Genomic DNA, 57,671 nt, shown 5'->3' on the forward strand with positions numbered 1-57,671 from the left:
TCACACCTGTTCCCATGCCGAACACAGAAGTTAAGCTCTTTAGCGCCGATGGTAGTCGGACTTACGTTCCGCGAGAGTAGGACGGTGCCAGGTTAAGATTAATCCACAGTAGCTCAGTGGTAGAGCTATCGGCTGTTAACCGATCGGTCGTAGGTTCGAGTCCTACCTGTGGAGCCATGGCCCCTTGGTCAAGCGGTTAAGACACCGCCCTTTCACGGCGGTAACACGGGTTCGAGTCCCGTAGGGGTCATTAAGATATGGAGAATTAGCTCAGCTGGGAGAGCATCTGCCTTACAAGCAGAGGGTCGGCGGTTCGAACCCGTCATTCTCCACCATTTTTAGTTTTATACATATCGGAGGGGTAGCGAAGTGGCTAAACGCGGCGGACTGTAAATCCGCTCCTTCGGGTTCGGCAGTTCGAATCTGCCCCCCTCCACCATCGATGGGCTATAGCCAAGCGGTAAGGCAACGGACTTTGACTCCGTCACTCGCTGGTTCGAATCCAGCTAGCCCAGCCATAAGAGCCATTAGCTCAGCTGGTAGAGCATCTGACTTTTAATCAGAGGGTCAGAGGTTCGAATCCTCTATGGCTCACTTTCAAACCTTATCCCAAATGGGATAGGGTTTTTATTTTTGCTTTTAACGCTTGACAAAAGTTTCTATGCATCACTCTATTAATTCACACGCACTACGCCTTCACATTAAAGCCTATTTTCTTACAAAAATTAAAATGAATAAAATCTGTTGTTTCATTCACCTAAAATCCATACGGCCACATTGAACAATTATAAAAATTCATTAAATCACATATAGTTCAATATGATGATTCCCGTGTTTGAAATCATGACTTGAATTCAATGAGCTAAACAATTATTCTGAAATTGTATACCTATTCAATTGATTTAAAGGGGCAATTGAATGTTACATATTGTTAAATGAAGCTTAAAAAAAGGGGAGACAACAAATGAATAAAATTATAGAACTCATCGGTGCACCTACTACATTTGGACAGAAGAAACTCGGTGTTGATTTAGGTCCAGATGCGATTCGCTATGCCGGCGTGTTACCTCGCTTAAAGCGTATTGGTCATGCGGTGATTGATTCAGGAAACGTTGAAGTCCCTCCGTTAGATATTGAGAAGTTTATGTCTCAACAAGAGGGCTTACAAAATTATGAAGAAATCCTTACTTTCTCCAAATCTTTAAAGGACAAAGTGTCAAAGAGTATTCAACAAGACCATTTTCCAGTGATTTTAGGTGGGGACCATTCATTAGCCATTGGTTCGATTTCAGGTGTTGCTGAGCATTACGATGACCTCGGTGTCATTTGGTATGATGCGCACGGTGACCTGAATGTACCTGAAGAATCTCCATCAGGTAATATGCATGGGATGCCTTTACGTATTCTAGCTGGTGAAGGTGATGAAAAGCTCGTGCAACTTGGTGGTTTTGCGCCGAAAGTTAAACCAGAAAATATTGTTCTTATCGGAATGCGTGATTTAGATTTTGGTGAACGTGAATATATTAAAAAACATCAAATCCGTACATATACGATTGCTGATATTGATGAGCGGGGGATTCGTTCGGTCATTGAAGAAAGCATTGCCTATTTAAAGGAAAAAACGGATGGGGTGCATTTATCTTTAGATGTTGATGCTTTAGATCCTAATGAAACACCAGGGACAGGTACTAAAGTTTTAGGTGGTTTAACGTATCGCGAAAGTCATTATGCATTAGAATTACTCAATCAATCCGGTATCATTACATCGATGGATATTGTTGAAGTGAATCCGTTAGTAGATGTAGAAAACCATACTGCTCAACAAGCCGTCGCACTTTTAGGTTCGTTCTTTGGCGAAACATTGTTATAGACGTCATTCAAAATAAAAACTATTAATTATGAAACGAGGTCAAGCGTACATCGCGCATCGTCACCTCGTTTTTAATTTATCTTTCAATTCAATTTTTTCTATATGACATGAAATAATTGAATATATCAACGAAATATTTAAATCTATATTATTGATACTCTGATATGACAAACGCTGATGAACATTGGTATAATAAGGGACATGGGAATAGATTACCGGAGGAGATACTATGCAAATTTCACACCTCTTTGAAAATTTAAGTACGCTTGAGGTCATCACAGGTATTCTAGATTTATTAATTGTATGGTATGTCATTTATTTACTGATTACAGTCTTTAAAGGGACGAAAGCAATTCAATTATTAAAAGGGATATTATTTATACTTGTAGGGAAAGCAATCAGTGAATACTTACAGCTGACAACGACTTCGAGACTTTTTGATTTGGTATTACAATGGGGATTTTTAGCCATAATTGTAATCTTTCAACCAGAAATTAGACGTGCGTTAGAACAACTTGGGAGAGGGAGTTTGTTCAAACGCTATACTACGACATCTACAGTAGAAGTACCTAAGCTTGTAGACTCAGTCTCTAAAGCCGTGCAGTATATGGCCAAACGACGGATAGGTGCGTTAATTGTGTTTGAAAAGGAAACCGGTTTACAAGACTATATAGAAACTGGGATTCCGATGCATTCAGACATCTCACAAGAGTTATTAACGAACGTCTTTATTCCTAATACGCCATTACATGATGGGGCTATGATTATTCAAGGTGACAAAATTGCCACTGCGGCCAGTTACTTACCTTTGTCAGATAGTCCAAAAATCGCGAAAAGTTTAGGAACACGTCATCGTGCAGCAGTTGGGATTTCTGAAGTTTCAGATGCGTTTACAGTGGTTGTGTCTGAGGAGACAGGATCCGTTTCTGTCACATTTGATGGTAAGCTGAGAAAAGATATATCACCTGAAGTGTTTGAAGAACTGTTAACTGAGCATTGGTTTGGCTCACACTTTGGAAAGAAAGGTGTGAATTAGATGTTAGAATCAAAATGGGGCTTACGTTTTACTGCTTTTATTTTAGCATCGCTCTTATTTTTATCAGTCAATCATGTACTCGGTGATTCGTTCAGTACAGACAGTGTTTCCGATGATGGAAATAAAACGATAAAAAATGCCCCCGTTGAAGTCATCAACAATGATAAAAGTCTTTATATTTCTGGAGCACCTGATACCGTCGATGTAGAGTTGAAAGGACCGCAATCTAAAGTATTACGTGCACAAAAAACAGAGGATTTTAAGGTTGTATTAGATGCGACCAACATTCAACCTGGGGAGTATTCATTAGACTTTCAAGTACGTGGTTTAGATAAAGATATTAACTATCGTGTTTATCCGAAAGAAGTCACCGTATCAGTTGAGAAAAAGGAAACAAGAACCTATCATATTGAGCCGAATGTGAGCCCATATGCGATTGATCCGAATTTCAAAATCACAGATACATCGGTGTCACCAGATACGGTAAAAATCACAGGGGGTAAGGCACAATTAGATCGCATTGCATTTGTAAAAGCAAGTTTTCGCAATGAAAATAATATTTCAGAAAAGACGACGGGAGAAGCGAATATTTCAGTATTTGATAAGAATATGAACAAATTGGATGTTCAAGTCGATCATCCGACAGTGGATTTAACGACTGAAGTTGAGCCTTATTCCAAAAAAGTGAAACTAGACGTTGCGACAAAGGGCACCCCTTCAAATGGTGTCAATATTTCAAGCATTGATCTGGACTCAGATACAATAGAAATTTTTGGAAACCGTCAAGATTTAGAGAAGATTTCTGAAATAAGTGGTGAAATTGATGTGAAGGGTGTTTCATCTGATACAGAAAGGGAAGTTAAGTTAGACTTACCGAAAAATGTATCGAAAACAGCACCATCAAAATTAAAAGCAACAATCAATGTAGAATGATCAATGAAATAAAAGGAGATATGATTTATGGGTAAATATTTTGGGACAGACGGTGTAAGAGGTGTTGCCAACCAAGAACTCACACCAGAGCTCGCGTTTAAGTTAGGTCGTTATGGAGGCTATGTGTTAGCGCATAACGAAGATAAAAAACATCCACGTGTACTTGTAGGTAAAGATACACGTGTTTCTGGTGAAATGTTAGAACATGCGTTAATTGCTGGTTTAGTTTCAATTGGTGCTGAAGTCATGCGCTTAGGTGTGATTTCTACGCCAGGTGTCGCTTATTTAACAAGAGAAATGGGTGCAGAATTAGGTGTGATGATTTCTGCTTCACATAACCCTGTTGCGGATAATGGAATCAAATTCTTTGGCTCAGACGGTTTCAAATTGTCAGATGAACAAGAAAATGAAATCGAGGTATTACTTGATCAAGAAAATCCTGATTTACCACGTCCAACAGGTAAAGATATTGTGCACACATCTGACTATTTCGAAGGTGCGCAAAAATATTTAAGTTATTTAAAATCAACAATCGAAGTGAATTTAGAAGGTTTAAAAATTGCGTTGGACGGTGCACACGGTTCAACAGCAGCGTTAGCACCATTTTTATTCGGTGACTTAGAAGCAGATACTGTTACAATGGGTTGCAATCCTGATGGTTACAATATTAATGATCAAGTAGGGTCAACACATCCACAAACGTTAGCACAAAAAGTTGTCGACAATGAATGTGACTTTGGCTTAGCCTTTGATGGTGATGGTGACCGTTTAATCGCAGTTGATGAAAAAGGTCAAATTGTTGATGGTGACCAAATTATGTTTGTGATTGGACAAGAGATGGCGAAAAACCAAGAATTGAACGATAACATGATTGTATCCACAGTAATGAGTAACTTAGGTTTCTACAAAGCATTAGAAGCAGAAGGTATTCAATCGGATAAAACTAAAGTCGGTGATCGTTACGTTGTGGAAGAAATGCGCCGTGGTAACTACAATTTAGGTGGCGAACAATCTGGTCACATCGTTATGATGGATTACAACACAACAGGTGACGGTTTATTAACTGGTGTACACTTGGCTGCTGTTGTGAAACGTTCAGGTAAAAAATTGAGCGAACTTGCGGGTCAAATGAAGAAATACCCACAATCACTTGTGAACGTCCGTGTAACAGATAAATACGGCGTAGAAGACAACCAAGACGTCAAAGCAGTCATGGACGAAGTTGAAGCGGAAATGAATGGTGAAGGTCGTATTTTAGTGCGTCCATCAGGTACAGAACCGCTCGTACGTGTCATGGTAGAAGCGAAAACAGACGAAGATGCACAAAACTTTGCGGAACGTATTGCGAAAGTTGTAGAAGAAAAAATGGGCTTAGACGCCTAAACATGATGAACGCCCTTTGTACAAGTGTGATTGCACCTTGTTCAAAGGGCATTTTTTGTTTGATGAGGTCGTTGATTTGTTGGGAGCAATATTCAAAAGGAAACTCAATTGTATTGCAAGACAATCTCATTAATTTAAAATAACTATCTTCAGGAGGGGAACATCAAACAGCCAATTCGACTGCCATTTTTTACACGGATATGAAGCTAAATTGTGATGGCAATCCAAATCAAAAGTGTATAAGAAAAAGCTGGGATGCGTCATTCCCAGCTTTTTTAAATACTATGATAATTTTTGATATGTGTTCGCAATGGCATGTGCTAATTTTTCGTCTAATTGCGCATGCTCTTGTAAAAATGCTTCAACACCAACTGTTTGAATACGTTCATCTTTTTGAACGGCTTCTGGATCTTGTGCATCTTTGTACAGGAGTGCATAAGCTGCAAGTTGTGTTAACGCATCATGCGGTTCATTGGCTTCATACAATGCTTTCAATGGCTTCATGATACGGTCTTGTGGTCCTAATTTTCTTAAGACACCACGGCCGACGCGTTGAATGTCATCAGATAAATATTTGTTGTGATATCTGTCGATGATTTTTTGACGATATGCCGCTTGTTCTTCAGCAGAAAAGTCAAATGTGTTTGTAATATAACGGCTTGCTTCTGTTAATGTACGTGCTAATGCCTTCTCAATATTTTCATCTTTAACCGCTTCTAAAATCGTTTGATGACCGAAATATTGTCCAGCGTAAGCAAGGTAAGCATGACCTGTATTCACTGTTAACAGTTTGCGTTCTATATACGGTGTTAACGCCTCTACATATTTCACACCGTCTAATTGTTCACCGTACCAAGTCGATTGTTCAATGACCCATTCATAAAATGGTTCAACGGTTACATCTAAAATATTGTCATTGTGTTGAATAGGGACGATACGATCAACGGCAGCGTTAGAGAAATGAATGTTGTCGTCTAGTGTATCCACTTCATCTAAAATGGCTGCTTTTAATGCATCTGTCGCGTTAATCGCATTTTCACAAGCGACGATGTTTACAGGTGTTGTACGCGTTTTTAAAATAGGTGCTAATGATTTTGCGATAATCGGTAAAATATTCACACCAACCGCGGTTGTGATTAAATCTGCTTCTAAAATCGCATTTTTCAACGCTTCTGGTTCATCAGCAGAATGAATCGCGTTAACGTTTTGAATGGTCGTCTTAGTTTGTGCCTCATCAGCAAGTGTGACTTCATATGCTTGCTCAGCTTTAAGGGCGTTGACGATTTCTGTATTGACATCCGCAAATGTCACATCAAACTGGTTGTCTGCAAGAATAAAACCGATAAAGCCACGGCCGATATTACCTGCTCCAAAATGAAGTGCTTTCATTATGCATCCGCCTCCTCGAACACTTGACGAATGGCTTGTGGAGAAGCAGCATTGACGATTTTGTCTACATTTTCTTCCTCACTGAATGTAATCGCAATTTGTGATAACAAGTCTAAATGTTCACCGTCTTTACCTGCAATACCAATGACCACTTTCACTTCTTCACCGTTCCAGTTTAAGCCTTCAGGAATTTGTAATAATGATAAACCTGATGCCATGACTTCATTTTTCGCTTCATCTGTGCCGTGTGGAATTGCTAAAGCGTTACCCATGAATGTCGATACGATTTGTTCGCGGTCTTTCATTGCTTGAACGTAGCCTGCTTTAACGACACCGCTATCGACAAGTAATTGGCCCGCTTTTTCAATTGCTTCTTCTTGTGATGAAATAGATTGGTTTAATAAAATGTTTTCGTCTCTTAATAAGTTTTCCATAATCAATCGCTCCTTGTTATAGTTGATTCAGTTTGATAATACTGTGCTTAATCCATTGTTCAATGTTCTGGGCATCGGATAATGCATCATCATGCGCGTCTAAAGCGAGTGACAACTGACCGAAGATTCCACTGACAAGTCGTTGAAGTTGCGTCGTTTCCGGTAAAAAGACACAGAATAACGTATCGACAGTGCGCCCTTCACCAAAGTCGTAAGGGGTTGCTAAGTGCCATGCGCCAATGTAAGGCGTTTCGATGTGTGCACTCATCAAGTGTGGAATCGCAACACGAAATGGTGATAATACAAATGATTGCTTATCATGACGTTCTTTCAAAAGTTGTTGTACAGCAATTAAATCATGCGTAATCTCTTTTTGATAAAGATGTTGCGCGATATCATACGACCAATCCGTCAGATCAGTTTGTAACACTTCAAAAGCATCTAACAGTTGTAAGCTCTCGCGCATCGCATCAATTTTTTGGTTGACTTTTGTTACATCAGTCACATCATTTTCAGCCATTGCAGTGGCGTTGTTAATGAATGACGTATGCGTTTCTGCAATTTGTGGAAGTTGTTGATGTAAAAATGCAGAAGTTTTTGCAATTTCATGTTCAGGGAGTAGGGGATTCACCGTTAAATAGGGTAAATCTAAATCCAACTCCACTGTCGAAATAATAGCGTCATATTGCGTGAGATCATGCGATTTTAAATCACTCACGGACATTTGGGTTGTACGGTCAATCATTGGGAACGTTTCTTCTAAGCGATTAGCTAAAATGCGGCTTGTCCCCACACCGCTGCTACAAACAACAAGTACGGATGATGCGTGTTGACGTTTTTGTACAGCACCACCAAAATGTAAAACTAAAAAGGCAATTTCATGGTCTGGAAAATGAAGATTCGGCCATAATTGCGTTACAGCATGTTGCACTGCTTGAAACAATAGCGGATAGGCGCTTTGAATGCGTGTCGTCATCGGATTGTAGGTTTCGATTTTGGCGTGTATCCGGTTTAATGCAGGTGTGAGATGTAACAACAAGCCTTCTTTGAGTTCATGCATGTTGTTAAACTTCAGACCCGTTTCTGTTGCGACTCTGTCAATTAACGCAGCAACTTGTGGTATGTTTTGCGATAATTGTTGATCTTCTCTATCGTTTTTTCGTTTTGAACCACGTAAATGAATCGTAATAAAGGCGACTTCTGCTTGAGTGAATGTGATGCCATAATGTTGTCCAAGGCGATCTGAAATTTTACAAGCAATGTGATATTCGTCCGTCGCTTGAGCTTCTGTCATTGTCTCATCGTTAATAGAGACATATTGTTCATGACGCATACGTTCAATACTTAAGACAATGTGAACAATCAGTGCTAAATAACTCGATTCAGTCAGTGCATACGGCAATTGATCTAAATCATCCATCAACAAGCGTTCAACTTGGAAAATTTCTTTCATATCAACCATGGGCAAGCGATGATGATTTAATGATTGAAAGACAAAGTGGTTTTCAATGACTGAATACACACTCGTACTATCTAAACGTTCCATCATCAATTGACTGAGTAGTTCACGTTTATGCATTTCGCTGCCACGAATGGAAACACCTACACCACGCTTACGAATGAGCTCAATTTTGAACTGATTCAAATCATGTTCGAGTGCATCCAACACTTTACTGAGCTGTTGGAGTGATGCACCAATTTCAGAAGCTAAACCGACTTGTTTCACAGGTTCATTAGATTGTATTAATGCATATAAAATAATGACTTTTTGTTCTTCTGTGCTTAAATCAATGACGGTATCTTGACCGAGTTCTTGTTGTAATCGGGCAAGGTCATCCTGTGCACCGACCAAAAGGAGCCCTTGATTTTTAGGACGTTGAATGGTGATTTCAAAAGGTGCGAGGGTCGCATCGAGATTGTTCAGTTCTCGATGCACCGTTCGCGAGGATACCCCTAGTTGTTGAGCGATATCATATCTAGAAATAGGCAACCCTTGATTTTTTAAGAGTATTTCTAAAATGTCACGCTCTCGACGTCTGATATACATGAAGCAGATCACATCCCCATTACGTGATTTCTTATTCTTTATGCTCTTTTTCTTTAATGTTTTTAATTAACTCTTCATAGCGCGGTGAGTTTAAGAAATTATCTACGGATAGGTGAATCGCGTTAGGTACTTGTTTAATCGCACGATCAGTCAATGTTTTTTGAGTAATAACAAGTTGTGATTCATTTGGAAGTTGATTGATAGCTGTGTTTGTCACTTCTACGTTTTCAATACCAGCTTTTTGGAATTTTTTACGTAACATACTTGCACCCATCGCACTTGAACCCATACCTGCATCACAAGCGAAAATAATGTGATCGATATTGCTATAATCATGTGCTTCAACATTTTCAGTATCGTATTTGTCTAACAATGCTTCTGGATCTTCTTCCGCGAGTGCGTCATTTTGTTCAGTTGCAGTAGAAGATTCAGTTGTTGTAGTTGTATTTTCAGTAGTCGCTTTTTCATCTTCTTGAATGAATGTGTCGCGAACACGAGATTTTTTACCTTTTGTCGCTTCCATTTTCGCTGTAGCATCAGCAAGGCTTGTTTTTGAACCGCTTGAGAATTTCAAAATGACAGATGCGACGATAAATGTGACTAATGTTGATAAGAAAATACTTAAAAGCATAACGAGATAACTGCCTTTTGGTGTGACTGCAAAGTATGCCAGAATGGAGCCAGGTGATGCTGGTCCTGTTAAACCAAAGTTAAATAAGCTAAATGTTGCAACCCCTGTCATACCCCCAGCCATTGCAGCCAAAATCAACAATGGACGTGCAAGAACGTAAGGGAAGTAAATTTCGTGAATACCACCGATAAAGTGGATGAAAGCTGCACCGTATGATGTTGCTTTTTCAGTACCTTTACCAAAGACCATATAAGCAAGTAAAATACCTAAACCAGGTCCAGGGTTAGATTCAAGTGTGTAAAGAATTGAACGACCCGCATGACTGACTTGTTCAGAAGCTAACGGTGTCAGTACCCCATGGTTAATGGCATTGTTTAAAAAGACAACTTTTGCTGGTTCAATGATGATGCTTACAAGTGGTAACAAGTGATGTGAGACAAGGAAATCAACACCCGCACCAAGGATTTTCATTAAACCTTCAACAATAGGGCCTAAAATTTTAAAACCGAAAATTGTCATGAAGAATGCAAGGAAACCTGCAGAGAAGTTATTAAATAACATTTCCAAGCCGTTTGGTGTGCGTGGTTGTAAAAACTGATCCACTTTTTTCATAAGCCAACCGACTAATGGACCCATAATCATCGCACCGATTAACATTGGTGTATCTGGGAACGCAGCAATGATACCCATTGTTGCCGTTGCACCGACAATCCCACCACGTAAATCATGGACAAGGCGACCACCACTAAAAGCAATCAGTAATGGAATTAAAAATTTGATCATTGGGTCGACCATTTTAGCAAGTTCCTCATTCGGAAGCCAACCATCAGGAATGAATAATGCAGTAATCAAACCCCAAGCAATGAACGCGCCGATATTCGGCATGATCATACTACTTAAAAATGAACCGAATGCTTGAACGCGACGTTGAATCTGTTCTTTCATCGGCTTTTGTTCTGTTTTTTCTTGATTTGCCATCTATTTGACACCCCTTAAATAAAAAATAGTTTGTGTATACATCTTAAAGGCTGATTAAACCGTTTACAATCATTACAAAATCTCAAGTTGTCACGTTGAAAATGACAAAATACATTTAGTGATATATAGATAGAAGGAAAGGGATTGTGCAAGAGGGGGCTATTAATAGTTGTTAATAAAAATATTATGCTAGAATAATAAACGGGATGTAAGAAGCGGCGAGACAACATTCAAGATGCGCGGTAACGATGATTCAGAAAAGACAAATGTTGTCTCGACAGGAACAGATTAGATTGCAATTTGCGATGAAAAATTAACAAACAGCTTAAATGAGGACAATGATTTGCATATCTTAAAAATTGGGCAATTCTAAGGGGCTATGACATGATCACATCGACCATTGTGCGGAAATAATGATGAATCATTTTTGTTGGGCATCATAGAATATCAAAAATATTAAATTAATTCAAAAGCGCACAATTTTAAGTTGAGAGACATCACATTAATTTTCGGAAATATTGTACTTTTATTTGCAAAGAAAGTTTCAGTCATTGTACAATAGGTTATATTCTGATGAAGGAGGGTAGAGGAATCGGCAGTACAAAGCGCCAGCGCAATTACAAATATAGATTGATGACCTACAGGCTAAAGCAGAGTATGTAGCAGATGTATAGGATGTAGTTGTGGACGAGGAGGATAGTGATCGAATATGATCGGCGGATGCTATCCCGGATGTGGCTCATTCGTTAGCTTACTAATCAAATCAACGGGGTAACTTGTTGGACAAAGTTAGTAAGATCGCCAATTGCAAAATAATAATAAGAGAACGATGCTAATGCAATTTTCATTATTGAGACATGAAAACAGCATGTACCAATATGTGAAAAAATGTACAAAGGTACCGTTATTTCAATGTGGAGGAATTTATTTATGTGCGGAATTGTTGGTTATATTGGTTACCAAAACTCAAAAGAGATTTTATTAAAAGGTTTAGAAAAATTAGAGTATCGTGGTTACGACTCAGCAGGGATTGCAACACGCAATGACAATGAAGTGACTGTGACAAAAGCAAAAGGTCGTATCGCGGAACTACGTCGTGAAGCTGATAACGCAATCGACGGTCAAACAGGGATCGGTCATACACGTTGGGCAACACACGGTATTCCTAACTATGAAAACTCACACCCACATCAATCAACAAGCGAACGTTTTACATTAGTACACAATGGTGTGATTGAAAACTATGAAGAATTAAAAGAAACATATATTCCAAATGTAACACTCGTTTCAGATACAGATACTGAGGTTATCGTACAATTAGTTGAGCATTTTTCAGAAACAGGCTTATCAACTGAAGAAGCTTTCACAAAAGTTGTGTCTTTATTACATGGTTCATATGCATTAGGTTTATTAGACCGTGAAGACAGTGAAACAATCTATGTGGCTAAAAACAAATCACCATTATTAGTTGGTATTGGTGAAAAATTCAACGTTATCGCTTCAGATGCTTTAGCGATGATACAAGTGACAAGCGAGTACAAAGAACTAAAAGACCAAGAAATCGTCCTTGTTAGTCGTGACGATGTGGTCATTAAAAACTTAGATGGTGAAGTTGTTGAACGTGACAGCTACATTGCTGAAATCGACGCTTCAGATGCAGAAAAAGGTATTTACGAGCACTACATGTTAAAAGAAATTCACGAACAACCCGCTGTAATGCGTCGTATTATCCAAGAATATCAAGACGACCAAGGTGAGTTGAAAATCGACCCTGAAATTGTTAAAGATGTGAAAGAAGCTGACCGCATTTACATCATTGCAGCGGGTACAAGCTACCATGCAGGATTAGTGGGTAAAGAGTTCATTGAAAAATGGGCAGGCATTCCGACAGAAGTCCACGTGGCATCAGAATTTGTATACAACATGCCGTTATTATCTGAAAAGCCATTGTTCATCTACATTTCTCAATCAGGAGAAACAGCGGACAGCCGAGCCGTGTTAGTAGAAACAACGAAATTGGGTCATAAGTCACTTACAATTACAAACGTTGCAGGTTCAACATTATCACGTGAAGCGGATCATACGTTATTGTTACATGCAGGTCCGGAGATTGCGGTTGCATCAACGAAAGCCTATACTGCACAAATCGCGGTATTATCAATCCTTTCACAAGTCGTTGCAACAGAGCGTGGCCGTAAAGCGGATATCGACTTATTACGCGAATTAGCGAAAGTAACAACTGCGATTGAAACCATTGTGGACGATGCACCGAAAATGGAACAAATTGCGACAGACTTTTTAGAAACAACACGCAATGCCTTCTTTATCGGACGTACAATCGACTACAATGTGAGCTTAGAAGGTGCATTGAAGTTAAAAGAGATTTCATACATCCAAGCTGAAGGTTTCGCGGGTGGAGAATTAAAACACGGTACGATTGCATTAATTGAGGAAGGCACACCAATCGTAGCATTAGCGACACAAGAAGGCGTGAACCTTTCAATTCGTGGTAACGTCAAAGAAGTCGTTGCGCGTGGTGCACATCCATGTATCATCTCAATGGAAGGTCTTGAAAAACCAGGTGACACGTATGTGATTCCTCACGTACACGAGTTATTAACACCACTTGTATCTGTTGTGACATTACAATTGATTTCATACTATGCTGCATTACACCGTGGCTTAGATGTGGACAAACCACGTAACTTAGCAAAATCAGTTACAGTGGAATAGAACCAATGTGAGTACAAAACCATATACGAAATATATTCATCAATGGATAAACAAGGGGCTAGGACATCATTCCTGGCCTCTTTTTCAATATATGCGACTCAACAGAAAATTATAGTAACTTTGAGTGGTTTATTATTTGAAGTACATACATAAAAATTCCATATGAGGGTATGGGATGAGTAAGTAGTATAGTGTTATCTACGTAAACAAACTTCATGATAGAGGTGTATTTGATGACAAATTTCATTAACAACTATTATTTTTCGCTCGTTTTCGCAACGATGCTTGTGTTTTTTTCGTTGCCTCTCACCCACTGGTATACGGAAAATGTATTGCTTTACGGTATCATGACTTTTGTAATTTTACTGAGTACAGTGGTGACTGAAATGACATTAAACAAAACACATGATTTGAAGGCGAAAGCGAAAAAGATGTCATGGACATTCGTGCCGATGAATATCATTGTTTTTTCAGTGTTCATATTTTTTATCTTTTAATTAAGGCTGGGAAGTGTTTCCTGGTCTTTTTCAATTACTTTTCTCCACGCTATTGGTACAATCTCCAAACTTTGCTATGATAAAGCTAATATGCAACATGGGGGTGGGCACATGTTATTTTCAATACAACAAGGTGCGAAACGTAAAAGTGGACGAAAACTATTATCCGATATTAACTGGCAAGTCAACGAGGGAGAATGTTGGTTCATATACGGCTTAAACGGTGCAGGTAAAACGACATTACTGAATATCATTAACGCATATGACTTTTTAACATCAGGAGAAATTCAATTATTTGGCATGATTCCGGGTCAACGTGGTTATTCGGCACATCACGTGCGTGAACATATCGGTTATGTGTCAGGTTCATTAAGAGATCGCTTTTCAGAAGGTGAAATCGTACGAGATGTCGTGTTGAGTGGTATTTTTAAATCGATCGGTTTATATGAACAACCGACTGATGCACAGGTCGAATTAGCTAGAGAAATGTTGACATTGTTGAATATGCAGGCATTCGAAGACCAATATTTCGGGTTGTTATCTACTGGAGAGCAGCAGCGGGTGTTATTAGCGCGTGCACTGATGAATCAACCGCCGTTATTGATATTAGACGAGCCCGCGAATGGTTTAGATTTTGTCGGACGAGAACAATTAATGGCAACTTTATCAAGGATTCGTCAACATTTTCCACAAACGGCAGTGATATACGTATCACACTTTATTGAAGAAGTAACTGAAGATTTTACACATGCTTTATTGCTTAAAAAAGGCACGATTCAGTCACAAGGGGCTATTGAAACGGTAATGATGGCTGAAGCATTATCAAAACTCTTTGATATGCCTGTTGCGTTGTATCAACATCATGGGCGCTATCAAATTGTGAAAGTTTAGCAAGTTGTATGTTGCGTCATGAAGTTTTTGATGCCACAATGTACATATAATTTATGGATGAAAGGAAAGTAACTATGCAAAATGTGAAAGCAATCTTTTTAGATATGGATGGTACGATTCTCCATAGTAACAACAGAGCTTCTGAAGAGACGGCACAGATTTTGAATCAATTACGCAACCAAGGCTATAAAGTGTTTTTGGCGACAGGCCGTGCATACGAAGAAATCCACTTGCTTATCCCAGATGATTTAACGTTTGACGGCATCATTTCTTCAAATGGCACACTTGGACATATTGGAGAAACGGTGCTGTTCGAACATGATTTAAGTGTGGAAGCGGTGAACAGCATTGTCACAGCCGCACAGCAAGATGGGGTCTATTACGAAGTTTTCCCATTTATTGAATCACGATTTGCTTTAGAAGAAGACAAAGCATGGATGTTAAAGATGATTGAAGGTGACAAACCAGAAGCAGTACATCTCAGTGAATGGCTTTCGCGACATGAAGCCATTGAAGGTAAATTAACATGGCGCACTGAAATGCCATCTGATATGGGATATTCAAAAATTTATTTATTCCATCCTGATTTAGCACATATTCAACAATTTCGAGAAAAAATGATGACTCAATCTGAAGCGTGGCAGATTGAAGTGTCGAATTCTACACCGAATAATGTTGAAACAATGGCATACCAAATCAATAAAGGTACAGGTATTGAAGAAATGTGTGCACATTATAATATTGCGATATCGGATACATTAGTCATTGGGGATAGTGATAATGATCGTACGATGTTTGAAAAAGGCGCTGTGACTGTTGCGATGGCCAATGCGGCACCACATATTAAAGCAATGACTGATTATGAAACGGATCTTGATAACAATGCGGATGGGGCAGCACAATTTCTTAAAAAGCATTTGTTGAAATAACATCTCGAAATCATACAACTCAAAAATAAAACAGGCTGGGCATTTCATTATGAAACGCTCAGCCTTATTTATCGTGGAGCTATATCTACAGTTGATGATAATAACGACGAAAATGAGAAAGAATTGGACATAAAAAATGGATGATATGGATTACCTTCATATCAGTAGTTGCCCTCTGTTCCAGTATTTGGAGTATGATTGCCAGAAGGCTGAGACTCCCGAGGGATTAGACGCAGCCGAAAATCCAATTTGGCTTCCATCCAGTGTACACTTCGATCAAGCCAAATTTAGTTGAGGCAAGTCCCCTGGGAACGCGAAGCCATAAGGGCAATCAGAAGCCACTAATCATAAGGAGGTCAAGTTAAACAAAATACTGCATCCACAGCATCAAAATTTTCCATATCTCACCTCCTTTTTTACGTAAAAAAGAGCCTGAGGAAAAATATCTCAGACCCTTTCGATATTTAATGTGTGTAATGATGTGAAAGTACAAGATTCAAAAATTGTGATGCATTAAACTTTTCAATCGTAAAAGGAAGCCCTCATGGATTTCCAAACTTTGTTATCTCATTGCTAAAATAGGCGAGAGTCCTGAGATCCAGCCCCTAGGAAAGCAAGCCTATGATAGCAATGATGAAAGTCAAAATGGTTACCAATGAGGGCAGTTTTATTAATATTTCAAATGCTACATATTATACGTGTTCTTCTTTACGTCCGCGGCGCACAAAATATTGTACAGCTGTGCCAATGATTAATAAATAAACCACATAACGAAGTAGTAAGAAGACTACGTTTAAAGCCATCATTAAATAATAAGCCAAGTTTTGCGACATATGTGCTAAACTTTGTTGAATTAAGAAATTGATTGGTTCATTCAAAATGATAAAAATTAAGTTCAGTAATAAAATGCCGATAAAGAAGCGGAAAAATGTTTTATTGCCATTCTTAATGCCAGACCAAGCTTCTTTAAAGTGTGATTTAATCGTTCTTGCGCTATCTTCATTCACTGATACTGCGATGTTTGTAATGAATAGACCCGCAAGCCATAAGATGATACTTAATACGAATGAAACCAAAACAATTAGAATGCTGACAATGACTTGTAACACGCCTTGTCCAATACCTGTACCGCTGACCCAGTTGAAGATGTGTTGAATGAGGAAAGTCATCCCTGCGTTCACTAAAGCATAGATAATGGCCGTAACCACGATGAAGAGCAATGTTAAAATACCAAGTATAACAGTTTTGCCCCAAACACCTTTTCTAAATGCACGGAATAAATCTTTCCAACGTGCTTTTGTCGTATCTAAAATACTATGATGTATGGCGCTAATCACACCGACAAAAAATGGGAAAATAAGCATTGCGAATAAACAAATCGTTAAAATAATTGCGCCAACCATCATTAAAATCAAGGTAGTTAAATTTTGTTGCCCTGTCAACATAGACATTTGCCATACTTGTAATAAAAGATTGTATGGTGACATGGCTAATATTGTCAGTAATAATAATATTGCAAAACCAATGAAAGCAATTCCGAATAATTTAGGTTTTTGATTTTGCGTATTGTGCCAAAATAGTTTCGTAAATGTAAACAACTGTGAGCACTCCTTTCGCATATACACAACATTATCAAAAATCGGTATCGTTTGAAAATAAAAATGGTCATGAATGGATTCAATTTATGCTTAAAATGTAAAAATATTGTCTATCAAGGTGACAATATTGAAGTGAAAGCGCTATTTTTTTGATAAAATAATGTCGAAGGGTTGTGGAGGCATAAATGAAGATTTCAAATCAAAAAATATATGAGCAAATTGCAGATATTTTGATCCAACAAATTGAAGATGGTGTGTTGAAAGAGGGTGACCGCTTACCTTCGATACAAAAGTTGGCTGAAGAATATGGGGTGAGTAATGCGTCAATACGTGAAGCACTGAATGCATTACGAATTATAGGATTAATTGATATTAAACATGGCTATGGCACTTTCGTTAAACAAAAGCAACCACAACTTTTTGACTTTACTTCACAAGCACTGACACAAAAAAGAGTGCGTGAAATTTTAGAATTACGAGAAGTGGTGGAAGTTGCCACAGCGAGATTAGCAGCTTTAAGGCGTACAGAAGAAGAACTTCAAGTGATGGAAGAAGCTTTAGATGAAATGAATCGGGCTATTGCGCACCATCAGTCTGGAGAAGAAGGGGATTTGAAATTTCATCTCGCTATCGCCAAAGCGTCCGATAACCATTTGTTGTATGAGTTATTGAATAATATTGCTGACTTGATACAACAGACGATGAAAGGGACGCGACACATCTATATTTATAGTCGACAAAAGACGATGGAAAAATTAATGGAAGAACATCGTGTTATTTTAGAAGCGATTAAAAATAAAGACAGTGCATCATCTGCAAATTTGATGACGGCGCACTTAGCAGAAATTCGTCAAACACTGGTTGAAAACTATATCGTTAACGAACATTAATATGCGTTCATGGACGATGAAGCGCTTTTATTTTAGATATGATACAATGACAATAGATTAATGTGCTATTTTGTTGAGTCATTACATCAAGTGTCGTCGACTCAACACTACCCTTTTAGGTTTGACAGAAGGCAGTGATAGCTGAATTGAAAACGTGCTGACATTGGCGTTGATTTCAGTTTAAGTTATCCAAATTGGGAGGGCATTTTGAAACCTTTATCTATCCAAGATTTCGAAGGCATGTCCAAAAATCATATTTAACATACATAATGAATATTAGCAAACTATGAAAGAATGAGAGGTGATCCCCAATGCCATTATTACTTGAACCTGTATTTCAGGAAAGAATTTGGGGTGGAACAAATCTCGCACAATTTGGTTATGATTTACCGAGTGACCATACCGGTGAAGTATGGGGAATTTCTGCTCATCCACATGGTGCGAATCGCATTTTAAATGGCCCATTCAAAGGACAAACATTAGATGAGGTGTGGGAAAATCAACCGAAATTGTTCGGTGAATTTCCGACTAAGAAATTTCCTTTATTAACAAAAATATTAGATGCAACAGAGAAGTTATCTGTCCAAGTTCATCCAGATGATACGTATGCCTATGAACACGAAAATGGTGAATATGGCAAAACGGAATGTTGGTATATCCTTGATGCCAAACAAGGTGCTGAAATTATTTATGGGACGCATGCTGAATCACGTGAAGCTTTAAACGAGATGTTAGATCAACGTGAATTTGAGCGGCTATTTAAGCGTGTTCCTGTACAAAAAGGTGATTTTTTCTTTGTACTAGCTGGAACGGTGCACGGAATTGGTGACGGGATTATGATTTTAGAAACACAACAGTCATCAGACACCACTTACCGTATTTATGATTATGATCGTGTAGATAAAGAGGGAAAGAAGCGCGAACTTCATCTTGAAAAATGTAAGGACGTCATTCAAATTGGTGATGAAAGTCCGAATGTGATTCCTCAAACGGAAGTCATTGAAAATCATAAATGTACGATTTTTGTACAAAATCACTTTTTTACCGTAGCAAAATGGGAGATTAGTGGCACGTTGAATTATATGAAGCCACGAGAGTTTGTATTAGTCTCTGTGCTTGAAGGCCAAGGTCAACTCATTTCTGATGGCGAAATTTATGATATTCAAAAAGGAAATCATTTAATTTTAACAGCAGAAGATTTGGACAATGTATTTGAAGGCGATTTTACATTGATGGTGAGTTACGTATAAAGAATAGGAGATTGTTATGAAAATTGGACTGTATATCGCATTAATATGTGGCGTCATAGCAGGTGCAACGATTTTCTTTCAAGCGCCGCTATTTCCGTCTCTTGTCTTTCCGGTTATTATTGGGATGATAGGCATCATTGCGACATTATGGACTTTACCTCGAAGTGACATTAGCCCAATGTTAAAGCTCGGTGGCATCATGATTAATTTATTTCCAGTCGTCGCGGGCTTATTACAACTCATTCACGGATAAAAAAAGCATTGTTGTTTGATGACAATACTTTTATAATAAATGAGATAAAATAATTAAAAAGGAGATACAATGTTACCATGACAGCAGAAACGAATTATTTTTGGCTGAATTGTGGTTATAATCGATGGAATCACAATGAACCACTCGTTGGACAAAAAACAGTATTTGAATCAGGAGCACAGTTTAATCCAACACAAGGGTTTCGTGCTTTTAAACAAGCCAAAGTCGGTGATAGGGTCATCTTCTACCAAGTGCAAACAGATGCCGGTTTACTCGGTTGGGGTGAGATTACCAATGTTCAAACAGGCGCACAAAATAAAATACATGTTGAGTTCAAATTTGTTGAAACGTTTAAAGCATTAACGACAGATTATTTGAAAAGAAGTGAACCGCTAGAGTTTCGTATCAACAATATGAAAGAAACATTGTTCAATAAGATTTCTTATGACGAATTCGAATTGATCAAAGGGCTAGGTAGTGGTGACATTTCTATTCCACGATATTTCTTTATGGCGGAAACTGAAAACTTTGAGCCCGATGAAACGTATACGATTTATACACATACGATTAATGGGATTAAAAGAAATGGTTATCATCATTACACACAATTGGAAGTCGGTGACCAGATTGTCATCTATAACCGTTATTCTAATCAGTCTGTTATTGGTCGTGCAGAAGTCGCGCATCATATTCATACAAGACCACCAGAAGCGGGAAGAACGAACAGTACAGCTATCGAAATTCGTTACGTAGAAGATATCCCACCTGTTAGTTTGATGACATTGAACAAGCATCCGAAACTTAAAAATCTGTACTTCTTACAAGAAAACGCCAAACAAGCCATTGCCAGCCTGACACCGACGCAATTTGATGCGATTATGGAAATGAGCGAAAATGATGGCTTAAAAGGGCAATTCGAGGCCGTTACAACTGCAGAGGTAGGCCAACAAGGTGATGAGATTAAACCTTTCATTTTATTGTTAGCGCACGATAAAGAAGAAGGTCTGAAATCTGCGAAAACACTTGTTGAAAAAGCGAATGCCACATCAGTCATTACAGTGGGACATCCTGATTTTTCTGAAGAGATGCTGTACGGAAGATATTTACCTAATGAAGCAGGCGCATTGTATTATAGAGAAGGTTTCATTACTGAGTTGATGCCTAAGACGGATCGTCAATTTCTCGTGATTGATCAATTTGAACGTATCGATGCAGATATTTTTCAAACTTTCATTAACGTTTTAGAGGGGCATGAAATGACGTTACCACGCTATAACAAAAATGGCACGATGGTGAAATGGAGTATGGAGAAAGACTCTTTTTATCGATTTAATCCAAATTGGCATATTGTTGGTGTGACTTATTTGACGCCACAAGAAGTGAAGGCGAAGTATCCGGCTCAGTTTTTGAAATATGCACGTATTGTACAAGTGAAACATTAATGAAAAAAAGACATTCAGTTGAGAGGCTGAATGTCTTTTTTTTAATTTTATATCGTGAGTGACATATAAAGGTTACTTTAACCGCGCTGCACGTTTCAAGATGTTGGAAGCATATGCAATTTTTGCCAACACAAAAATTCCCCTCACTATTTGGTAGAATAGTAAGGGGAATCGTGTGTACAGTGCACACTCATCTTCGTAAAATATACTCATTGGAGGTTGAAAAATGCAAAGCAAGGGTTAAAATCACGCTATGCACGCGTTTTTTCATTTGTTAAACATATATCAAAGGCGTCGTTTGTGGGTGCTTAGATCATTGAATGATTTCATGGTTGATGTTTCTTTTGGGTGTTTTGGTTTCTCGTCTTTTTTAAACGCAACACATGATAACAAATCCAAAAAATGAACACCCAAACCATTGCTAAACTTTTATAGTCTCCTGGTAAGTAAATGACTGTCATCACTGTCAAAGGCGCAAACATAAGGAAGAGCTTGAAATATAACTTCCAATCTGCATTGCGGATGCGTGCCATAAAACACCTACTTCATCGTTTGATAAATTAATCGTATCAAAAGTAACTCAATGATCCAAATCATAAAAAAGCAATCATAGCGGAATAAAATTTTGGATAGTCCTTACTGTTTATTTAACATTTTCAATCTATTTAATGAAAACGCTTTCTAATAAAACGAAAAAATGTGTATAATGATTTTTAAGGAAAAGTGAAATTTAGTATTGAAGCATCCTAGTACTTGTCGTATTATATTTATACATATAAATGAATAAATATAAATTCGAGGGGAGAGGAATTCAAATGGAAAAGAAAGTTAAAGTTAAAAAAGAAATTAATGTGTGGTACGCTTTGTTGACACTTACAATTATGATTGGTGCCATGCTTTATACTGTTGTTAAGCTTCAACAGCCACCACACCTTCCACTGCTCATCGGTACAACGGTCGCGATTATTATTACATTGGCGCATGGTTATCGTTGGGAAGAAGTTGAAGAAATGATGTATAAAGGGATTCGTCATGCTTTACCGGCTGTCGTAATCATTATGCTTGTCGGATTGATTATCGGGGCATGGATTGGCAGCGGGGTTGTTGCGGCAATGATTTACTACGGTTTAAAATTGATTTCCCCTACATATTTTTTAGCTGTAGTTGTGATTATTTGCGGTATCGTATCGTTAGCAATAGGGAGTAGTTGGTCTACCATGGCGACAGTCGGTGTGGCATCAATGGGAATCGGGATGAGCATGGGCTTATCACCAGGTATGGTTGCAGGTGCTGTTATCTCAGGTTCATATTTTGGTGATAAAATGAGCCCATTATCAGATACGACGAACCTTGCCTCAGGGTTAACAAATGTGGATTTATTCGACCATATTCGTCACATGTTTTATACGACAATTCCAGGTTTGATTATTTCGCTCATCATTTTCTTTGTGATGGGACAAATGTATGGCAGTGATCATTTAGAACAACAAAAAATTGATACGATTATGAACGGCATTCAAGATGCATTTGTTATTTCACCGTGGTTACTGTTGATACCCCTGATTGTCATTATTGCAGTAGCTTTTAAAGTGCCAGCCATCCCAGCGATTGTGTTAGGGATAGTGCTTGGATTCTTTACACAAATTTTTGTGCAAGGGGATACTCTCGTTAACGCAGTCAAAGTATTGCAAACTGGTTTTACAATTGATTCCGGCAATAAAACGATTGATGAACTTTTTAATCGTGGTGGTCTCGAATCAATGTTCTATACGATTTCACTCACATTGGTTGCGATGACGTTTGGTGGCTTACTTGAATATTCAGGCATGTTAAAAGCACTGATTTCCGTTGTATTAAAGTTTGCGAAAAATACTGGTTCATTAATCGCATCTGTAATCATTTCATGTGTAGGTACGAATTTATCTTGTTCTGAACAATATATCTCGATTATCGTGCCATCACGTATGTACGTCTCAACATTTATCGATAAAGGGCTTCATCCTAAAAATTTATCGCGCGCATTAGAAGATGGTGGTACGTTGACGTCAGTATTCGTGCCTTGGAACACGTGTGGTGTGTTTATCTTTACAACATTAGGCGTTTCTGTCAGTCAATATGGCCCATTTGCGATATTAAACTTTATTGTACCGATTATTTCAATTATTTATGGCTTCACAGGATTTAAAATTGTGAAAATGTCGCCAGCTGAAAAATCATATTATCAACAACAAGAAGCGACAAATTAAACAAACATGACATATGATAAATGATATGAAAATTGGGTATAACTAGGAAGAGGTGATGATATGCCAATTGTTTATTACGATGATCGTTGTATTTATTGTTATAATTATGCCATTTGGTTGATACGTCATGGACTTTCTAGAAGTTATCAATTTGTGCCGTTAAAAAGTACAGCAGGGGAAGCATTGAAAAAGGCACACCCTGAAGTACTTGAATATAATAGCGTGGTACTCCAGGAAGGGGACCGGCTTACATTTCAATCTACAGCGATTGCAAAATTGATTTTTACGTTAGATGGTTATAAGTGGCTCGCCGCATTACTGTGGCTCGTTCCAAAACCATTGAGAAATTTTGGTTATCAATTGTTTGCGGATAACCGAGATAAAATGTGGAAAACAACTTGGGCTAAAGCCAATGCTTATGAACAATCGTTTTTCGAACAAATCCAAGTTCCTACAAAAGAATAAGCTATCTAATAAAAACCCGATAACTGTTTTCGTAGTTATCGGGTTTATTTTGGTTTGAGTTCTATTTCCATATTTGAATCATAAAAAACCACCTACATTTGTCATGTGAGGTGGCTTTTTCAATGATTATTCAGCGATTTCTAACGCAACTTCCATCATTTGTGTGAAAGAATTTTGACGTTCTTCTGCTGTTGTCGCTTCATCACGGAGTAAATGGTCACTCACTGTGAAAATACCTAATGCTTTTTTACCTGCTTTAGTTGCATTTAAATATAAACCTGCAGATTCCATTTCAACACCTAAAATGCCCATTTCAATCCATTTTTGGTTGAAGTCAGGGTTTGCATTGTAGAATGTGTCTGAAGATAAAATGTTACCTACGTGAGCACGTGCACCAATTTCATCTGCTTTTTCTTTTGCTTTCACAACTAAATCGAAGTCAGCAAGTGGTGAGAAGTGACCCGGAATTTGGAATTGGTCAACGTAATCAGAGTTTGTTGATGCACCTTGGCCAATAATAATGTCGTAAAGTTGAATATCTTCTTGCATTGCACCACAAGAACCGATACGGATAATCGTATCTACATCAAAGAAGTTGTAAAGTTCATATGAGTAAATACCGATACTTGGAATCCCCATACCAGATCCCATTACAGAAATTTCTTTACCTTTATATGTACCTGTATAGCCAAACATGTTACGAACGTCGTTAAATTGCTCAACGTTTTCTAAAAAGTTTTCAGCAATAAACTTAGCGCGTAATGGATCACCTGGCATTAAAACAGTTTTTGCGATTTTTTTACCATTAGGTTGAATGTGTGGTGTGGCTTGAGTCATCTTAAAACATCTCCTTAATTCGTTATTATCACTTTAAAGATAACAGATGTGTCGCTAAATGTCGACGAAGTTTTGTGGGCAGCATATGAATAAAAGTTGATGAATTGACAAATAATCGGCAATTCTTTCATTTCACCAATCCTAGTCATTCGTATATAATAAAAGCGTATACAATAATTAAGGTACTTTAAAATGAAATAGAAAAGAGGGAATAGCCATGAGAATGGTAGATATTATTGCAAAAAAAAGGGATGGACATGCATTAACGAAAGAAGAAATTGAATTTGTCGTGAATGGTTATACCAATGATGACATTCCTGATTATCAAATGTCTAGTTTAGCAATGGCCATTTTTTTCCAAGATATGACTGATGAAGAACGTGCTTATTTGACGATGGCGATGGTTGAATCAGGCGATCAAATTGACCTTTCTAATATTGAGGGTATTAAAGTCGACAAGCATTCAACAGGTGGTGTAGGTGATACGACGACACTTGTTCTTGCACCATTAGTTGCCGCGTTAGATGTACCTGTTGCGAAAATGAGTGGTCGTGGATTAGGCCATACAGGTGGTACAATCGATAAATTAGAATCAGTAGAAGGCTTCCATGTTGAAATTTCTGAAGAAGAATTCGTGAAGTTAGTGAATGAAGATAAAGTGGCTGTCATTGGTCAAACAGGTAATTTAACACCTGCAGATAAAAAGATTTATGCGCTTCGTGATGTGACAGCGACAGTGAACTCTATTCCATTAATCGCATCATCAATTATGAGTAAAAAAATCGCTGCCGGTGCAGACGCCATCGTATTGGACGTTAAAACTGGTAACGGCGCATTTATGAAAACAGTAGAAGATGCAGAACAATTGGCACATGCAATGGTTAAAATTGGTAACCAAGTGGGTCGTCAAACGATGGCGATTATTTCTGATATGAGCCAGCCACTCGGTCGTGCGATTGGTAATGCGCTTGAGTTGCAAGAAGCGATTGATACATTAAAAGGTGAAGGTCCTGAAGATTTAACAGAACTTGTCTTAACTTTAGGCTCTCAAATGGTTGTGTTGGCTCAAAAAGCGAAAGATTTAGATGAAGCACGTGGTATGTTACAAGAAGTGATTGATAACGGAAAAGCACTTGAAAAATTCAAAACGTTCTTAAGCAATCAAGGTGGGGATGCATCTGTTGTAGACGATCCTTCAAAATTACCAACTGCACAATATCAATTTGAATTACCGGCAAAACGTAGCGGTGTTGTATCAGAAATGATTGCCAATGAAATCGGTATTGCTTCAATGATGTTAGGTGCGGGTCGTCAAACGAAAGAAGATGTCATTGACTTAGCAGTAGGTCTTGTACTGAACAAAAAAGTTGGAGACCGTGTAGAAGAAGGCGAATCATTATTAACGATTTATGCGAATAGTGAAGATGTCGAACAAGTGAAACAAAAATTGTATGATAACATTACGATTTCAGACCACGCAGAACAACCTCAGCTTATCCATACAATCATTACTGAATAAGGGATGATAAGATGAAACAACTCGGTCGAATCGTATTAGGTTTTGCATTTATGGCGATTGGCGTACTCCACTTTACAAGAGAGCGCCAGTTTAGAAATATCGTACCAGCCTATTTACCGTTACGTAAAACAGCCGTACTCGTGACAGGTGTATGCGAAATCGTGATTGGCGTGTTATTAGTATTACGACGCCCATCAAACACATTGAAAAACTGGATCAATGCATTTTTACTTTCCGTTTTTCCAGCAAATATTTATATGGCGCGTAAAAAATTGCCATTAGGGGACAAACCGTTATCTGATACAGCGAGATACGGACGTCTTCCTTTACAATTTGTACTCATGTATATCATTAAGAAACTATAGTTGAACAATAAAACCGAGGAATGACACAGTTAATGTTGTGTTGTTCCTCGGTTTTTTAATGCTTATTTGCCTGTTCCGAAAACGTCATGCCATTGGTCACGTTTGTCTAAGAAAGCTTGTGCAATTTCTTTTGCGCCTTCTAATGAGTGTGAAGCAGCCCAACCACACTGTACTTCATTACAAGCTGGCACTTCATCTGCTGCTAAAACATCTTGTAGTGTTTTTTCGACAATGTTTAACACGTCATCATAATCGGTATGGTTAATGAACGAAACGTAAAAACCAGTTTGGCAACCCATTGGACTCAAATCGACTACTTTGTCTGAGTGATTACGAATATTTTCAGCCATTAAATGTTCTAAAGAGTGAAGCCCTGGCATCTCCATATGTTCTTTGTTCGGTTGTTTGAAGCGAATGTCGTATTTATAAATGTCATCTCCATTTAAACCTTGCATTTTGCCTGCAAGACGAATGTATGGTGCAACAACTTTCGTATGGTCTAAGTTAAAACTTTCAACGTTCATTTTTGGCATTGGTATGACCTCCTTCATGTTTAAATCTATTTTAACATATTCAAATGAAGATGAAAGGGACAAGCAATGAGTTTAAATCGCGGTATAATAGGGAAAAGAGCTTTAAACCTATTATTACGAGTCGTTTAGTAAGGATTGATGTAGCAAAAAATTTGATACGCGACAATGGTATAGGACATGAGTAACGTGAACCTTAAAGAATAAAATATCGTAAGAAAATTTCGAAGAGTTTTAAAAATAACATGACAAAGTGCGAAAAATTCGTTAAAATAATTACAAAATTGAATCAATATTTATCAAGAGTGGTGGAGGGAATTGGCCCTATGAAACCCAGCAACCTCATCGGATGACGATAAAGGTGCGAATTCCAACAGTGTAAATGCTGAAAGATAAATGAAGGCAGAGATGTTATCGCAAATATACATCAGTCACACTTATCAATGTTAGTGTTGGATGTAGTTTGGGATAACATTTTTTGTTTAAGGAGGAACCAACATGTCAATAACGATAGAACAACGTATTTTAGATTATATCGATCAACATAAATGGGACTATATAGATATGAGTCATCAAATACATGGACGTCCCGAACTGGGAAATGAAGAAATTTTTGCATCGCGCCTACTGATTGAACATTTAACAGCACATGATTTCGAAGTAGAACGCGATATTGCAGGGCATTCGACAGGATTCATTGCGACATATGATTCAGAAGTTGAGGGGCCAACGATCAGTTATCTGGCTGAATATGATGCATTACCAGGTTTAGGCCATGCATGTGGTCATAATATTATTGGGACATCGAGTATGTTCGCGGCGATTGCGTTAAAACAAGTGGTGGATGACATCGGAGGAAAAGTTATTTTGTTTGGCTGTCCAGCAGAAGAAGGCGGCGAAAATGGAAGTGCAAAGGCATCTTATGTCAAAGAAGGGCTATTTGATGAAGTTGATGTTGCATTAATGATCCATCCGGGTAATGAAACGTATCCGACGATTCCGACCCTTGCCGTCGATGTCTTAGACATCAAATTTTATGGACAAAGCGCGCATGCTTCGGAAAATGCGGAGGAAGCACGCAATGCCTTAGATGCAATGCTGAGCTATTTTAATGGTGTTGCACAATTGCGTCAACATATTAAAAAGACAGAGCGTGTACACGGTGTCATTTTAGATGGCGGTCAAGCAGCAAACATCATACCGGACTTTACACATGCGCGTTTTTATACACGTGCGACGACGAGAAAAGACTTGGATATACTTACTTCAAGAGTACATGATATTGCGCGAGGGGCAGCGATACAGACGGGTTGTGATTTTGAATTTGAACCGATTCAAAATGGCGTCAACGAATTCATTAAAGCTCCGTTGCTCGATCAATTGTTTGAACACTATGCAACGGAACTGGGCGAAGAAGTCAGTCATGATGATTTTGGTTACGGCTCGACGGATACGGGGAATGTCAGCCATGTCGTACCTACCATTCATCCGCATGTCAAAATTGGGCCGAGAAGTTTAGTCGGTCATACCCATCGTTTTCGTGAAGCAGCGGTGAGTCCGATGGGGGATGATGCCTTGATTAAAGGTGCAAAAATCATCGCATTAATGGGGGCAAAATTAATACAAGATACAACGTTATTAACAGAGATACAAAAGGAGCACCAACATAAAAGGGAGAAATAATCCATGACACATCATATTCAATATCGTAGTCAATTAACAATGGGAGAAATTTATGACACCAACATCGTATATACGTCTAGACCCTCATATGTTTCGAATCCTTGGTTAGCACCAGATGAACATCAATCTAATTTTTTAACAGGGCGTGAATTACTCATTGCTCAATTACCAGTCATCGTACATGAAGCGAGTATTACGGACAAATTACAACAATTATTTCAGTTGATTGGTGAAACAATTCCACAAGATGTCATTCCGTTTCATGATCAAGAGAGCTATGAACAAACATTAAAACGACTGACAAAAGACGAAGCGCGCGCGATTTATTTTCAATATGTCCATGGTGACGATATTGTTGATGCGAAACATTACGCAATGGATAAGCAACTGTTTAAAGACTTGAATAATAAATCGTTAATCCCTAAATGGACGGATGGCCAATATGTCCCTGAGCGTGAAATTGTCGCATTTAAAGACTTTAAAGCGGCAGTCAAACAATGGGAATTACCACTCGTCATTAAACCGGGTGACGACCTACCGACAGCAGGGGGTTACGGCGTCATGATTTGTTATAACGAGGAAGATTTAGAAAAAGCTATCGCACGTGTCGAACAAGCTGAAGCGGCGACAGACACGTTAATCATCGAACAATGTGTCGAAGCGGTCGATAACTATTGCGTCCAATTTGCACGACACCCTAAAGACGGCATCGTCTATTTAGGTGCTGCACAACAACTGACCAATGATTATGGTTTTTATAACGGCAATGTCAATGCCATCACTGTGCCTGAAAAGGTCATCCAAGCAGGATATGAAATTATGGACATCGCAGTAAAGAAAGGTTTTATCGGCATTGCGGGATTTGATTTACTCGTCGATAAAGAAGGAGATGTCTTTGCCATTGATTTGAATTTTAGACAAAATGGGTCGACAAGCATGTTGTTACTCAAGGACAAACTCACAGGACCACATCATAAGTTTTACAGTTATTTTGCGAATGGAGATAACGCGCGCTTTTTTGAAGCAGTGCATCATTTCGTCGAACGAGGTGTCCTGTATCCACTTTCATATTATGATGGGGATTGGTATGAAAACAAACATGTCAATTCAAGGTTTGGCTGCATTTGGCATGCCGACAGTCCAGAACAAATTGAAGCATATGAAAGTCAATTTAAAGTACGTGCAGGCATTTAAAACATGATGCATTCGAGTATGTTATAGTGGAAAGAGAAGACCAAACCATCGAAATTTGACGAATAGCGATGTCTCGTTTATATTTGTCATTGATTTTGATTGAAAAAGGAGCAGAGTCATGTCATACAAGAATGAGCGTTTTTATAAAGATATACTGACAAACGAACAATTTTTTACTGCTGTTAAAGATAAAAAAATGATTAAGCACCGTCATAATGACAAATTACTATTTTGCTTTTGGACACGTGAATCTTTAGCCAAAGCCTATTTAGATAATTTGAATATAGAATATGACAAAATTAAAACAATGGATATTGACCGTTTTGCGACTTACGAATTGGACGAGATGTTTGATGAAGAAGATGAGGCATTGGTTAATGTAACTGATAATGCAGAAGGTCATGAAATTAAAATTGTAGAAGCGACAAATGATTTGATGACAGATTTAGACAACATTCGTATTCGTGAATTTGTGCAAGATGTGGCAAAAACAGATACAGTTTATGGGTTAAGTCAAAAAGGTGATCGTCAATTTATGATTGTATATGATGAAAACGATAACTTTGACCAGTCGCATTTTATGCCCGTTTGGAGCTTGCGTAAACGTGCTGAAAAAGTTGCGGAAGAAGATTTCGAAACGTTTGAATTAATCGATGTAGAGGGCGAAGTATTTGCGGATTGGTTAGATGAATTGCGTGATGACAATCGTTATGTGGCCATTGATATTAAGCCAGGTGTTGTAGGTACGATTGTGTCAGCCCAAAAACTCGCCAATGAACTCACATTTTAGAAGTGATGAAATAGGATAGGTGTTGGAATAAAAATTTTTGATGCGATTGAAGCAGTATATTTGATTAACTTGCCCTCCCTATGTGATTGGTGGTTTTTGATTGCCCTCAAGGCTTCCCTTTCTTAGGGGCTGGCCCTTCAACTCACTAACGCTTAATTAAACTATTACATTTGTTGAATCGTTAGTGGATTTTGGGAGCAGTACAGAAATCTCATGTGTAACAAAGATTTCGTCGTACTGCCCCCGCAAGGCTGACTAGACTTCTCAAAACCTAAGTGATTGAGAAGTCAGACAGCTACTGCGTTAAACAGTAGCCACTATCAAAGTTAATTGACGTTATTTTGTTTTTAACTTCATCCCTCAAGAGTCTCAGCCTTCTGGCAATCATACTCCAAATACTGGAACAGAGGGCAAGTTTCTGATATGAAGACAATCAAAAGCATCCAGTTTTTACATCAAGTCACTCACGTTTTTCCACTGTTTTATCACCATTAATCGATATAAGTTCATAAAAATTAGAGGGGCCGGGACACAATTGAGTTTCCGAGCTCCTCTTCTATGATGGGTGAAAATCAGAGTATGAAATTGTACAACCCATTAAGGTACATTAGATAAAAAATTGATTTTCTACATTAATAAAATTTGCCCTCATTGATACACAACATTTAAATTCAAATTGCTAAAATGGACGAGTCCCTGGAAGAACGCGAGTCTATGGAGGCAATTGTGAAAATTAAAAAGGTTATCAATGGGGCAATGATATCAAATAAGTCATTTAAGACTATCCTATTTTTTGTGTTCTAGCTATGTTTTATAAATATAACGATCCTAATGCACCTGAGAAAGCACCATTTTGTAAGTAATGCGGCTTAAATCCTCTTAAAATCGTATAATCCGTCACGACTTTTTGTAGTAATGGATTATCTTGGAATGAAGAACCAATATACACGACGTCTTCAACTTGATGTTCTCGAGCGACATGAATAGCAACCGTGGTCACACTCTCACCGACAACCCCGATGACAGAAGCAATTTTGTCTGCATTTGTAAATGTTTTGTCCATATTAAGTAACACATGTCCGAAGTTTGCGGCTGTCAACTCACCAGAAATAGGGGGCGTATCATTTTTATAAATATGTTTAACTTTTAAATCAATGATGTCACGATCGCCTTGTTGTGCCATTTCTGTTAATTGTTGGTAATCCGTAATACCTGTTAATAAATAGCCGAGCCCTTGAATCATACCGCCACCTGTACCAATACCTCCGACACGTTTTTGTCCTTTGCTATCAGACAGATGAAGTGATGTGCCTGTGCCGACATTGGTGAAAATATATTGTTCAATTTGAATGTTTTGTTCCTCTAATAAGATTTGTACCCCTTTAGCAGCTGCATCGAATTCGATAGATTGTTGAGGTTGGCAATGAAGTAATTCACTTAAAGCTTTCGCATTGCCGCCTGTCATATGAATGTCTTCACAACCTTCTTGATTCAACCAATCCGCCACGGTTTGTAGTTCTGTAGTGGGGTATGTTTTAAAAGTACGTGCACCATCTTGTTCAATGACTACTTTAATTAACGTGCCGCCCGCATCGATACCTATACGCATATTTGTCACCTCAAAATAATTGTTTATCACCAATATATACTATATGATAATGACGAAATTACAAGACTAAATTTGATAAGAAGTGAGGGAATAATAGTGCAATTAAGTCCATATATCATTGTGAGTGATGTAAAAGAAGCAGCACAGTTTTACGAAAATACGTTTGGAGGTGTACGCAAAGTTTTAAATGAACACGAGGGGCAATGGCTTCATGTAGAGTTAGAAATTTCAGAGGGTATCACATTACATTTATCTTCAAATTACGGGAAACCGATTGAACGTACAGGATACAATTTGATTCTAACTTTTGACCAACAAGAGGCACAACAGCGTGTTTATGAGGCATTAAGTGAAGAAGGAAATCCGCATATGCCGCTGCAAAAGACTTTCTTTGGTGCGATTCACGGTCAAGTCACAGATCGATACGGCATCAATTGGCTCATGAACTATTTTGAATAAAAATAAGCAAGAACGGCTGAGAAATGGAAATCTTTAAGTCTTAGCCATTCTTGCGATTGAATTGATAACATGAAGAGGGACCGAGACATTAAGTTTTCCCAGTCCTATTTATCGTGGAGCTATATCTACAATTGATGATAATACCGACGAAAACGAGGATGAATTGGACGCAATAATTGGATGATATGGATTGTCTTCATATCAGAAACTTGCCCTCTGCTCCTGTATTTGGAGTATGATTGCCAGAAGGCTGAGACTCTTGAGGGATCAGCTGGTCCGGAAAATCCACTAACGCTTCAACAAATGTAATAGTTTAATTAAGCGTTAGTTAGTTGAAGGGCCAGCCCCTAAGAAAGGGAAGCCATGAAGGCAATCAAAAATACAATTTAAAGCGGAAGGGCAAGTTAAACAATATATTGCATCAATATCATCAAAATTTTTTATGTCCCACCCCCCAAATCAATTGACGAACTTACATCTCATTATCTCGTTCACGTTCTTCTATTGTACGAGAAAAGTCTTTTTCGTCATCAATATGTGTCATTTTAAAATGCTTCGTATGCTCACGTCTCAATGCATTCATCAATGAGAAAATCATCAGAAATAAAATAATTGAGAATGGTAAACCTGTCACAACAGATGCGGTTTGTAAACTTGTAAGTCCTCCCGCAACAGTTAATGAAACGGAAATCGCACCAATTAAAATCCCCCAAACCATTTTATGCTTACGTTTTGGATTTTCAACACCGCCAGTTGCCATACCTGATACGATATGTGTTGTCGAATCTGCACTGGTAACGATAAAAGTGAAAATTAAAATAATCGCTAATGCACTTGTGACTTCATATAACGGAAACTTACTTAATAATTCAAAAAGTGCAACCGTATAATCTTGGTCGACAATTTTTTCGATTCCATCTTGGTGATGCAATGCCCAATTGATTGCAGTACCACCAAAACCAGATATCCATAAAAACGAAATAAACGGTGGGATAATTAAGACACCGACGACAAATTCACGGATTGTTCGTCCTCTTGAGACACGCGCAACAAAACCTCCAATAAATGGCGACCAAGAAATCACCCAAGCCCAGTAGAACACTGTCCATTGTTGAATCCATGAATTATCACCTGTATAAGGATCCATTCGTAAACTATACTGTATAAAATGTGTCAAATAGTCGCCAATAGACACGGTGAATGTCTCAACGATAAAGCGCAAATCACCAAAAATATAAATAAATAGCAAGAGCAACGCACCAATCATGATGTTTAAATTACTCAACCATTTGACGCCGCGATTAATGCCTGATAAAGCAGAACCGAGGAAAATGAGCGTCATGAGCACCGTAATTAAAATTAAAGTGAGCGATGTGTTCGGAACTTTAAAGACATGGTTCAAGCCACCTGCAATTTGCAAAATACCGAGACCAATCGACGTGGCAATCCCCATCACTGTCGCGATAATCGCCAAAATATCAATGATATTACGATAAGGGCGTTTATACGTTTCCCCAAAAACAGGTTCCATCGCAGTTGAAATGAGACCATCACGATTTTTACGAAATTGGAAATAGGCGACAATTAAACCGCTCATTGCGAAAATAGACCACTGCGAAATCCCCCAATGGAAAAAAGTGTATCCCATCGCGAGGCGTGCAGATTCGACCGATTGACCGTCGACTGAATTTGGAAATGGCGAATGTAAGTAATGTGTTAATGGTTCTGCAACACCCCAAAAGACAATCCCGACACCTAAGCCAGCTGAAAACAGCATCCCAATCCACGATATAAACGAAAATTCGGGTTCTTCATCATCGCGACCTAATTTGAAACGGCCATATCTGGAAACTGCTAAGAAAATTAAGAAAATATCAAGTACAAAAACAATAATTAGAAAGAGCCAGCCAAAGTTTAAAGCAAGCGCATCGTATGTATGTTGTGCATATGCGCCAAATGTTTTAGGAAAAATGGCCGCTAATAGCGTAAGTATTAAAATAATTCCGAATGAAACGGCATAAACAAAATTGCGATTCTTTTTCTTTAAATTGTTGTGCTTCTTCATGTGAACTCCTTTCTTCATACTACGAAATTAAGGGATGATGTTTCGTGAAAATAGCAATGAAACAGCCAAAGATAAAAGTTCTAAACGTTCACTATAAATATTTGTTTAAATCCCTTTAATTATGTCAACAATATATATGATGAACAAAAAAATAAAGGGATGGTCAAAATAATGACAATTAAAAGTAAACGTTTTGATGATATTACTATACAATTATATGATAAGCAATACCGTGACGCTTTGTATCAATTTGAATTAAGTGAACGACAACGCATCTATTCTTCATTACCCAAAGAAGTATTAGATGATGCATTAAATGATAAAAACAGAGTTGCAAACATTGTGTTGAATGATCAAGATGAAGTGATTGGTTTTTTTGTATTGCATCAACATTATCAACACGAAGGCTACGATACACCTTATGAAGTCGTCTACATTCGCTCGTTGTCAATCAATGAAGCATATCAAGGGAATGGCTACGGTACGAAGATTATGATGATATTGCCGGAGTATGTACAAATGATTTTTCCGGATTTTAATCATTTGTACTTAGTCGTGGATGCAGAAAATGAAGCGGCTTGGAATGTATATGAACGTGCTGGCTTTATGCATACGGCAACGAAAGAAGAGGGGCCAATTGGTAAGGAGCGACTGTATTATCTTGATTTGGATCATAAGTATGTCTCGTCTTTAAAGTTAAAAAAGAGTGATGTGTCAAATGTAGGATCGATTGAAATTGTAAACTTAATGAAAGATGCTCAAAAAGTAGGGTTTTTAGCGATTGAAGCGTTTAATGAACGTCTGATTATTCGTGCACTTTATGTCGATGATGCACATAGAGATACAGGAATCGCGCAAAATGCACTCCGTCAATTGGCGACATATGTAAGAAAAGAAAATCACGATACGAAAGTGATTGAAGTCACATTATTTGGACCTAATCATCAGCTCACACCATTGTTTCTGAAAAGTAATTTTGTTGAGACAGTGACGACGGATGATTATGTCACTTTTGAAAAATACATTAATTATTAGTAGCTTACATCGCTATTCAAACATATGTCCGCATGCCATCTATTTCAGGTGACTTCGAAAAATCTCACTGAAAACATTGCGAAATCATCAGCAGTCATTTATAATTTAATTTTGTTAAAGTCGAAGTTTAAAACGCATCTATCAAGCTCTAGATGTGTCTGCATGTAGCGCAACATAATCACGAGGTGACGGTCATACGCGCCTATTTTTTACAAATTGAAGTATTCGAATGAAGAGAAATGTTAACCTTTGAAAGGAAGATGTGCTGATGAAATTACAAGATTACACTCAAGAAATGGTTGATGAAAAATCATTTATTGATATGGCTTATACGCTTTTAAGTGAACAAAACACAACAATGAACCTTTATGATATTATTGATGAGTTTAAACGTATTGGTCATTACGAAGATGCACAAATTGAAGACCGTGTCGTTCAATTCTACACAGATTTAAATACGGATGGCCGTTTTTTAAGTGTAGGTGATAACGTATGGGGGCTTCGCGATTGGTATTCAGTAGACGATATCGAAGAAAAAATCGCACCAACAATTCAAAAATTCGATATTCTTGATGAAGAAGACGAAGAAGATAAAAACTTAACGTTATTAGGTGAAGATGATTTGGAAGGCGATGACAACATTCCAAATCGTACGGATGATCAAGAGGATTTAGATGATCCTGAAGATGAACGTGTTGAAGATGAAATTGAAGAGTCAGACCTCGTCGTTGAAGAAGACGAAGAAGACATTGATGAAACATACGATGAAGACGATGAACTTGAAGAAGATGAAGAGGAAGAAACGTTTTAATTTCTAATTTCTAAATAAAGTTTGTTGACTTTTTACGACAACATGATAAAATTTTATTCGGGCTCCTTTAATTAGGACGGATAAATAAATGTAGACGATAGAAAGTAGTGATGGCTCTGAAATAGTGAGTCTCATCTATCGTTAAGGTTCCCCTTACAATCATGATATTGTGAGTGGGAACTTTTTTAATTTTATTAAAGCTTGTAGACATTAAAAAATTCTCAACTTTAAAAATGAGAATGCTGTCCAGCACATCACAATGATTGGTAGACAAATTCACCCCTACATTTTGAAAGGTACTTCTGACAACAAACGAGGAGGAAATGGAATTATGACTAAATTTATTTTCGTAACTGGTGGCGTGGTTTCATCATTAGGTAAAGGGATTACGGCCGCTTCACTAGGACGCTTATTAAAAGATAGAGGATTAAAGGTGACAATCCAAAAATTCGACCCTTATTTAAATGTGGATCCAGGTACAATGAGTCCATATCAACACGGGGAAGTTTTCGTAACAGATGACGGTGCAGAAACGGATTTAGACTTAGGTCATTATGAGCGTTTTATCGACATCAACTTAAATCAATACTCAAATGTAACGGCTGGGAAAGTCTATTCACACGTGTTACAAAAAGAGCGTCGTGGTGACTACTTAGGTGGGACAGTCCAAGTCATTCCACACATTACTAACGAAATTAAATCACGTTTGTTACTCGCTGGGGAAAGTACAAATGCAGATGTTGTCATTACTGAAATCGGTGGAACAACAGGGGACATTGAATCTTTACCATTTATCGAAGCGATTCGCCAAATTAAGAGTGATTTAGGTCGTGACAACGTGATGTATGTGCACTGTACATTACTGCCATACATTAAGGCTGCAGGCGAAATGAAAACCAAACCAACACAACATAGTGTGAAAGAATTACGTGGTTTAGGGATTCAACCTGACTTAATCGTTGTACGTACAGAATATGAAATGACACAAGACTTAAAAGATAAAATTGCCTTATTCTGTGACATTGATAAAGAAAGTGTCATCGAATGTCGCGATGCAGAATCACTTTACGAAATTCCGTTACAATTAAGTCATCAAAACATGGATGATATCGTCATTGAGCGTTTAGGACTCCATGTTGACCGCGATACACAACTTGATGAATGGAATCATTTATTACGTGTTGTGAATAACTTAGAAGGTAAAGTGACAATTGGTCTTGTAGGTAAATATGTATCATTACAAGATGCGTATCTTTCTGTTGCAGAATCACTCAAACATGCGGGTTACCAATTCATGAAAGATATCGACATTCGTTGGATTGATTCAAGTGAAGTGAATGATGAGAACGCTGCAGAATACTTATCAGATGTAGACGGTATCCTCGTGCCAGGTGGTTTTGGTTTCCGTGCAAGTGAAGGTAAAATTTCAGCGATTAAATACGCACGTGAGCAACAGATTCCGTTCTTTGGTATTTGTTTAGGCATGCAACTTGCGACAGTGGAATATGCACGTCACGTTGTAGGTCTAGAAGGCGCGCACTCAGCTGAGTTAGATCCGAACACACCATATCCAGTGATCGATTTATTACCAGAACAAAAAGATATCGAGGACTTAGGGGGTACGTTACGTTTAGGTTTATACCCATGTACGATTCAAGAAGGGTCATTAGCTGAAAAAATTTACGGAAAAACAGAAGTGGAAGAACGTCATCGTCACCGTTATGAGTTCAACAACGAATACAGAGAACAACTTGAAGCGGCAGGCATGATCTTCTCAGGTACAAGCCCAGACGGTCGTTTAGTAGAGATGGTTGAGTTAAAAGAACATCCATTCTTTATCGCATGTCAATTCCACCCAGAGTTTTTATCAAGACCAAACCGTCCGCAACCGATTTTCAAATCATTTATCGAAGCGGCTGTATTACAACAAAATAAAACGAAATAGAGTGATAGCGCACGTGAAGAGGACTGGGATATTATGTTTTCCCAGTCTTTTTCTTATGTTAATAAAGAAAATCGTTATATTGAGTTGAAACCCCTTACAAAGTTGTAAAAATGCGATTGACAAACTTTGTGACAATGCATAAACTTTACATGAAATTAATATTTTTTTAATAATAAAGGGGAGGATACATATGTTTAAGTTTTTAAAACCGCCTGCAGCTGCAGCACCTGTGCCAGAAAGTCAACAAGATGAAGCGTATAAAAAATTAAGGCTACAAGTGTTTATCGGTATCTTTTTAGGCTATGCAGGTTATTACTTGTTACGTAAAAACTTTTCTATCGCCATGCCGTACTTAGCTGACATGGGCTTCTCAAAAGCGGAACTTGGTTTTGCGTTATCCGCGATTTCGATTGCTTATGGTTTTAGTAAATTCGTGATGGGGACGGTCAGTGATAGAAGTAATGCGCGTATCTTTTTAACGCTAGGTCTTGTATTAACAGCTATCGTCAACTTGCTTATGGGTTTCATCCCGGCGTTAACATCAAGTGTCACGATCATGTTCATCATGCTATTCCTCAATGGTTGGTTCCAAGGTATGGGATGGCCGCCTTCAGGTCGTGTGCTCGTGCATTGGTTTAGTGTGAGTGAACGTGGAAGTAAGACAGCCATTTGGAACGTGGCGCATAATGTGGGTGGCGGATTAATGGCGCCAATCGCATTGTTCGGGATTTATTTAACAGGTTCACTGAGCTTTGGTTATTTACAAGGCTTTGAAGGGGCGTTTATTTATCCAGCGCTCGTTGCGATTGTGATTGCTATTGCGTCATACGTTTTAGTGCGTGATACGCCGCAATCAGAAGGTCTACCGTCAATTGAAGCATATCGTAATGATTATCCAACACAAAAGAAAGAGACATTTGAAACAGAATTGACGACGAAAGAAATTTTGTTCAAATACGTGCTTAACAATAAATGGGTATGGATTATCGCGATTGCCAATATTTTCGTCTACTTTGTACGTTACGGCGTGTTAGACTGGGCACCGCTCTATTTAAGCGAAGTGAAAAGCTTTGATATGAAAGAATCAGGGTGGGCTTACTTCTTATACGAGTGGGCGGGTATTCCAGGGACACTCATTTGTGGTTGGTTATCCGATAAAGTGTTCAAAGGCCGTCGTGGTCCAGCAGGCTTTATTTTCATGATTGGTGTAACGATTGCGGTTGTTGTTTATTGGCTTAACCCGCCAGGCAATCCACTTATTGATAATCTTGCATTAATTACGATCGGCTTTTTAATTTACGGTCCAGTAATGCTGATTGGTTTACAGGCATTGGACTATGTGCCGAAAAAAGCAGCGGGGACTGCAGCCGGTTTAACAGGTTTATTCGGTTACCTTGGTGGTGCTGTAATGGCTAACATTGTGATGGGTGCGATTGTGGATCATATGGGATGGAGTGCAGGCTTCATTTTATTAACAATTGTGAGTGTATTAGCGATGATTAGCTTTATCTTCACGTGGAATAAGCGTGGACAAGAAGTCGTACATTAAATCTAAAAAGGCAAGTATCTTTTCATTTTTAAGAGGTGCTTGTCTTTTTATATACCATTATTAAATGACATTTTTATACATTTGAGATGAATGATAAAATGTGCAACAAGTGGAGGTGTATCGTAATGCAATTCTGGCTTAAATTCATTTGGTTTATCATTGCATCTATTTTAGTCACTCACTTTATTTGGAACGAAATGATCATTGAGACTTGCATCATTAGCATCATGACTTTAGTCGTTTATTCTGTCATTGAGTATGTGTTCAAAAAGAAAGAGGAGGAGTAACATAGAGGCATCATTTGATTAAGAAGTGTTATACACTAAAAATGTCGTCAATAAACAAGGACATTTTTAGTGTATAAAAGTGAACTGTGTATCGTGTTGCATATTTTCAAATAGCACATAATTCAAAGTAAGCATTGCAAATAAATGCTATTCCAAATCTAAATCGCGCATCATTTCGACCATTTGCGTATAAATTTCATAATAAACATAATTCAACGCGATAAGATGAGGTTGGACGACTTTATCATAATCTTCTGTGTAAACAATCGGTCGTGGTGTCGATAAATTGATAAAGTGCATCAAATGATCTGGCAACGCAACGTCTTTAGGTTTATTCGTAATCACCACAACATCACGGTCATCCGCGATCAACTGCTCCAAATCTTTTGCCATTTCATCATTATATTCCGCACCAAACAATAGCACTCTATCTGTCGTATCTAACACATCAAACGAAGGACAATCGTCCAACGCCAAGCTTGAATGCAATTTCTCAAAACTCGTTAAGACATACGGCTCAAAACATTTTAAATCCCCATAACCTTTAACATAAACATGTCCTTCGCCACCCATTGCTTGAATCAAACTTTGTGCAGCCATTTGAATATCCAATTCTTGTTGATCGAGTCGATTAAATACACCTGTTAATTGTGTCGTAAGCATTTTTGACATTCATTTTCCCTCCATTTGTAATCACTTTTGTATATATATAAAATTGAATTTTTGGTTTTGTAACAGCGATGAACGCTTCGAATTTCAACATTCATTTTATAGAATAATAGTGTCAGAATCAATCTACAGCAATGGTTGCGCTTACATGTGAAATTACGATATTTTTCACAAATTTAGTGTGGTTTTGCGGTGCATATTAACTATGACTTTGCTATACTGTATTTATAAATATTCGTGCGACATGCACGCAAGGAGGAACTTTCATGCCTTTAGTTTCAATGAAAGAAATGTTAATCGACGCAAAAGAAAATGGTTATGCTGTAGGTCAATATAACCTAAACAACTTGGAGTTTACACAAGCGATTTTACAAGCGTCTCAAGAAGAGAATGCACCTGTAATTCTTGGTGTATCTGAAGGGGCAGCACGTTACATGGGTGGCTTCTATACTGTAGTTAAAATGGTAGAGGGACTATTACATGACTACGAAATTACAATTCCTGTTGCAATTCATTTAGACCATGGTTCAAGCTTTGAAAAATGTAAAGAAGCGATTGATGCAGGTTTCACATCTGTAATGATCGATGCTTCACATGAGCCATACGAAGACAACGTGAAAATCACGAAAAAAGTTGTAGAATACGCGCACGAACGTGGTGTATCTGTTGAGGCTGAATTAGGAACTGTTGGCGGTCAAGAAGATGACGTTGTTGCTGACGGTGTGATTTATGCAGACCCTATCGAGTGTCAAAACTTAGTTAAAGCTACAGGTATTGATACATTAGCACCTGCATTAGGTTCAGTTCATGGTCCATACAAAGGTGAACCAAACTTAGGCTTTAAAGAAATGGAAGAAATCGGTGCGTCAACTGGTTTACCATTAGTATTACACGGTGGTACGGGCATCCCTACACACGACATTAAAAAAGCGATTTCATTCGGTACAGCTAAAATTAATGTTAACACTGAAAACCAAATTGCTTCAGCAAAACGTGTTCGTGAAGTATTGGATCAAGACAAAGAAGTTTACGATCCACGTAAATACTTAGGACCTGCACGTGAAGCGATTAAAGAAACAGTTATCGGTAAAATTAGAGAGTTCGGTACTTCTGGTAAAGCGGATAACATTAAAGGTTAATTGTTTTTAAAAGATGTCACACACCTTTCACAATTTTGTGCAGTGTGTACATGATTTAATTTAAAAGAGAGTAACATGATCACAAGTTGTGAGTCGGTTACTCTCTTTTTCGTATTTTCATCATAACTTTGATCGTACAATGATGAGGGGAAAGTTCAAAATGTGTCGAATGCGATGCGTTTTAAAGATGCGTGAAGTTGTTGTTGTTCATTCACATTTTCAAAAATTGAACACATCGTATAGCGAAACATAGCCAATCGTCGTTTTTTCATTTTGCAATTTGAAAAAATTTACTTTATAATGCTTTTAATATAGTATTGCAAGGTTAATATGAGCAAGGGAAAAGGAGTTCAATGACATGGCACAAGAAGTGATTAAAATACGAGGTGGTCAAACTTTAAAAGGAAGTGTTGAAATTAATGGTGCAAAAAACAGTTCAGTTGCCATTATACCTGCGACATTAATGGCAGAAGCACCGGTCACTTTAGATGGCTTACCGCAAATTTCTGACGTTGAAACTTTAGTCAGTTTATTGGGAGATTTAAACATTAAGACCGAACTCAACGGTACAACTTTATCAGTAGACCCAACACAGATTGAAAATGCCCCTTTGCCGAACAATAAAGTTGAATCTTTGCGTGCTTCTTATTATATGATGGGGGCGATGCTCGGCCGTTTTAAAAAGTGCGTCATTGGTCTACCTGGCGGATGTCCACTTGGGCCGAGACCGATAGACCAACATATTAAAGGTTTTAAGGCTTTAGGTGCAACGGTGGATGAATCGAGCATGACATCAATGAAAATTGAAGCTGACCGTTTGATCGGCGCGAACATTTACTTAGACATTGTCAGTGTAGGTGCAACAATTAATATTATGCTGGCTGCGACACGTGCGGAAGGGCAAACCATTATCGAGAATGCAGCAAAAGAGCCAGAAGTCGTTGATGTTGCCAACTTTTTAAATAGTATGGGTGCAAAGATCACAGGTGCGGGCACAAGTTCGATTAAAATTGTAGGTGTGTCGCATTTACACGGGAGTCGTCACGCTATTATTCCGGATCGTATCGAAGCGGGAACGTACATGTGCATTGCGGCTGCTTGTGGTGAGTCGATACATATCGACAACATCATTCCGAAACATATGGAGCCGCTCACTGTGAAATTGAAAGAGTTAGGTGTTACAATAGAGACAGGCGATGACTACATGATTGTCCAAGCTGCTGCACCATACAAAAGCGTGGATATTAAAACGCTCGTATACCCCGGATTTGCAACAGATTTACAACAACCTATTACACCTTTACTCTTCCTAGCAAATGGACCTAGTTTTGTCACTGAAACGATTTATCCAGAGCGCTTTAGACATGTGCAAGAATTACAAAAGATGAATGGATTGATAACGGCAGACCGAGGTACTGCGACAGTGAAACCTTCACAATTAACCGGCGCTGAAGTGTATGCTAGTGACTTACGCGCAGGTGCATGCCTTATCGTAGCGGGATTGTTAGCAGAAGGTGTGACAACGATTTACAATGTTAAACATATTTACCGAGGTTATACAGATATTGTGAAAACACTTAAAGCGTTAGGTGCAGATATTTGGACGGAGCAAGTTGAGGCTTAATCTGTTATGTGTTGTTATCACAAATTTAAAAATGCGAGGTGATAACCATGGAAGTATGTCCATATTTAGAAGAAACATTTAAAATATTAGGGCGCAGTTGGAACGGTTTAATTTTACATTACCTTTCTACCCGCGATGAATATAAAGCGCATTTTTCAGAGATGAGAAGAGATTTACGTCCTATTACCAATAGAGCATTGTCAATGAAAGTAGCTGAATTGGCTGATGCAGGTTTATTAACGAAAGAAGTCATCTCTACAAACCCACCATCAGTTTGTTACCATTTAACAGAAAAAGGGGTGGCATTGGCACGTGCATTAGAACCCCTCGAAACTTGGGCACATGATTATATTGATTTAAAAGAAAAAGTGCAATAAGCTTTTAAAAAGATAATAGGAAAGAGTAAGCCGACGCGACGATATTGCGTATGTGCTTACTCTTTTTTGTACGTTGCGTTGTTCCGCTCAAATCCTTGTATAGAAAACGGTAGATTCACTTTTCAATGGGGAGATGCAATGATAGAATATTTTCGATTTGTTTTGTCAGGTTTGAAAATGACTCAACATGGCAATACAATGGATATGACATTAAACGAAGGAGTGTTTGTTCATGAGAGATCAAACAAAGCAATATATTAATGGTGAATGGGTTGAAAGCAATAGTGGTGAAACAATGGCAGTCATCAACCCAGCCACGGAAGAAGTATTAGGGCATATCGCAAAAGGGAATAAAGCGGATGTAGATCAAGCAGTTCAAGCTGCCCATGACGTGTATCTTTCGTTTCGTAACACTTCTGTTAAAGAACGACAAGCATTGTTAGATCGTATTGTTAAAGAATATGAAAATCGTAAAGATGATTTAATCGAAGCGATGACTTTAGAACTGGGTGCACCCATCACGCAATCAGAAAAAGTGCACTATCAAATGGGATTAAATCACTTTAAAGCTGCACGTGATGCGTTAGATACTTTCCAATTTGAAGAACGTCGTGGAGACAACTTAATCGTGAAAGAAGCCATTGGTGTTGCAGGACTGGTTACGCCATGGAACTTTCCAACAAACCAAACTTCACTTAAGTTAGCAGCAGCATTTGCGGCAGGAAGTCCAGTTGTACTCAAACCATCTGAAATGACGCCTTATGCAGCAATCATTTTAGCTGAAATTTTCGATAAAGTTGGCGTTCCAAAAGGTGTGTTTAACTTAGTGAATGGTGACGGTGAAGGTGTCGGTACACCGTTAAGTCATCATCCGGATGTTCGTATGGTTTCGTTCACTGGTTCTGGTGGTACAGGCTCAAAAATTATGGAAGCAGCGAGCAAAGATTTCAAAAAAGTATCACTTGAATTAGGGGGTAAATCGCCATTTATTGTTTTAGATGATGCAGACCTTGAAGAGGCAGCTCAAGCAGCAGTAAAGAAAGTTGTTAATAATACAGGTCAAGTGTGTACAGCAGGCACACGTACGCTTGTACCAGAAAGCATTAAAGACGATTTCCTCAAAGAAGTGAAAAAGCAAATGGCGAAAGTTAAAGTGGGCGATCCACAAAATGCTGAAACACAAATGGGGCCTATTGTCAGTGAAAAGCAATACAACCAAGTGCAGGACTATATTCAAAAAGGTATCGATGAAGGTGCGGAACTCTTTTATGGTGGTACAGGTAAACCGGATGGCCTCGAAAAAGGTTATTTCGCTAAGCCAACCATCTTTACAAATGTGAACAATCAAATGACAATCGCCCAAGAAGAAATTTTTGGACCTGTGATGTCAATTATTACGTATAAAGATTTAGACGAAGCGATTGAAATTGCCAACGATACCAAATATGGCCTTGCAGGTTATGTTTTCGGTAAAAATAAAGATAACTTGATTCGTGTTGCACGCGCAATTGAAGCAGGTACGATTGAAATTAACGAAGCCGGACGTACGCCTGATTTACCATTTGGTGGTTATAAGCAATCAGGTATTGGTCGCGAATGGGGAGACTTCGGAATTGAAGAATTTTTAGAAGTGAAATCCATTGCAGGCTACTACAAAGGGTAATCGTTGTTAAGTCAATAAAAGTGAGCGCGCTTTTATTATTCATGATGTTCGTCAAACAAATTGAGAGAGGATTAGGAGATCAATGACGCTTTCCTAGTCCTTTCTTTTTTACTATTAGAAAAATTGAACGTATGAACAATAAAGGCAAAATGGGCTGAACGGTACACGTGAAATGGATGATTTTCAATTTATGGACGTTTCATGACATTTCCGTGGCGCAAAATGGGGTCAATATAAAATAATGTGCATAATTGATGGTATTTATTGAAAAAATAGGATGTATGAAATTCGGATTTTTGGCATCATGACCATTGAAGTTTTGTCATAACCGTTATTATTTGATATAGTTAGGTTTAATCGTAACATTTGCGATTAATAAAGAATTTAAAACGAAATGAGTGTTTAACATGTCAAGGGAAAGAACGTCTCCGCAATATGAATCTTTTCATGAATTATACAAGAATTATACAACTAAGGCCCTCACTGAAAAGGCAAAATCTCTTAAACTTGTTAACTATAGTAAATTAAACAAAAAAGAACTCGTACTTGCAATCATGGAAGCACAAATGGAACAAGATGGAAACTACTATATGGAAGGTATCCTCGATGATATCCAACAAGATGGTTACGGATTTTTAAGAACGGTTAACTTCTCAAAAGGTGAAAAAGATATATATATTTCTGCAAGTCAAATTCGCCGATTCGAAATAAAATTAGGAGATAAAGTAACCGGAAAAGTTCGAAAGCCGAAAGAAAACGAAAAATATTATGGATTACTACAAGTTGACTTTGTAAATGATCATAACGCAGAAGAAGTCAAAAAACGCCCTCACTTCCAAGCTCTTACACCTTTATATCCAGATGAACGAATCAAATTAGAAACAGAGTCTCAAAACTATTCAACACGTGTCATGGACTTAATTACGCCTATTGGTCTAGGTCAGCGTGGTTTAATTGTTGCACCACCTAAAGCAGGGAAAACCACTTTACTCAAAGAAATTGCTAATGCGATTGTTACGAACAAACCGAATGCGAAACTTTTCATATTACTCATCGGAGAACGACCAGAAGAAGTGACTGATATCGAACGCTCAGTCGATGAAGCGGAAGTCGTGCACTCTACGTTTGATGAACATCCAAAACATCATGTAAAAGTAGCTGAATTATTACTTGAACGTGCAAAACGTCTTGTAGAAATTGGTGAAGATGTCATTATTTTAATGGATTCAATTACACGTTTAGCACGTGCGTATAACCTTGTTGTACCGCCAAGTGGTCGTACGTTGTCTGGTGGTTTAGATCCAGCGTCATTACATGGTCCTAAAACATTTTTTGGTGCTGCCAGAAACATCGAAGCAGGCGGAAGTTTAACGATTTTAGCCACTGCATTAGTCGATACAGGCTCACGTATGGATGACATGATTTATGAGGAATTTAAAGGAACAGGCAACATGGAGCTACACTTAGATCGACGCCTTTCAGAACGTCGCATTTTCCCAGCGATTGATATTTCTAGAAGTTCGACACGTAAAGAAGAACTCCTCGTTCCGAAAAATGAATTGGATAGCTTGTGGCAATTGCGCAATATGTTTTCAAATTCACCTGACTTTACAGAGCGTTTCATTCGTAAGTTGAAGAAAACAAAATCCAATGCCGAATTTTTCGAAGTCTTACAACAAAGTGCGGCTGAAAGTAGTAAGACAGGAAAACCTATTATTTAATTTTAATTATTTCAGATGTAGGGTTGCAATTTCATCATCCGGCCTATATAATGTTTAAGTATTGGGTAAAAACTCACAAATAACTCTGTTCCGGATGGTTCAGGGCAAAGGAGCTGAAAATTATGAAACAAGGGATTCATCCAGAATACCGTAAAGTTATCTTTTTAGATACGACAACAGATTACAAATTTTTAAGTGGTTCTACTAAATTTTCAAACGAAACAATGGAATGGGAAGATGGTAACGAGTACCCAGTTATTCGTTTAGATATTTCTTCTGATTCACATCCATTCTACACAGGACGTCAAAAATTTGCTGCGGCAGATGGTCGTGTGGAACGTTTCAACAAAAAATTTGGTCTCAAATCAGACAACTAAGACAACAATGGCTTGGGTGGATAGTCATCCGCTCAAACTTTGTGCTTGATGAAATGTGAATAAACGATACGCCAACACGTTTTCTTTGATACTGCATCATAAGAGGACGTGTTGTGTGTTAAAGTGGGTAAACGAAATCTAAACCATTAGATTGTGTACCCACTTTTTTATTGCTTGATTTGTTGCGTGTGCGTGCATCATCTGAGAGATATTTTAAGATGTTGCGCTGACCAGTAATAGTGGTGACTGACAAGTATGAAATCAGAGAATGAACTGACATCACACATTGGCAACTGTGTATACACGATTTCAAATTAAAAAAGCGATCATTTTATGAATTTTGATATACATACGAATTACATCAACGAATACGCATATTTTATGATATAATGAATTGATTTTGTTTTGATAAAGGTGGAAAGAATCATGTATGAAGCGTACCATTCAGGTTGGATAGAATGCATTACTGGAAGCATGTTTAGTGGTAAGTCAGAAGAGCTCATCAGACGCTTACGCCGAGGTGTCTATGCAAAGCAAAAAGTGGTTGTATTTAAACCGACCATTGACGACCGCTACCACAAAGAAAAAGTCGTTTCTCATAATGGAAATGAAATAGAAGCGATAAATATTTCTAAAGCAAGTGAGATATGGCATCATGACTTAAATGGTGTCGATATTATCGGTATTGATGAAATTCAATTTTTTGATCGTGAGATTGTAGATATTGCAGAAACGCTTGCCGAAAGAGGGTATCGCGTCATTACTGCAGGTCTTGATATGGATTTTAAAGGCGAACCTTTTCACCCTGTTCCTGAAATGTTAGCGGTGAGTGAACATATTACAAAATTGCAAGCGGTCTGTGCTGTTTGTGGGGCGTCATCGAGTCGTACACAACGATTAATTGATGGCAAACCTGCAAAAGTGGATGATCCGATTATACTTGTAGGTGCAAATGAAAGCTATGAGCCACGTTGTCGTGCACATCATATTGTCGCACCGAGTGAAAATGATAAGGAGGCGTTGGAATAATGTTTGATCAATTAGACATTGTTGAAGAACGTTATGAACAACTGAATGAATTGTTAAGCGATCCAGAAGTTGTCAGTGATTCAAATCTTCTTAGAAAATATTCTAAAGAACAATCCGAATTACAGAAAACGGTAGAAGTGTACCGTCAATATAAACAAGTGAAAGAAGATACTGAGGAAATTGAATTAATGCTTGCTGAAACAGATGACGCTGATGAAGTTGAAATGTTAAAAGAAGAAGCAGCTGCATTAAAAGCGCAAGTGCCTGAACTTGAAGAGCAGTTAAAATTATTACTCATCCCTAAAGATCCAAATGACGAAAAAGACGTTATTGTGGAAATTCGTGGGGCTGCAGGTGGCGATGAAGCGGCGATTTTTGCGGGGGATCTATTCCGTATGTATTCAAAGTTTGCAGAGTCACATCGTTTTAAACTTGAAATTGTAGAAGCGACAGAAAGTGATCACGGTGGCTACAAAGAAATCAGTTTCTCTGTTTCTGGAGATGGTGCATACAGTAAGTTGAAATATGAAAATGGTGCACACCGTGTTCAACGTGTCCCTGAAACAGAGTCAGGTGGTCGTATTCATACATCAACGGCTACTGTGGCAGTACTCCCGGAAGTTGAGGATGTAGAAATTGAAATCCGTAATGAAGACTTGAAAATTGATACGTATCGTTCAAGTGGTGCGGGTGGACAGCACGTCAATACGACTGACTCTGCCGTTCGTATTACCCATATTCCAACTGGGGTCATTGCGACGTCTTCAGAAAAATCGCAAATTCAAAACCGTGAAAAAGCGATGAAAGTATTGAAAGCGCGCTTATATGATATGAAGTTGCAAGAAGAACAACAAAAATATGCAGCGCAACGTAAGTCAGCGGTGGGTACGGGTGACCGTTCAGAACGTATTCGTACATATAACTACCCACAAAGCCGTGTAACTGACCACCGTATTGGTTTAACATTGCAAAAATTAGACCAAATTATGGAAGGCAAGTTGGATGAAATTGTGGATGCGTTAACGATGCATGAACAAACTGAGAAGTTGAAAGAGCTTAATACTGGTGAATTATAAACAGTGGCGCCAACATGCTGAGCAGCAAATGAGGGACAAAGGGTACGACGTGAACGCCATCCAATGGTTCTTGATGGATACAATGCAATGGTCACGAACGTCACTGATTTTAAATGAAATGACGATGATTCCAGAAACAACGCGAACACAGCTCGATGAAGGTTTAACCGAACTACTCACGGGCATGCCAGTACAATATGTTGTCGGTCAAGCTGAATTTTACGGTCGTCCATTTAAAGTGAACTCGGATGTACTTATTCCGAGACCTGAAACAGAAGAAGTGGTGCAGTACTTTTTAAATCAACTCAAAGATGCAACATGTGTCGCTGATATTGGTGTAGGAAGTGGTGCGATCGCAGTCACATTAAAAGCTGAAAGACCTGAACTACATGTGTTTGCAACAGACATTTCGTCTCAAGCGTTAACGGTCGCACAAGAAAATGCACAGCGTCTGCAACAAGACATCACTTTTCTACAAGGTAATGCATTACAACCGCTCATTGATCAAGGTATTCGACTGGATGGTTTAATTTCTAATCCACCGTATATTGGTGAACATGAACGTGATTTGATGGATGTCAGTGTCATTCAATATGAACCGCATGTCGCACTGTTTGCAGAACAAGAAGGTTATCAAGTGTATGCCGCAATATTACGTGATTTACCATATGTGATGCAAGAAGGTGCGCCAGTCGTCTTTGAAATTGGTTTCCAACAAGGTGTACAGTTGACGCGGATGATGCAACAGTTATATCCGCATATCACGACGAATGTGATTAATGATATCAACGGCCATGCACGGATCTTTCATTTTAAATGGCGTACACCGTCATCACCGACGTTGGCGCACAATTAAAATGACTTAGCCGCGCTTGTAATCATGGCGCGGTGTCATACTTAACAGTAATTAAAAATGGATGTACGACATTAAAATCTAAGACCTATCTTATGATTGAAGTCATGCATCCATTTTTATTTTTATAGTAAAATAGAAGTGAAGGAGAGGTGGACGTTAATGTCAGAAACGAAAATTTGGGATGTTCGAGATTATACAACACGTTTAGACGAATATCCGAAATTACCAGAAATTATCAAAACATTACAAAATGGCGGTCTCGTCGTACTACCTACAGAAACGGTTTACGGTTTAGGGGGGAATGCGAAAGACGATGTAGCTATTCGTAAAATCTATGAAGCAAAAGGTCGTCCTTCCGATAATCCTTTAATCGTACACATTCATGATACGGATCAGCTTGATGACTTTGTCGCAGATATTTCGGATGCGACGCGTAGATTAATGGAAGCTTTTTGGCCAGGACCGATCACCTTTATTTTACCGTTAAAACAAGGATTCTTATGTGATCGTGTCACGGGTGGATTAAATTCCGTTGCAGTGCGTATGCCGAGTCATCCTGTAGCTTTAGCATTGTTAAAAGCAGTCGATTTGCCGATTGCAGCACCAAGCGCAAATTTAAGTGGGCGTCCTTCTCCAACAACGTTTGAACATGCGTTTAATGATTTGAATCAGCGTGTGGATGGCATCATGCATTCTACGCAAAGTGATGCAGGATTGGAAAGTACGGTTGTAGATTGTACATCATTTCCATTTCGAATTGCACGGCCAGGTACGATTACGCGCAACATGTTAAATGATATTTTGCCGCAATCGATTGAAAGTCACATACCACTAGCTACTGAAAAGCCCATTGCACCAGGGATGAAATATCGTCATTACGCACCGTCAACCCCTCTGAAAATGATAGAACAGTTGAATGCACCGATTGATGAACGCGCACATGAGGACTGGTCGAAAATTACATTTATCGTGCCTGAAACGAAGAAAAAGTTTTTGCCAACAAGTGCGCAAGTCATTGTGATGAGTGAAAGCGAAACCGATATTCAAGGTGCAAACCATAATCTGTATGACGTGTTACATCAATTAGACCAATTAGATGATGTCGACATGGCGTATATTTATGGATTTGATGATAATTTTGAAACAGAAGCATTAAGAAACCGAATGCTTAAAGCGGTCAGCCAACAAGTTGTAAAGGATGAGTCATTATGAAAATCGTATTTGTATGTACGGGCAACACGTGTCGTAGTCCGTTAGCGGAAAGCATTGCGAAACAATTAATGCCAGATTTTGAAATTGTTTCAAGAGGGTTGATGGCACAGGAAGGTCAGCCGATTTCACCTCATAGTCGTGAATTGATACAGCGTCATGAATTACCGAATCCCAATACTGCACAATTATTTGACGCACGTGATGCTGAAGCGGATTTAATTTTAACAATGACGCGTTCGCATCAACAAATGATTCAGGCCGTGTATGGAGCAGAAGTGAACGTGTATGCATTAAATGATTATGTAGATGAAGATATGGCTGTGGAAGACCCTTATGGTGGGGCGTTTGAATCATATGAACAAGTCTTTAATCAATTGACACGGATGATCGAAAAGTTAAAGTCTAAATTAGTAACAGAATAATTGTATAATCAGTATAAGTTGAAGAAAAAATAAGTTATAATAAAGAACGTATAGCATGTTTCGTCGTTCTTTAATGATTGTTTTTTTGACTCATACGTTTGACAAGGGGGTAATCATATGAAGGAATTAAATCAATTATTGGAAGAACTTAAAGCCCAATCGTTTTTTAATGCAGGTGAGATATGTGTCATAGGTTGTTCGACTTCTGAAGTTCAAGGGGCGCGTATCGGCACGACTGGTTCGATAGATGTCGCAAAGGAAATTTTCGAAGCACTTGTTAAGATTCAACAGGAGACAGGTGTTTCATTTGCGTTCCAAGGTTGTGAGCATATCAATCGTGCCATCACTATCGAGCGTAAAGATTTTGATCCCTATGTGATGACTGAGGTATCTGTCGTTCCAGATGTGCATGCTGGGGGTTCATTGTCAACGCATGCATATCGTCATATGGAAGCGCCCATGGTTGTTGAACACATCCGAGCTGACAAAGGTATTGATATCGGTCAAACATTGATTGGTATGCATCTCAAGCATGTGGCAGTACCTGTTCGGACTACAGTGAAACAAGTTGGCCAAGCAATTGTCACTGTAGCAACATCTCGACCGAAAAAAATCGGGGGCGAACGTGCTAAATATCAACTTTAACAGAAAAGAGGGAATTGTCTATGTCATTTCTTGCTAAACAAGATAAGTCTGTATTTGAAAGTATTCAAAAAGAGTTTCATCGTCAAAACACAAGCATTGAACTTATCGCATCTGAGAACTTTGTATCTGAAGCAGTGATGGAAGCACAAGGTTCAGTGATGACGAACAAATATGCTGAAGGTTATCCTGGACGCCGTTACTATGGTGGTTGTGTATTTGTAGACCAAACTGAACAGCTTGCAATTGATAGAGCAAAAGCACTTTTCAATGCTGAACATGTTAATGTACAACCCCATTCTGGTTCACAAGCAAATATGGCAGTATATCTTGTTGCACTTGAACATGGTGACACTGTACTCGGCATGAATTTAAGTCATGGCGGTCACTTAACGCACGGTTCACCCGTTAACTTTAGTGGTAAGTTCTACAATTTTGTGGAATATGGTGTATCTAAAGAAGAAGAGCATATTGACTATGAAGAAGTTCGTAAGTTAGCTAAAGAACACAAGCCAAAGTTAATTGTAGCAGGTGCATCTGCATATTCACGTTCAATTGACTTCAAGAAATTTAAAGAAATTGCTGATGAAGTCGGCGCGAAGTTAATGGTAGATATGGCACATATTGCAGGGCTTGTTGCAGCGGGTCTTCACCAAAACCCAGTTGAATTTGCGGATTTCGTTACAACAACAACACATAAAACATTACGTGGTCCTCGTGGCGGTATGATTTTATGTAAAGAAGAATATAAAAAAGAGATTGATAAAACAATTTTCCCTGGCATTCAAGGTGGTCCACTTGAGCATGTGATCTCTGCGAAAGCTGTTGCATTTGGAGAAGCATTACAACCAGAATTCAAAACGTATCAACAACAAGTCATTAAGAATGCACAAATGCTTGCAAAAACTTTAAAAGACAATGGCTTCAGAATTGTATCTGGTGGTACAGACAACCATCTTGTATCAGTAGACGTCAAAGGTTCAGTTGGCATTACTGGTAAAGTCGCAGAAGAAGCACTTGATGAAATCGGTATTACATGTAATAAAAATACGATTCCATTTGATCAAGAAAAGCCTTTCGTTACAAGTGGTATTCGTTTAGGTACACCAGCTGCTACGACGCGTGGTTTTGATGAAAAAGCATTTGAAGAAGTGGGCCGTATCATTAGCGATGTCCTTAAAAATCACGAAGACGAAAAAGTTTTAGCAGACGCGAAGTCACGTGTTCAAGCGTTGACAGAAAAATTCCCTTTATATCAATAAACCGATTATTTTAGAACAAACGGAGGCAATCACATGGGTAAAGTACATGTATTTGATCACCCTTTAATTCAACATAAGTTAAGCTATATTCGTGATGTCAACACGGGTACAAAAGCATTTCGTGAGTTAGTCGATGAGGTCGGTATGCTCATGGCTTATGAAGTGACACGTGATTTAGAATTAATAGATGTTGAAATTGAAACACCAGTCACAAAAGCTATCGCGAAACGTTTATCAGGTAAAAAACTTGCCTTTGTACCGATTTTACGTGCGGGGCTTGGTATGACAACAGGGATCTTAAACCTTGTACCGGCAGCAAGAATCGGTCATGTAGGTTTATATCGTGACCCTGAAACACTTGAAGCGATTGAATATTTTGTGAAACTACCACAAGATATTGAAGAACGCGAAATCATCGTAGTCGACCCAATGCTTGCAACGGGTGCATCAGCGATCGAAGCAATTAACTCATTGAAAAAACGAGGTGCGAAACATATTCGTTTTATGTGCTTAATTGCCGCTCCAGAAGGCGTTGAAAAACTTCAAGCCGCACATGAAGATGTGGATATTTTTATTGCCGCATTGGATGAAAAGTTAGATGACAATGCTTACATCATCCCTGGTCTCGGCGATGCTGGAGACCGATTATTCGGTACAAAATAATTCATATAAGGAGCGCATTGACATGAAAAGGATAATGACGATTTTTGGTACAAGGCCTGAAGCGATTAAAATGGCACCACTCGTTTTACAGCTGAAAAAAGATGAAGCATTAGAACCTATTGTCGTTGTCACTGCACAACACCGCGAAATGTTAGATTCTGTATTAGAAACGTTTGGGATTGAACCTGATTATGACTTAAATGTGATGAAGCAGGGGCAGACGTTATCAGAAGTGACATCACGCGTGTTACTTGGGTTAGAAGATGTCATCAAACAGGCACAACCAGATATGATATTGGTCCATGGAGATACAACAACGACTTTTGCAGGAAGTCTCGCTGCATTTTACAACGAGATTAGCATTGGTCATGTTGAAGCCGGGTTAAGAACTTGGAATAAATATTCTCCATTCCCAGAAGAAATGAATCGTCAAATGACCGGTATTATGGCTGATTTACATTTTGCACCGACTGAACAGGCACAAGCAAACTTATTGCAAGAAAATAAAGATCCTGAAAAGGTTGTTGTAACGGGTAATACAGCGATTGACGCGATGCATACAACAGTCAATCCACAATACCACTCAGAAATCATTCAACGTCATCAAGATCAGCGTATTATCCTACTTACTGCGCACCGTCGTGAAAATATTGGAGAACCAATGCATCATATTTTTAAAGCGGCGAGACGCATTGTTGATGAATTTGAAGATGCGGTCATCGTCTACCCAATGCATAAAAATCCTAAAGTTCGTGAAATTGCTTATGAACATTTAAGTGACCATGAACGTATCGAATTAATTGAACCACTTGAAGTTGTTGATTTTCACAACTTCGCACATCAAGCACACTTTATTTTGACGGATTCAGGTGGTGTACAAGAAGAAGCACCTTCACTCGGCAAGCCTGTGCTCGTACTTCGAGACACAACAGAGCGTCCAGAAGGTGTAGAAGCAGGTACGCTCCGACTTGTCGGCACTGATGAAGCAGATGTTTACGAAGCAACGAAAGCTTTGTTAACGGATGAAGCATTATACGAAGCGATGAGTGTCGCACAAAATCCATATGGTGATGGGCAAGCGTCGCTACGTATTTGTGAAAATATTAAACACTTTTTCGGTTTAATCGAGCAAAAACCCGCACCATTTCAAGTGAAAAAATAAAGGAACATGATCATGGGGAAGAATGTGTCGAAATTGTGACAATTCATTTTATAAAAATTGACCCTTTTAATTGTGCAATTGACACACTTTTCACCCTATATTATTATGAAAGTTGTATGTATGGAACGGCTTTCAGAATTGTGTCTTAAGGCAGAAAAGAGGCTCAATATGAATCGTTTTTATAAAATGTTTCAGCCGTTTTTAACATATTACGCTACGATTTTAGCAGGGCTATTAATCCTTTTTACATTAGACGTGCAAAAACCGATTGTACTTGGGCTCATCGTAGGGATTATTGCATCTATCGTGAATACATGCATTTTTGAATATTATTTGTGGCGATCAAAGCGTTACATAACAGAACCTGTTTCAACAGGGAATGGTTGGCGCTATCTCGTTGCAATACTAGCATGTGTCATTTGGGTGCTCTTTCAAGCGCAAATACATATACTCGGTGTGCTCATAGGATTGATGGTTTCATATGTGTTAATGGTTTTTCGTCCTTTGTTAAAGAAGGAATAAGAATTGAATTATTTTTTGAAAAGAGGTGAAATCTAGAATGGATCACAAACATCCCGTGGTGACTTGGAATTTTCTGGGAGTAGATATTAATTTCAACTTATCTACTATTATGATGTTGATAATAACAGCAGTGATAGTATTTGTAATTGCAGTCTTATGTACGCGCAACCTCCAGAAAAGACCTAAAGGCGCACAAAACTTCATCGAATGGGTCTTTGATTTTGTCCGTGGCATTATTGAAAGTAATATGGCATGGTCAAAAGGTGGACAATTTCACTTCTTAGCGGTCACATTAATTTTATTTATTTTTGTGGCGAATATGCTAGGGTTGCCATTTCAGTTCGTGAATGGTCATACACTATGGTGGAAGTCACCAACTGCAGATGCGCATGTGACTTTGACACTCGCAACGATGATGGTGCTCTTAACACATTACTATGGTGTTAAAATGAGAGGTCCTAAAGCTTATCTTAAAGGTTATACAAAACCGTATTTGGCATTACTTCCTATTAATGTCTTTGAAGAGTTTGCATCAACATTGACGTTAGGTCTACGTCTTTACGGTAACATCTATGCTGGTGAGATTTTGTTAGGATTACTTTCAAAAGTAACTTTGACAGTTGCATTTGGTTTTATTATTGGTATTCCAGGATTAATCATTTGGCAAGGCTTTTCAATTTTC

53 protein-coding genes, 6 tRNA genes, 1 rRNA gene and 1 riboswitch (1 of these 61 running past the window's edge) are annotated in these 57,671 nt (G+C 38.4%); of the genes, 49 read left to right on the top strand and 11 right to left on the bottom strand.

Annotation, left to right across the window (positions count from 1 at the left end; translation table 11 throughout):
• From rrf to glmM, 11 genes are all read left to right on the top strand, one after another.
• Positions 1–93: ribosomal RNA gene (gene rrf / locus CD138_RS00345) — 5S ribosomal RNA — on the top strand; the annotation flags it as partial.
• Between the two features lie 9 nt (positions 94–102).
• Positions 103–177, top strand: a tRNA-Asn gene (locus CD138_RS00350).
• Position 178: 1 nt separating this feature from the next.
• Positions 179–250: transfer RNA gene (locus CD138_RS00355), tRNA-Glu, on the top strand.
• 9 nt (positions 251–259) lie between these two features.
• A tRNA-Val gene (locus CD138_RS00360) sits at positions 260–335 on the top strand.
• A 20-nt stretch (positions 336–355) separates the two neighbouring features.
• Positions 356–439: transfer RNA gene (locus CD138_RS00365), tRNA-Tyr, on the top strand.
• A 4-nt stretch (positions 440–443) separates the two neighbouring features.
• Positions 444–518: transfer RNA gene (locus CD138_RS00370), tRNA-Gln, on the top strand.
• Positions 519–521: 3 nt separating this feature from the next.
• Positions 522–594 (top strand) — tRNA-Lys (locus CD138_RS00375).
• Between the two features lie 370 nt (positions 595–964).
• Positions 965–1,870, top strand: a complete 906-nt coding sequence (gene rocF, locus CD138_RS00380) for an arginase (RefSeq protein ID WP_019168351.1) — start codon at positions 965–967, stop codon at positions 1,868–1,870.
• Positions 1,871–2,099: 229 nt separating this feature from the next.
• A complete protein-coding gene (gene cdaA / locus CD138_RS00385; protein ID WP_019168352.1) occupies positions 2,100–2,906 on the top strand; it encodes a diadenylate cyclase CdaA in 807 nt (268 codons plus the stop codon).
• A complete protein-coding gene (locus tag CD138_RS00390; protein WP_019168353.1) occupies positions 2,907–3,839 on the top strand; it encodes a CdaR family protein in 933 nt (310 codons plus the stop codon).
• A 27-nt stretch (positions 3,840–3,866) separates the two neighbouring features.
• On the top strand, positions 3,867–5,222 hold the full coding sequence (gene glmM / locus CD138_RS00395; RefSeq protein ID WP_019168354.1) for a phosphoglucosamine mutase: 1,356 nt from the start codon (positions 3,867–3,869) through the stop codon (positions 5,220–5,222).
• Positions 5,223–5,504: 282 nt separating this feature from the next.
• Here the strand turns inward: glmM and CD138_RS00400 are convergent, their stop codons facing one another.
• From CD138_RS00400 to CD138_RS00415, 4 genes are read right to left on the bottom strand one after another with little or no spacing between them, the layout of a single operon-like run.
• Positions 5,505–6,611, bottom strand: coding sequence for a mannitol-1-phosphate 5-dehydrogenase (locus CD138_RS00400; protein ID WP_019168355.1), 1,107 nt, complete (start codon positions 6,609–6,611; stop codon positions 5,505–5,507).
• Positions 6,611–7,045 (bottom strand): PTS mannitol transporter subunit IIA, encoded by a 435-nt coding sequence (locus CD138_RS00405; RefSeq protein WP_019168356.1) that lies wholly within the window; start codon positions 7,043–7,045, stop codon positions 6,611–6,613. Before CD138_RS00405 ends, CD138_RS00400 begins: the two co-directional genes overlap by 1 nt.
• A 16-nt stretch (positions 7,046–7,061) precedes the next feature.
• Positions 7,062–9,092 carry a BglG family transcription antiterminator gene (locus CD138_RS00410; RefSeq protein ID WP_019168357.1) on the bottom strand — a complete coding sequence of 677 codons (2,031 nt, stop codon included), beginning with the start codon at positions 9,090–9,092 and terminating at the stop codon, positions 7,062–7,064.
• 31 nt (positions 9,093–9,123) lie between these two features.
• Positions 9,124–10,701 (bottom strand): PTS mannitol transporter subunit IIBC, encoded by a 1,578-nt coding sequence (locus tag CD138_RS00415; RefSeq protein ID WP_019168358.1) that lies wholly within the window; start codon positions 10,699–10,701, stop codon positions 9,124–9,126.
• 930 nt (positions 10,702–11,631) lie between these two features.
• Here CD138_RS00415 and glmS point away from each other — a divergent pair.
• The 4 genes from glmS (at position 11,632) to CD138_RS00435 (ending at position 15,751) form a co-directional block, all read left to right on the top strand.
• Positions 11,632–13,434 (top strand): glutamine--fructose-6-phosphate transaminase (isomerizing), encoded by a 1,803-nt coding sequence (glmS, locus tag CD138_RS00420; protein WP_019168359.1) that lies wholly within the window; start codon positions 11,632–11,634, stop codon positions 13,432–13,434.
• Between the two features lie 233 nt (positions 13,435–13,667).
• Positions 13,668–13,931: a hypothetical protein gene (locus CD138_RS00425; protein ID WP_019168360.1), complete on the top strand. Its 264-nt coding sequence runs from the start codon at positions 13,668–13,670 to the stop codon at positions 13,929–13,931.
• A 111-nt stretch (positions 13,932–14,042) separates the two neighbouring features.
• Positions 14,043–14,822: an ABC transporter ATP-binding protein gene (locus CD138_RS00430; protein WP_019168361.1), complete on the top strand. Its 780-nt coding sequence runs from the start codon at positions 14,043–14,045 to the stop codon at positions 14,820–14,822.
• A 74-nt stretch (positions 14,823–14,896) separates the two neighbouring features.
• The gene (locus CD138_RS00435; protein ID WP_019168362.1) at positions 14,897–15,751 is read left to right on the top strand and encodes a Cof-type HAD-IIB family hydrolase; all 855 of its coding nucleotides are present in this window, start codon (positions 14,897–14,899) and stop codon (positions 15,749–15,751) included.
• A gap of 692 nt (positions 15,752–16,443) precedes the next feature.
• Here CD138_RS00435 and CD138_RS00440 read toward each other — a convergent pair.
• Entirely contained in the window at positions 16,444–17,349 is a 906-nt protein-coding gene (locus CD138_RS00440; RefSeq protein WP_019169555.1) for a lytic transglycosylase, read from the bottom strand.
• A 185-nt stretch (positions 17,350–17,534) separates the two neighbouring features.
• Here CD138_RS00440 and CD138_RS00445 point away from each other — a divergent pair, with 185 nt between their 5' ends.
• From CD138_RS00445 to CD138_RS00460, 4 genes are all read left to right on the top strand, one after another.
• Entirely contained in the window at positions 17,535–18,239 is a 705-nt protein-coding gene (locus CD138_RS00445) for a FadR/GntR family transcriptional regulator (RefSeq protein WP_019169556.1), read from the top strand.
• A gap of 311 nt (positions 18,240–18,550) precedes the next feature.
• Positions 18,551–19,489 carry a mannose-6-phosphate isomerase, class I gene (gene manA, locus CD138_RS00450; protein WP_019169557.1) on the top strand — a complete coding sequence of 313 codons (939 nt, stop codon included), beginning with the start codon at positions 18,551–18,553 and terminating at the stop codon, positions 19,487–19,489.
• A 16-nt stretch (positions 19,490–19,505) separates the two neighbouring features.
• Complete coding sequence (locus CD138_RS00455; RefSeq protein ID WP_019169558.1) at positions 19,506–19,742, top strand: hypothetical protein; 237 nt, start codon at positions 19,506–19,508, stop codon at positions 19,740–19,742.
• 77 nt (positions 19,743–19,819) lie between these two features.
• Complete coding sequence (locus tag CD138_RS00460) at positions 19,820–21,184, top strand: EVE domain-containing protein (protein ID WP_019169559.1); 1,365 nt, start codon at positions 19,820–19,822, stop codon at positions 21,182–21,184.
• 326 nt (positions 21,185–21,510) lie between these two features.
• On the opposite strand, the gene CD138_RS00465 is transcribed toward CD138_RS00460, so the two are convergent.
• Positions 21,511–21,717 carry a hypothetical protein gene (locus tag CD138_RS00465; protein WP_019169560.1) on the bottom strand — a complete coding sequence of 69 codons (207 nt, stop codon included), beginning with the start codon at positions 21,715–21,717 and terminating at the stop codon, positions 21,511–21,513.
• A 282-nt stretch (positions 21,718–21,999) separates the two neighbouring features.
• Here CD138_RS00465 and nhaC point away from each other — a divergent pair, with 282 nt between their 5' ends.
• On the top strand, positions 22,000–23,430 hold the full coding sequence (gene nhaC / locus CD138_RS00470; protein WP_019169561.1) for a Na+/H+ antiporter NhaC: 1,431 nt from the start codon (positions 22,000–22,002) through the stop codon (positions 23,428–23,430).
• Positions 23,431–23,490: 60 nt separating this feature from the next.
• The gene (locus tag CD138_RS00475; RefSeq protein WP_019169562.1) at positions 23,491–23,895 is read left to right on the top strand and encodes a thiol-disulfide oxidoreductase DCC family protein; all 405 of its coding nucleotides are present in this window, start codon (positions 23,491–23,493) and stop codon (positions 23,893–23,895) included.
• 126 nt (positions 23,896–24,021) lie between these two features.
• On the opposite strand, the gene deoD is transcribed toward CD138_RS00475, so the two are convergent.
• Entirely contained in the window at positions 24,022–24,732 is a 711-nt protein-coding gene (deoD, locus tag CD138_RS00480) for a purine-nucleoside phosphorylase (RefSeq protein WP_019169563.1), read from the bottom strand.
• A gap of 217 nt (positions 24,733–24,949) precedes the next feature.
• On the opposite strand from deoD, the gene CD138_RS00485 reads away from it, so the two are divergent.
• Positions 24,950–26,251 (top strand): pyrimidine-nucleoside phosphorylase, encoded by a 1,302-nt coding sequence (locus CD138_RS00485; RefSeq protein ID WP_019169564.1) that lies wholly within the window; start codon positions 24,950–24,952, stop codon positions 26,249–26,251.
• Between the two features lie 11 nt (positions 26,252–26,262).
• On the top strand, positions 26,263–26,616 hold the full coding sequence (locus tag CD138_RS00490) for a DoxX family protein (protein WP_019169565.1): 354 nt from the start codon (positions 26,263–26,265) through the stop codon (positions 26,614–26,616).
• A gap of 62 nt (positions 26,617–26,678) precedes the next feature.
• Here the strand turns inward: CD138_RS00490 and CD138_RS00495 are convergent, their stop codons facing one another.
• Complete coding sequence (locus CD138_RS00495; RefSeq protein ID WP_019169566.1) at positions 26,679–27,149, bottom strand: S-ribosylhomocysteine lyase; 471 nt, start codon at positions 27,147–27,149, stop codon at positions 26,679–26,681.
• Between the two features lie 290 nt (positions 27,150–27,439).
• Positions 27,440–27,545: riboswitch (SAM riboswitch) on the top strand.
• A gap of 105 nt (positions 27,546–27,650) precedes the next feature.
• On the opposite strand from CD138_RS00495, the gene CD138_RS00500 reads away from it, so the two are divergent.
• From CD138_RS00500 to CD138_RS00510, 3 genes are all read left to right on the top strand, one after another.
• Positions 27,651–28,829 (top strand): M20 family metallopeptidase, encoded by a 1,179-nt coding sequence (locus CD138_RS00500; protein WP_026066923.1) that lies wholly within the window; start codon positions 27,651–27,653, stop codon positions 28,827–28,829.
• Between the two features lie 3 nt (positions 28,830–28,832).
• The gene (gene ldmS / locus CD138_RS00505) at positions 28,833–30,023 is read left to right on the top strand and encodes an L-aspartate--L-methionine ligase LdmS (RefSeq protein WP_019169568.1); all 1,191 of its coding nucleotides are present in this window, start codon (positions 28,833–28,835) and stop codon (positions 30,021–30,023) included.
• 118 nt (positions 30,024–30,141) lie between these two features.
• A complete protein-coding gene (locus CD138_RS00510; RefSeq protein WP_019169569.1) occupies positions 30,142–30,813 on the top strand; it encodes a DUF2750 domain-containing protein in 672 nt (223 codons plus the stop codon).
• Positions 30,814–31,624: 811 nt separating this feature from the next.
• On the opposite strand, the gene coaW is transcribed toward CD138_RS00510, so the two are convergent.
• Positions 31,625–32,422 (bottom strand): type II pantothenate kinase, encoded by a 798-nt coding sequence (gene coaW / locus CD138_RS00515; RefSeq protein ID WP_019167198.1) that lies wholly within the window; start codon positions 32,420–32,422, stop codon positions 31,625–31,627.
• 96 nt (positions 32,423–32,518) lie between these two features.
• On the opposite strand from coaW, the gene CD138_RS00520 reads away from it, so the two are divergent.
• On the top strand, positions 32,519–32,881 hold the full coding sequence (locus CD138_RS00520; RefSeq protein WP_019167199.1) for a VOC family protein: 363 nt from the start codon (positions 32,519–32,521) through the stop codon (positions 32,879–32,881).
• Between the two features lie 472 nt (positions 32,882–33,353).
• Here CD138_RS00520 and CD138_RS00525 read toward each other — a convergent pair whose 3' ends face one another.
• Positions 33,354–34,946, bottom strand: coding sequence for a BCCT family transporter (locus CD138_RS00525; protein WP_019169274.1), 1,593 nt, complete (start codon positions 34,944–34,946; stop codon positions 33,354–33,356).
• 171 nt (positions 34,947–35,117) lie between these two features.
• Between CD138_RS00525 and CD138_RS00530 the strand changes: the two genes are divergently transcribed.
• The 5 genes from CD138_RS00530 to CD138_RS14105 all read left to right on the top strand — a co-directional run bounded on the left by CD138_RS00530 (position 35,118) and on the right by CD138_RS14105 (position 40,573).
• Positions 35,118–35,981 carry a GNAT family N-acetyltransferase gene (locus CD138_RS00530; RefSeq protein ID WP_019169275.1) on the top strand — a complete coding sequence of 288 codons (864 nt, stop codon included), beginning with the start codon at positions 35,118–35,120 and terminating at the stop codon, positions 35,979–35,981.
• A 268-nt stretch (positions 35,982–36,249) separates the two neighbouring features.
• On the top strand, positions 36,250–36,792 hold the full coding sequence (gene rpoE / locus CD138_RS00535) for a DNA-directed RNA polymerase subunit delta (RefSeq protein WP_019169276.1): 543 nt from the start codon (positions 36,250–36,252) through the stop codon (positions 36,790–36,792).
• A 331-nt stretch (positions 36,793–37,123) separates the two neighbouring features.
• On the top strand, positions 37,124–38,737 hold the full coding sequence (pyrG, locus tag CD138_RS00540) for a CTP synthase (protein ID WP_019169277.1): 1,614 nt from the start codon (positions 37,124–37,126) through the stop codon (positions 38,735–38,737).
• Between the two features lie 190 nt (positions 38,738–38,927).
• Positions 38,928–40,286, top strand: a complete 1,359-nt coding sequence (gene glpT / locus CD138_RS00545; protein ID WP_019169278.1) for a glycerol-3-phosphate transporter — start codon at positions 38,928–38,930, stop codon at positions 40,284–40,286.
• Positions 40,287–40,411: 125 nt separating this feature from the next.
• A complete protein-coding gene (locus tag CD138_RS14105; protein ID WP_019169279.1) occupies positions 40,412–40,573 on the top strand; it encodes a hypothetical protein in 162 nt (53 codons plus the stop codon).
• A gap of 147 nt (positions 40,574–40,720) precedes the next feature.
• Here the strand turns inward: CD138_RS14105 and CD138_RS00550 are convergent, their stop codons facing one another.
• Positions 40,721–41,245, bottom strand: coding sequence for a DUF2529 family protein (locus tag CD138_RS00550; RefSeq protein ID WP_019169280.1), 525 nt, complete (start codon positions 41,243–41,245; stop codon positions 40,721–40,723).
• A gap of 263 nt (positions 41,246–41,508) precedes the next feature.
• On the opposite strand from CD138_RS00550, the gene fdaB reads away from it, so the two are divergent.
• From fdaB to atpB, 17 genes are all read left to right on the top strand, one after another.
• Positions 41,509–42,381 (top strand): class IIb fructose-bisphosphate aldolase FdaB, encoded by an 873-nt coding sequence (gene fdaB / locus CD138_RS00555; protein WP_019169281.1) that lies wholly within the window; start codon positions 41,509–41,511, stop codon positions 42,379–42,381.
• Positions 42,382–42,739: 358 nt separating this feature from the next.
• Positions 42,740–44,005, top strand: coding sequence for a UDP-N-acetylglucosamine 1-carboxyvinyltransferase (gene murA, locus CD138_RS00560; RefSeq protein WP_019169282.1), 1,266 nt, complete (start codon positions 42,740–42,742; stop codon positions 44,003–44,005).
• A 47-nt stretch (positions 44,006–44,052) separates the two neighbouring features.
• The gene (locus CD138_RS00565) at positions 44,053–44,382 is read left to right on the top strand and encodes a winged helix-turn-helix transcriptional regulator (protein ID WP_019169283.1); all 330 of its coding nucleotides are present in this window, start codon (positions 44,053–44,055) and stop codon (positions 44,380–44,382) included.
• Positions 44,383–44,614: 232 nt separating this feature from the next.
• Positions 44,615–46,045: an aldehyde dehydrogenase family protein gene (locus CD138_RS00570; RefSeq protein WP_019169284.1), complete on the top strand. Its 1,431-nt coding sequence runs from the start codon at positions 44,615–44,617 to the stop codon at positions 46,043–46,045.
• A gap of 407 nt (positions 46,046–46,452) precedes the next feature.
• Positions 46,453–47,766, top strand: coding sequence for a transcription termination factor Rho (gene rho, locus CD138_RS00575; protein ID WP_019169285.1), 1,314 nt, complete (start codon positions 46,453–46,455; stop codon positions 47,764–47,766).
• Positions 47,767–47,888: 122 nt separating this feature from the next.
• Entirely contained in the window at positions 47,889–48,143 is a 255-nt protein-coding gene (locus CD138_RS00580; RefSeq protein ID WP_014613331.1) for a type B 50S ribosomal protein L31, read from the top strand.
• A 426-nt stretch (positions 48,144–48,569) separates the two neighbouring features.
• Positions 48,570–49,172: a thymidine kinase gene (locus tag CD138_RS00585; RefSeq protein WP_019169286.1), complete on the top strand. Its 603-nt coding sequence runs from the start codon at positions 48,570–48,572 to the stop codon at positions 49,170–49,172.
• Complete coding sequence (prfA, locus tag CD138_RS00590; RefSeq protein ID WP_019169287.1) at positions 49,172–50,248, top strand: peptide chain release factor 1; 1,077 nt, start codon at positions 49,172–49,174, stop codon at positions 50,246–50,248. Before CD138_RS00585 ends, prfA begins: the two co-directional genes overlap by 1 nt.
• On the top strand, positions 50,238–51,104 hold the full coding sequence (gene prmC, locus CD138_RS00595) for a peptide chain release factor N(5)-glutamine methyltransferase (RefSeq protein ID WP_019169288.1): 867 nt from the start codon (positions 50,238–50,240) through the stop codon (positions 51,102–51,104). The genes prfA and prmC overlap by 11 nt, the downstream gene beginning before the upstream one ends.
• A 159-nt stretch (positions 51,105–51,263) precedes the next feature.
• Positions 51,264–52,316 (top strand): L-threonylcarbamoyladenylate synthase, encoded by a 1,053-nt coding sequence (locus tag CD138_RS00600; RefSeq protein WP_019169289.1) that lies wholly within the window; start codon positions 51,264–51,266, stop codon positions 52,314–52,316.
• The gene (locus CD138_RS00605) at positions 52,313–52,738 is read left to right on the top strand and encodes a low molecular weight protein arginine phosphatase (protein WP_019169290.1); all 426 of its coding nucleotides are present in this window, start codon (positions 52,313–52,315) and stop codon (positions 52,736–52,738) included. Before CD138_RS00600 ends, CD138_RS00605 begins: the two co-directional genes overlap by 4 nt.
• A 117-nt stretch (positions 52,739–52,855) precedes the next feature.
• Entirely contained in the window at positions 52,856–53,383 is a 528-nt protein-coding gene (locus CD138_RS00610) for a TIGR01440 family protein (protein WP_019169291.1), read from the top strand.
• A 20-nt stretch (positions 53,384–53,403) separates the two neighbouring features.
• Complete coding sequence (gene glyA, locus CD138_RS00615; RefSeq protein WP_019169292.1) at positions 53,404–54,642, top strand: serine hydroxymethyltransferase; 1,239 nt, start codon at positions 53,404–53,406, stop codon at positions 54,640–54,642.
• Between the two features lie 33 nt (positions 54,643–54,675).
• Positions 54,676–55,305, top strand: coding sequence for a uracil phosphoribosyltransferase (upp, locus tag CD138_RS00620; protein WP_019169293.1), 630 nt, complete (start codon positions 54,676–54,678; stop codon positions 55,303–55,305).
• 22 nt (positions 55,306–55,327) lie between these two features.
• Positions 55,328–56,467, top strand: a complete 1,140-nt coding sequence (gene wecB / locus CD138_RS00625; RefSeq protein WP_019169294.1) for a non-hydrolyzing UDP-N-acetylglucosamine 2-epimerase — start codon at positions 55,328–55,330, stop codon at positions 56,465–56,467.
• Positions 56,468–56,635: 168 nt separating this feature from the next.
• Positions 56,636–56,989: an ATP synthase subunit I gene (locus CD138_RS00630; RefSeq protein WP_019169295.1), complete on the top strand. Its 354-nt coding sequence runs from the start codon at positions 56,636–56,638 to the stop codon at positions 56,987–56,989.
• A gap of 37 nt (positions 56,990–57,026) precedes the next feature.
• Positions 57,027–57,671 carry the 5' portion of a F0F1 ATP synthase subunit A gene (gene atpB, locus CD138_RS00635; protein ID WP_019169296.1) on the top strand. The gene runs 78 nt beyond the window's last position, so only the first 645 of its 723 coding nucleotides appear in the window; its start codon is at positions 57,027–57,029; its stop codon lies beyond the right edge, outside the window.

The organism is Staphylococcus intermedius NCTC 11048 (assembly GCF_002902385.1).
Taxonomy (GTDB): Bacteria; Bacillota; Bacilli; order Staphylococcales; family Staphylococcaceae; genus Staphylococcus; species Staphylococcus intermedius.

Coding starts and splice junctions, on each gene's coding strand:
- CD138_RS00465 (WP_019169560.1), bottom strand. CDS start 21,717: ATGGCACGCATCCGCAATGCAGATTGGAAGTTATATTTCAAGCTCTTC.
- CD138_RS00445 (WP_019169556.1), top strand. CDS start 17,535: ATGAAGATTTCAAATCAAAAAATATATGAGCAAATTGCAGATATTTTG.
- prfA (WP_019169287.1), top strand. CDS start 49,172: ATGTTTGATCAATTAGACATTGTTGAAGAACGTTATGAACAACTGAAT.
- glmS (WP_019168359.1), top strand. CDS start 11,632: ATGTGCGGAATTGTTGGTTATATTGGTTACCAAAACTCAAAAGAGATT.
- CD138_RS00570 (WP_019169284.1), top strand. CDS start 44,615: ATGAGAGATCAAACAAAGCAATATATTAATGGTGAATGGGTTGAAAGC.
- coaW (WP_019167198.1), bottom strand. CDS start 32,422: ATGCGTATAGGTATCGATGCGGGCGGCACGTTAATTAAAGTAGTCATT.
- CD138_RS00460 (WP_019169559.1), top strand. CDS start 19,820: ATGACAGCAGAAACGAATTATTTTTGGCTGAATTGTGGTTATAATCGA.
- upp (WP_019169293.1), top strand. CDS start 54,676: ATGGGTAAAGTACATGTATTTGATCACCCTTTAATTCAACATAAGTTA.
- CD138_RS00485 (WP_019169564.1), top strand. CDS start 24,950: ATGAGAATGGTAGATATTATTGCAAAAAAAAGGGATGGACATGCATTA.
- CD138_RS00495 (WP_019169566.1), bottom strand. CDS start 27,149: ATGCCAAAAATGAACGTTGAAAGTTTTAACTTAGACCATACGAAAGTT.
- CD138_RS00425 (WP_019168360.1), top strand. CDS start 13,668: ATGACAAATTTCATTAACAACTATTATTTTTCGCTCGTTTTCGCAACG.
- rho (WP_019169285.1), top strand. CDS start 46,453: ATGTCAAGGGAAAGAACGTCTCCGCAATATGAATCTTTTCATGAATTA.
- murA (WP_019169282.1), top strand. CDS start 42,740: ATGGCACAAGAAGTGATTAAAATACGAGGTGGTCAAACTTTAAAAGGA.
- CD138_RS00585 (WP_019169286.1), top strand. CDS start 48,570: ATGTATGAAGCGTACCATTCAGGTTGGATAGAATGCATTACTGGAAGC.
- CD138_RS00415 (WP_019168358.1), bottom strand. CDS start 10,701: ATGGCAAATCAAGAAAAAACAGAACAAAAGCCGATGAAAGAACAGATT.
- CD138_RS00510 (WP_019169569.1), top strand. CDS start 30,142: ATGTCATACAAGAATGAGCGTTTTTATAAAGATATACTGACAAACGAA.
- rpoE (WP_019169276.1), top strand. CDS start 36,250: ATGAAATTACAAGATTACACTCAAGAAATGGTTGATGAAAAATCATTT.
- nhaC (WP_019169561.1), top strand. CDS start 22,000: ATGGAAAAGAAAGTTAAAGTTAAAAAAGAAATTAATGTGTGGTACGCT.
- CD138_RS00475 (WP_019169562.1), top strand. CDS start 23,491: ATGCCAATTGTTTATTACGATGATCGTTGTATTTATTGTTATAATTAT.
- glmM (WP_019168354.1), top strand. CDS start 3,867: ATGGGTAAATATTTTGGGACAGACGGTGTAAGAGGTGTTGCCAACCAA.
- glyA (WP_019169292.1), top strand. CDS start 53,404: ATGTCATTTCTTGCTAAACAAGATAAGTCTGTATTTGAAAGTATTCAA.
- CD138_RS00550 (WP_019169280.1), bottom strand. CDS start 41,245: ATGTCAAAAATGCTTACGACACAATTAACAGGTGTATTTAATCGACTC.
- CD138_RS00610 (WP_019169291.1), top strand. CDS start 52,856: ATGAAGGAATTAAATCAATTATTGGAAGAACTTAAAGCCCAATCGTTT.
- CD138_RS00405 (WP_019168356.1), bottom strand. CDS start 7,045: ATGGAAAACTTATTAAGAGACGAAAACATTTTATTAAACCAATCTATT.
- cdaA (WP_019168352.1), top strand. CDS start 2,100: ATGCAAATTTCACACCTCTTTGAAAATTTAAGTACGCTTGAGGTCATC.
- pyrG (WP_019169277.1), top strand. CDS start 37,124: ATGACTAAATTTATTTTCGTAACTGGTGGCGTGGTTTCATCATTAGGT.
- CD138_RS00455 (WP_019169558.1), top strand. CDS start 19,506: ATGAAAATTGGACTGTATATCGCATTAATATGTGGCGTCATAGCAGGT.
- CD138_RS00605 (WP_019169290.1), top strand. CDS start 52,313: ATGAAAATCGTATTTGTATGTACGGGCAACACGTGTCGTAGTCCGTTA.
- CD138_RS00525 (WP_019169274.1), bottom strand. CDS start 34,946: ATGAAGAAGCACAACAATTTAAAGAAAAAGAATCGCAATTTTGTTTAT.
- CD138_RS00600 (WP_019169289.1), top strand. CDS start 51,264: ATGTCAGAAACGAAAATTTGGGATGTTCGAGATTATACAACACGTTTA.
- deoD (WP_019169563.1), bottom strand. CDS start 24,732: ATGACTCAAGCCACACCACACATTCAACCTAATGGTAAAAAAATCGCA.
- ldmS (WP_019169568.1), top strand. CDS start 28,833: ATGACACATCATATTCAATATCGTAGTCAATTAACAATGGGAGAAATT.
- manA (WP_019169557.1), top strand. CDS start 18,551: ATGCCATTATTACTTGAACCTGTATTTCAGGAAAGAATTTGGGGTGGA.
- CD138_RS00400 (WP_019168355.1), bottom strand. CDS start 6,611: ATGAAAGCACTTCATTTTGGAGCAGGTAATATCGGCCGTGGCTTTATC.
- rocF (WP_019168351.1), top strand. CDS start 965: ATGAATAAAATTATAGAACTCATCGGTGCACCTACTACATTTGGACAG.
- CD138_RS14105 (WP_019169279.1), top strand. CDS start 40,412: ATGCAATTCTGGCTTAAATTCATTTGGTTTATCATTGCATCTATTTTA.
- CD138_RS00430 (WP_019168361.1), top strand. CDS start 14,043: ATGTTATTTTCAATACAACAAGGTGCGAAACGTAAAAGTGGACGAAAA.
- fdaB (WP_019169281.1), top strand. CDS start 41,509: ATGCCTTTAGTTTCAATGAAAGAAATGTTAATCGACGCAAAAGAAAAT.
- CD138_RS00390 (WP_019168353.1), top strand. CDS start 2,907: ATGTTAGAATCAAAATGGGGCTTACGTTTTACTGCTTTTATTTTAGCA.
- CD138_RS00410 (WP_019168357.1), bottom strand. CDS start 9,092: ATGTATATCAGACGTCGAGAGCGTGACATTTTAGAAATACTCTTAAAA.
- glpT (WP_019169278.1), top strand. CDS start 38,928: ATGTTTAAGTTTTTAAAACCGCCTGCAGCTGCAGCACCTGTGCCAGAA.
- CD138_RS00435 (WP_019168362.1), top strand. CDS start 14,897: ATGCAAAATGTGAAAGCAATCTTTTTAGATATGGATGGTACGATTCTC.
- wecB (WP_019169294.1), top strand. CDS start 55,328: ATGAAAAGGATAATGACGATTTTTGGTACAAGGCCTGAAGCGATTAAA.
- CD138_RS00530 (WP_019169275.1), top strand. CDS start 35,118: ATGACAATTAAAAGTAAACGTTTTGATGATATTACTATACAATTATAT.
- CD138_RS00565 (WP_019169283.1), top strand. CDS start 44,053: ATGGAAGTATGTCCATATTTAGAAGAAACATTTAAAATATTAGGGCGC.
- CD138_RS00580 (WP_014613331.1), top strand. CDS start 47,889: ATGAAACAAGGGATTCATCCAGAATACCGTAAAGTTATCTTTTTAGAT.
- CD138_RS00630 (WP_019169295.1), top strand. CDS start 56,636: ATGAATCGTTTTTATAAAATGTTTCAGCCGTTTTTAACATATTACGCT.
- CD138_RS00490 (WP_019169565.1), top strand. CDS start 26,263: ATGAAACAACTCGGTCGAATCGTATTAGGTTTTGCATTTATGGCGATT.